The sequence below is a fragment of the Catenulispora sp. MAP12-49 genome (genome assembly GCF_041262705.1).
GTDB lineage: Bacteria > Actinomycetota > Actinomycetes > Streptomycetales > Catenulisporaceae > Catenulispora.
The window spans coordinates 1-56379 of sequence record NZ_JBGCCP010000016.1 but is presented as its reverse complement, the minus strand read 5'-3'; the positions used below and the strand labels follow the sequence as shown (position 1 = coordinate 56379).

The 56379-nt window shown below is 70.0% G+C and carries 52 protein-coding genes and 1 pseudogene (1 of these 53 only partly in view); 27 read left to right on the top strand and 26 right to left on the bottom strand.

The window, feature by feature from the left end; translation table 11 throughout:
- A protein-coding gene (locus ABIA35_RS26745; RefSeq protein ID WP_370341930.1) for a pentapeptide repeat-containing protein crosses the window boundary here: on the bottom strand, positions 1 to 287 show its beginning. It extends 334 nt beyond the left edge of the window; only the first 287 of its 621 coding nucleotides appear in the window; the start codon lies at positions 285 to 287; its stop codon lies beyond the left edge, outside the window.
- Between the two features lie 151 nt (positions 288 to 438).
- Here ABIA35_RS26745 and ABIA35_RS26740 point away from each other — a divergent pair, with 151 nt between their 5' ends.
- Positions 439 to 996, top strand: a complete 558-nt coding sequence (locus ABIA35_RS26740) for an RNA polymerase sigma factor (RefSeq protein WP_370341929.1) — start codon at positions 439 to 441, stop codon at positions 994 to 996.
- Positions 993 to 2495, top strand: a complete 1503-nt coding sequence (locus ABIA35_RS26735; protein WP_370359738.1) for a hypothetical protein — start codon at positions 993 to 995, stop codon at positions 2493 to 2495. Before ABIA35_RS26740 ends, ABIA35_RS26735 begins: the two co-directional genes overlap by 4 nt.
- A 97-nt stretch (positions 2496 to 2592) precedes the next feature.
- Here ABIA35_RS26735 and ABIA35_RS26730 read toward each other — a convergent pair whose 3' ends face one another.
- On the bottom strand, positions 2593 to 4818 hold the full coding sequence (locus ABIA35_RS26730) for an MMPL family transporter (RefSeq protein ID WP_370359737.1): 2226 nt from the start codon (positions 4816 to 4818) through the stop codon (positions 2593 to 2595).
- 276 nt (positions 4819 to 5094) lie between these two features.
- Here ABIA35_RS26730 and ABIA35_RS26725 point away from each other — a divergent pair, with 276 nt between their 5' ends.
- On the top strand, positions 5095 to 6159 hold the full coding sequence (locus ABIA35_RS26725; RefSeq protein ID WP_370341925.1) for a hypothetical protein: 1065 nt from the start codon (positions 5095 to 5097) through the stop codon (positions 6157 to 6159).
- Between the two features lie 172 nt (positions 6160 to 6331).
- On the opposite strand, the gene ABIA35_RS26720 is transcribed toward ABIA35_RS26725, so the two are convergent.
- The 3 genes from ABIA35_RS26720 to ABIA35_RS26710 form a co-directional block, all read right to left on the bottom strand.
- The gene (locus ABIA35_RS26720; protein WP_370341924.1) at positions 6332 to 7549 is read right to left on the bottom strand and encodes an ROK family protein; all 1218 of its coding nucleotides are present in this window, start codon (positions 7547 to 7549) and stop codon (positions 6332 to 6334) included.
- A 130-nt stretch (positions 7550 to 7679) separates the two neighbouring features.
- Positions 7680 to 10676, bottom strand: a complete 2997-nt coding sequence (locus ABIA35_RS26715) for a discoidin domain-containing protein (protein ID WP_370341922.1) — start codon at positions 10674 to 10676, stop codon at positions 7680 to 7682.
- A gap of 823 nt (positions 10677 to 11499) precedes the next feature.
- On the bottom strand, positions 11500 to 11763 hold the full coding sequence (locus ABIA35_RS26710; protein ID WP_370342133.1) for a hypothetical protein: 264 nt from the start codon (positions 11761 to 11763) through the stop codon (positions 11500 to 11502).
- Between ABIA35_RS26710 and ABIA35_RS26705 the strand changes: the two genes are divergently transcribed.
- The 8 genes from ABIA35_RS26705 (at position 11656) to ABIA35_RS26670 (ending at position 20179) form a co-directional block, all read left to right on the top strand.
- Entirely contained in the window at positions 11656 to 12153 is a 498-nt protein-coding gene (locus ABIA35_RS26705; protein ID WP_370341920.1) for an STAS domain-containing protein, read from the top strand. The two genes, ABIA35_RS26710 and ABIA35_RS26705, sit on opposite strands and share 108 nt — an antisense overlap.
- Positions 12154 to 12535: 382 nt before the next feature.
- A complete protein-coding gene (locus ABIA35_RS26700; RefSeq protein ID WP_370341919.1) occupies positions 12536 to 12763 on the top strand; it encodes a hypothetical protein in 228 nt (75 codons plus the stop codon).
- 238 nt (positions 12764 to 13001) lie between these two features.
- Positions 13002 to 13562: a hypothetical protein gene (locus ABIA35_RS26695; RefSeq protein ID WP_370341917.1), complete on the top strand. Its 561-nt coding sequence runs from the start codon at positions 13002 to 13004 to the stop codon at positions 13560 to 13562.
- 584 nt (positions 13563 to 14146) lie between these two features.
- Positions 14147 to 15559 (top strand): ice-binding family protein, encoded by a 1413-nt coding sequence (locus tag ABIA35_RS26690; protein ID WP_370359736.1) that lies wholly within the window; start codon positions 14147 to 14149, stop codon positions 15557 to 15559.
- Between the two features lie 242 nt (positions 15560 to 15801).
- The gene (locus ABIA35_RS26685) at positions 15802 to 16569 is read left to right on the top strand and encodes a DUF5819 family protein (protein WP_370341915.1); all 768 of its coding nucleotides are present in this window, start codon (positions 15802 to 15804) and stop codon (positions 16567 to 16569) included.
- A 61-nt stretch (positions 16570 to 16630) separates the two neighbouring features.
- Positions 16631 to 17713, top strand: a complete 1083-nt coding sequence (locus ABIA35_RS26680; protein ID WP_370342118.1) for an HTTM domain-containing protein — start codon at positions 16631 to 16633, stop codon at positions 17711 to 17713.
- Entirely contained in the window at positions 17713 to 19155 is a 1443-nt protein-coding gene (locus ABIA35_RS26675) for a phytoene desaturase family protein (protein WP_370341914.1), read from the top strand. The genes ABIA35_RS26680 and ABIA35_RS26675 overlap by 1 nt, the downstream gene beginning before the upstream one ends.
- 496 nt (positions 19156 to 19651) lie before the next feature.
- Positions 19652 to 20179, top strand: a complete 528-nt coding sequence (locus ABIA35_RS26670; protein WP_370341913.1) for a hypothetical protein — start codon at positions 19652 to 19654, stop codon at positions 20177 to 20179.
- Between the two features lie 34 nt (positions 20180 to 20213).
- Here ABIA35_RS26670 and ABIA35_RS26665 read toward each other — a convergent pair.
- Positions 20214 to 20604, bottom strand: a pseudogene (locus tag ABIA35_RS26665) (integrase core domain-containing protein); the annotation flags it as partial.
- A gap of 476 nt (positions 20605 to 21080) precedes the next feature.
- Between ABIA35_RS26665 and ABIA35_RS26660 the strand changes: the two are divergent.
- Positions 21081 to 22142 (top strand): methyltransferase, encoded by a 1062-nt coding sequence (locus ABIA35_RS26660; RefSeq protein WP_370342117.1) that lies wholly within the window; start codon positions 21081 to 21083, stop codon positions 22140 to 22142.
- A gap of 811 nt (positions 22143 to 22953) precedes the next feature.
- On the opposite strand, the gene ABIA35_RS26655 is transcribed toward ABIA35_RS26660, so the two are convergent.
- Positions 22954 to 24009 (bottom strand): GlxA family transcriptional regulator, encoded by a 1056-nt coding sequence (locus tag ABIA35_RS26655; protein ID WP_370341912.1) that lies wholly within the window; start codon positions 24007 to 24009, stop codon positions 22954 to 22956.
- Positions 24010 to 24095: 86 nt separating this feature from the next.
- Here ABIA35_RS26655 and ABIA35_RS26650 point away from each other — a divergent pair, with 86 nt between their 5' ends.
- The 4 genes from ABIA35_RS26650 to ABIA35_RS26635 all read left to right on the top strand — a co-directional run bounded on the left by ABIA35_RS26650 (position 24096) and on the right by ABIA35_RS26635 (position 27850).
- Positions 24096 to 24569 (top strand): winged helix-turn-helix transcriptional regulator, encoded by a 474-nt coding sequence (locus ABIA35_RS26650; protein WP_370341911.1) that lies wholly within the window; start codon positions 24096 to 24098, stop codon positions 24567 to 24569.
- Positions 24541 to 25062, top strand: coding sequence for a DUF6884 domain-containing protein (locus ABIA35_RS26645; protein WP_370341910.1), 522 nt, complete (start codon positions 24541 to 24543; stop codon positions 25060 to 25062). The genes ABIA35_RS26650 and ABIA35_RS26645 overlap by 29 nt, the downstream gene beginning before the upstream one ends.
- A 158-nt stretch (positions 25063 to 25220) precedes the next feature.
- Positions 25221 to 26699, top strand: coding sequence for an MFS transporter (locus ABIA35_RS26640; RefSeq protein WP_370341909.1), 1479 nt, complete (start codon positions 25221 to 25223; stop codon positions 26697 to 26699).
- A 71-nt stretch (positions 26700 to 26770) separates the two neighbouring features.
- A complete protein-coding gene (locus ABIA35_RS26635; RefSeq protein ID WP_370341907.1) occupies positions 26771 to 27850 on the top strand; it encodes a TDT family transporter in 1080 nt (359 codons plus the stop codon).
- A gap of 369 nt (positions 27851 to 28219) precedes the next feature.
- Here ABIA35_RS26635 and glnA read toward each other — a convergent pair whose 3' ends face one another.
- Positions 28220 to 29644, bottom strand: a complete 1425-nt coding sequence (gene glnA / locus ABIA35_RS26630) for a type I glutamate--ammonia ligase (protein WP_370341906.1) — start codon at positions 29642 to 29644, stop codon at positions 28220 to 28222.
- A gap of 241 nt (positions 29645 to 29885) precedes the next feature.
- Between glnA and ABIA35_RS26625 the strand changes: the two genes are divergently transcribed.
- Positions 29886 to 30293, top strand: a complete 408-nt coding sequence (locus ABIA35_RS26625) for an RDD family protein (protein WP_370341904.1) — start codon at positions 29886 to 29888, stop codon at positions 30291 to 30293.
- Between the two features lie 163 nt (positions 30294 to 30456).
- Here the strand turns inward: ABIA35_RS26625 and ABIA35_RS26620 are convergent, their stop codons facing one another.
- From ABIA35_RS26620 to ABIA35_RS26590, 7 genes are all read right to left on the bottom strand, one after another.
- Positions 30457 to 31185 (bottom strand): DUF4191 domain-containing protein, encoded by a 729-nt coding sequence (locus ABIA35_RS26620; protein WP_370341902.1) that lies wholly within the window; start codon positions 31183 to 31185, stop codon positions 30457 to 30459.
- Positions 31186 to 31247: 62 nt separating this feature from the next.
- Entirely contained in the window at positions 31248 to 31469 is a 222-nt protein-coding gene (locus ABIA35_RS26615; RefSeq protein ID WP_370341901.1) for a hypothetical protein, read from the bottom strand.
- Positions 31470 to 31739: 270 nt separating this feature from the next.
- Positions 31740 to 32699: a lipoyl synthase gene (lipA, locus tag ABIA35_RS26610; RefSeq protein WP_370341900.1), complete on the bottom strand. Its 960-nt coding sequence runs from the start codon at positions 32697 to 32699 to the stop codon at positions 31740 to 31742.
- Positions 32700 to 32788: 89 nt separating this feature from the next.
- A complete protein-coding gene (gene lipB / locus ABIA35_RS26605) occupies positions 32789 to 33595 on the bottom strand; it encodes a lipoyl(octanoyl) transferase LipB (RefSeq protein WP_370341898.1) in 807 nt (268 codons plus the stop codon).
- 31 nt (positions 33596 to 33626) lie between these two features.
- Positions 33627 to 35441: a trypsin-like peptidase domain-containing protein gene (locus tag ABIA35_RS26600; RefSeq protein ID WP_370359735.1), complete on the bottom strand. Its 1815-nt coding sequence runs from the start codon at positions 35439 to 35441 to the stop codon at positions 33627 to 33629.
- Positions 35442 to 35644: 203 nt separating this feature from the next.
- Entirely contained in the window at positions 35645 to 37174 is a 1530-nt protein-coding gene (locus ABIA35_RS26595) for a sensor histidine kinase (RefSeq protein WP_370341896.1), read from the bottom strand.
- The gene (locus ABIA35_RS26590) at positions 37171 to 37860 is read right to left on the bottom strand and encodes a response regulator transcription factor (protein ID WP_370341895.1); all 690 of its coding nucleotides are present in this window, start codon (positions 37858 to 37860) and stop codon (positions 37171 to 37173) included. The genes ABIA35_RS26595 and ABIA35_RS26590 overlap by 4 nt, the downstream gene beginning before the upstream one ends.
- 189 nt (positions 37861 to 38049) lie before the next feature.
- Between ABIA35_RS26590 and ABIA35_RS26585 the strand changes: the two genes are divergently transcribed.
- Positions 38050 to 39879 (top strand): DUF4192 domain-containing protein, encoded by a 1830-nt coding sequence (locus ABIA35_RS26585; RefSeq protein ID WP_370359734.1) that lies wholly within the window; start codon positions 38050 to 38052, stop codon positions 39877 to 39879.
- Positions 39876 to 40877, top strand: a complete 1002-nt coding sequence (locus tag ABIA35_RS26580; RefSeq protein WP_370359733.1) for a hypothetical protein — start codon at positions 39876 to 39878, stop codon at positions 40875 to 40877. The genes ABIA35_RS26585 and ABIA35_RS26580 overlap by 4 nt, the downstream gene beginning before the upstream one ends.
- Here the strand turns inward: ABIA35_RS26580 and ABIA35_RS26575 are convergent.
- From ABIA35_RS26575 to ABIA35_RS26565, 3 genes are all read right to left on the bottom strand, one after another.
- Positions 40853 to 41629: a cytochrome b/b6 domain-containing protein gene (locus ABIA35_RS26575; protein WP_370359732.1), complete on the bottom strand. Its 777-nt coding sequence runs from the start codon at positions 41627 to 41629 to the stop codon at positions 40853 to 40855. The genes ABIA35_RS26580 and ABIA35_RS26575 overlap by 25 nt on opposite strands.
- Positions 41613 to 42278 carry a molybdopterin-dependent oxidoreductase gene (locus tag ABIA35_RS26570; protein WP_370359821.1) on the bottom strand — a complete coding sequence of 222 codons (666 nt, stop codon included), beginning with the start codon at positions 42276 to 42278 and terminating at the stop codon, positions 41613 to 41615. Before ABIA35_RS26570 ends, ABIA35_RS26575 begins: the two co-directional genes overlap by 17 nt.
- A gap of 127 nt (positions 42279 to 42405) precedes the next feature.
- Positions 42406 to 43107 (bottom strand): hypothetical protein, encoded by a 702-nt coding sequence (locus tag ABIA35_RS26565; RefSeq protein ID WP_370341888.1) that lies wholly within the window; start codon positions 43105 to 43107, stop codon positions 42406 to 42408.
- A 59-nt stretch (positions 43108 to 43166) separates the two neighbouring features.
- On the opposite strand from ABIA35_RS26565, the gene ABIA35_RS26560 reads away from it, so the two are divergent.
- Positions 43167 to 43865 (top strand): hypothetical protein, encoded by a 699-nt coding sequence (locus tag ABIA35_RS26560; protein ID WP_370359731.1) that lies wholly within the window; start codon positions 43167 to 43169, stop codon positions 43863 to 43865.
- Here the strand turns inward: ABIA35_RS26560 and ABIA35_RS26555 are convergent.
- Entirely contained in the window at positions 43842 to 43985 is a 144-nt protein-coding gene (locus ABIA35_RS26555; RefSeq protein ID WP_370341886.1) for a hypothetical protein, read from the bottom strand. The genes ABIA35_RS26560 and ABIA35_RS26555 overlap by 24 nt on opposite strands.
- A gap of 319 nt (positions 43986 to 44304) precedes the next feature.
- On the opposite strand from ABIA35_RS26555, the gene ABIA35_RS26550 reads away from it, so the two are divergent.
- Positions 44305 to 45096 (top strand): NUDIX domain-containing protein, encoded by a 792-nt coding sequence (locus ABIA35_RS26550; RefSeq protein WP_370359730.1) that lies wholly within the window; start codon positions 44305 to 44307, stop codon positions 45094 to 45096.
- Positions 45097 to 45284: 188 nt separating this feature from the next.
- Here the strand turns inward: ABIA35_RS26550 and ABIA35_RS26545 are convergent, their stop codons facing one another.
- Complete coding sequence (locus ABIA35_RS26545; protein WP_370341883.1) at positions 45285 to 45578, bottom strand: hypothetical protein; 294 nt, start codon at positions 45576 to 45578, stop codon at positions 45285 to 45287.
- Between the two features lie 247 nt (positions 45579 to 45825).
- Here ABIA35_RS26545 and ABIA35_RS26540 point away from each other — a divergent pair, with 247 nt between their 5' ends.
- Both ABIA35_RS26540 and ABIA35_RS26535 read left to right on the top strand, forming a co-directional pair.
- Complete coding sequence (locus tag ABIA35_RS26540; protein ID WP_370359729.1) at positions 45826 to 47961, top strand: ATP-binding cassette domain-containing protein; 2136 nt, start codon at positions 45826 to 45828, stop codon at positions 47959 to 47961.
- Positions 47958 to 48773 (top strand): hypothetical protein, encoded by an 816-nt coding sequence (locus tag ABIA35_RS26535; RefSeq protein ID WP_370359728.1) that lies wholly within the window; start codon positions 47958 to 47960, stop codon positions 48771 to 48773. Before ABIA35_RS26540 ends, ABIA35_RS26535 begins: the two co-directional genes overlap by 4 nt.
- An 8-nt stretch (positions 48774 to 48781) precedes the next feature.
- Here ABIA35_RS26535 and msrB read toward each other — a convergent pair whose 3' ends face one another.
- Together msrB and ABIA35_RS26525 are read right to left on the bottom strand one after the other, a co-directional pair.
- Positions 48782 to 49198 (bottom strand): peptide-methionine (R)-S-oxide reductase MsrB, encoded by a 417-nt coding sequence (gene msrB / locus ABIA35_RS26530; RefSeq protein ID WP_370359820.1) that lies wholly within the window; start codon positions 49196 to 49198, stop codon positions 48782 to 48784.
- 5 nt (positions 49199 to 49203) lie between these two features.
- Complete coding sequence (locus ABIA35_RS26525) at positions 49204 to 49980, bottom strand: pyrimidine reductase family protein (protein ID WP_370359727.1); 777 nt, start codon at positions 49978 to 49980, stop codon at positions 49204 to 49206.
- Positions 49981 to 50124: 144 nt separating this feature from the next.
- Here ABIA35_RS26525 and zapE point away from each other — a divergent pair, with 144 nt between their 5' ends.
- The 4 genes from zapE (at position 50125) to ABIA35_RS26505 (ending at position 53243) form a co-directional block, all read left to right on the top strand.
- Positions 50125 to 51213 carry a cell division protein ZapE gene (gene zapE, locus ABIA35_RS26520; protein WP_370341877.1) on the top strand — a complete coding sequence of 363 codons (1089 nt, stop codon included), beginning with the start codon at positions 50125 to 50127 and terminating at the stop codon, positions 51211 to 51213.
- Positions 51214 to 51268: 55 nt separating this feature from the next.
- A complete protein-coding gene (locus ABIA35_RS26515) occupies positions 51269 to 52114 on the top strand; it encodes a PPK2 family polyphosphate kinase (protein WP_370359726.1) in 846 nt (281 codons plus the stop codon).
- 78 nt (positions 52115 to 52192) lie between these two features.
- Positions 52193 to 52690, top strand: a complete 498-nt coding sequence (locus ABIA35_RS26510; RefSeq protein WP_370359725.1) for an N-acetyltransferase family protein — start codon at positions 52193 to 52195, stop codon at positions 52688 to 52690.
- Positions 52691 to 52733: 43 nt separating this feature from the next.
- Positions 52734 to 53243 carry a hypothetical protein gene (locus tag ABIA35_RS26505; protein ID WP_370341874.1) on the top strand — a complete coding sequence of 170 codons (510 nt, stop codon included), beginning with the start codon at positions 52734 to 52736 and terminating at the stop codon, positions 53241 to 53243.
- 3 nt (positions 53244 to 53246) lie between these two features.
- Here the strand turns inward: ABIA35_RS26505 and ABIA35_RS26500 are convergent, their stop codons facing one another.
- The 4 genes from ABIA35_RS26500 to ABIA35_RS26485 form a co-directional block, all read right to left on the bottom strand.
- The gene (locus ABIA35_RS26500) at positions 53247 to 54224 is read right to left on the bottom strand and encodes a quinone oxidoreductase (RefSeq protein WP_370359724.1); all 978 of its coding nucleotides are present in this window, start codon (positions 54222 to 54224) and stop codon (positions 53247 to 53249) included.
- 112 nt (positions 54225 to 54336) lie between these two features.
- A complete protein-coding gene (locus ABIA35_RS26495) occupies positions 54337 to 55098 on the bottom strand; it encodes a sirohydrochlorin chelatase (protein WP_370359723.1) in 762 nt (253 codons plus the stop codon).
- Positions 55095 to 55976, bottom strand: coding sequence for an ABC transporter permease (locus ABIA35_RS26490; protein ID WP_370341871.1), 882 nt, complete (start codon positions 55974 to 55976; stop codon positions 55095 to 55097). The genes ABIA35_RS26495 and ABIA35_RS26490 overlap by 4 nt, the downstream gene beginning before the upstream one ends.
- On the bottom strand, positions 55966 to 56379 hold a 414-nt coding region (locus tag ABIA35_RS26485), incomplete at its 5' end, for an ABC transporter ATP-binding protein (protein ID WP_370359722.1). The genes ABIA35_RS26490 and ABIA35_RS26485, both read right to left, overlap by 11 nt.

Sequence of the window (56379 nt, the reverse complement as noted above, 5' to 3'; positions counted from 1 at the left end):
ATCGTCCCCACCAGCTTGGCGCGCGTGAAGACGGCGTCGAACAACGAAGAGCGGCGGAAGGTGCAGTTCACGAACGCCGATCCGGTGTGCACCGAGGCGTTGAACCGGCATCCTCGGAACACGCATTCGGTGAACGTGGCGCCCTCGCTCACCACTTCAGTGAAGTCGACGTCCAGGAACGCGACGCGCTCGAAGGTCTCCTCGGACAGCCGCCGGCCGTACCAGTCGTCGCCGGCGATCCTCGATGTGGTCTCCGGGTCCGGAACCCCGCCCCTGCGTTCTGCCATGATCGCGACCGTATCGCGGAGGGCCGACAGCCTGTGGTGCGGCGGCAACCTCTCGGGGCGGCTGTCCCGGCTGTCCCAGCCGCGTGACAACTTTTCCAGGCTCCGTCCGCGTATAGCGAGGCGACATCGAGGAGTCAGGGGAGGGAGATCGATGCGCAGACCTGATGACCGCGAGTTCACGACGCTTGTCGCGGCGAGATCGCTGGCATTGCGGCGGATGGCGTACCTGATGTGCGGGGACTGGAATCAGGCGGAGGACTTGGTCCAAGTCGCCTTCATGAAGTTGCACGCCGCCTGGGGACGGGTCCGGACGGAAGACGGCGTCGACGCGTACCTGCGCACCACTCTGCTGCGCGCGTGCATTGACGAGAAGCGGCGCGCGCACTGGCGTCGTGAGCGGCCGTCGTCGGACGCCATGCCCGACCTGCCCGACGTCGTCGCGGCCCACGACAGCACGGCGACCAGGCTGTCCGACCGTGACGTCGTGGTCACGGCGCTGCGTCGGCTCTCGCCCGGGCAGCGCGCCGTCCTTGTCCTGCGCTTCTTCGACGACCAGGACATCGAGGCCACGGCCCGGCTTCTCGGAGTCTCCACGGGAACCGTCAAAAGCCAGACCGCGCGAGGTCTGGCGGCGATGCGCTCGATCCTGCCCGACGCTGCTCGCCCTGTCGGCGAGGAACTCCTTACGACGAAGAGGGAGCAGTCATGACGGAAGACAGCCAGTGGATGCGTGAAGTGTTCGACACCACGCGTGGCGAGGAGGAACCGGCGTGGTTCCCCGACGCGCAGGCCGTGATCGATGGCGGCGACCGCCGGCGCCGCCTGCGGACCGTCGGGGCCGGGAGCGGATCGCTCGCGGTGGTCGCGGCGGCGGCGATCGTGGTGGGCGTCGCGGCGCCGGACGGAGGTGGACGGTCGACAACCGCCCCGCCGACGGTGCCGTCGACCGCCCCGCCGACGCGATCGCACGGGACGGTTCTCGACCAAGTGGATTTCATACCTGTGCTGTACAAGAACATGAGTCTCGTCAGCGGCGGTCGGCCGAACTCCGTCGATGTGCCCCAACCGGCGGTGTCGGACATGGCGGCCTTGCTGTCGGAGCTGGATCCGACGTCCTCGCACATCGCCCCGATCCCCACCAGGATTCCCGTCAAGGCGGTGCCGTTCGGCGACACGAACGGCGACAATGTCGCCGGGCTCCAGGTCAACGCCGACTGGACGCCGGATGGCGAGCCGGCTGGGCAGGGCGGCACGAATCTCCCGGTCACGCCGAACGGCAACCTGATCACCCGGTTCCTGGACGGCGACGACCCGAAGTTCCAGCCGGCGATGCCCGGTTGCGGCGCCGGTGACGACCTGGGGGGAGCCTGGTCGACACTCAACCCGGACCCCTCCGTGTTCAACGGTCCGGACCGGGCGGCCTGGAGCGCGTGCGACCAACGCCGACTCGGGGACGGATCGATCCTGGCGAGCTCGGTGAAGTCGTTCGGCCCGTTCACGGCCGTGTTCGTGACTCGGCAGTTCCCCGGCGGCGCCGGGAGTGTGGAGACACTCTGGCTGAACTACTCGATCAAGGATGCCGCCAAGGACGTGGCGCCGAACCCGGACACTGTGCTCTCGCCGTCGGCACTCACCGTGCAGAAGCTGACGGCTGCGTTGTCCGGGAACGGGATCGTCCCCGGCCTCAAGGCGGCGGCAGCCGTCACGGTGCCGCCGACCCTGCTTCAGGCATCGGACTTCGGCACGGGATGGAAGATCGACTCGACGGGCACGCCCAACCGGCCCTCCAACCTGGTGACCGACGCGTGCGCGGGTGACCAGTCGGATCTGGTCGGCACGACCGTGCCGGACTACGCATTCTCCGGCCCGACACCCAGTGGGTTGAACGTTCGGGCGGACGTTCTCCGGCTGACGGTGAAGACGGGAACCGGCGCCGGGAAACTCGCCAACCTCCGCGAACAGGCGGAGACCGGATGCGGGACCACGACCGTGACGTCACTGCCGAGCGGGATCGGCGACGGCGGCTTCGTCGAGAGCATCCCCGGCCTGCCTTCCCGGCCGTGGAACGTGTTCATCCGCTTCGGCGACACCGTGATCCAGATCAACGTCAACTGCCCGGAGAGCTCATCGGGCTTCACGCAGGCCGACAAGCAGTGGCTCACCGACCTCGCCGTGAAGGCCGCGACACGGTTCACCGCGAAAAGCTGAGTCGGCGTCGCATGCGCGGTGAGAACCGGCGGTGCGGCACGCTCGGCTGAGAGGCTTCAGCCGAGCGTGCCGCCGGTCTTCCGTCGACTGAGCCGGCCTACTGCCGGCGGCCGGCTTCGATCGGGACCGGACCGCCGGCCGCAGGCTGCGATACCGGACCCGGCACCGCAGTCCCTCGACCGCGCCAGTTGCGTTCGCCGAGGAGGATCATCACCGTCGGCAGCAGCATCACGCGGATCACCGTGGCGTCCAGCAGGATCGCTATGGCCAGTCCCACTCCGAGCTGCTTGAAGTCCTGCATGTCGAGCGTACCGAACACCGCGAACACCGCGACCATGATCGCTGCGGCGCTGGTGATGGCGCCGGCGGTGACGCGCAGCCCGTGGGCGACCGCCTCCTTGGTGCTCAGCCCGAGTTCGCGCGCTTCACGGATCCTGGAGACCACGAACACGTGGTAGTCCATGCTCAGGCCGAACAGGACCACGAACACGAACAGCGGGATCCACGCCTCGATCGCGCCGACGGCTGTGGTGCCGACCAGCCCCGCGCCCCAGCCGTATTGGAAGACGGCGACCATCACTCCGTAGGCCGCCGCGGTGGACAGCAGGTTGAGCACGATCGCGGTGGCCGCGATCACCCAGCTGCGGAAGGCGACGAGCATCAGCAGGAAGGTGACGGAGACCACGAACACGAACACCGGCAGCAGGCTGTGGTCGAGTTGGCGGTTGAAGTCGGTGCTCAGGGCCAGGGAGCCGCCGGTGGCCGCCGTGGTGTGCGGCAGTGCGCCGAAGGTGTGCGGCACGATCGTGTCGCCGATCTTCGTGATCGCGTCGACGGCCGTGGTGTCGTGGTCGCGTCCGGCGACCGGGAACAGGATCTTGAGGACGTGCTGCGCGGGGTAGGGCGTCACCTGGACCGGGCCGTCGCCGAGGGCACCGGCTGCGGCAGCCTGGGTCTTGAAGGCGTTCACGGCTTCGGCGACGGCGGGGGAGCCCACGTCGGGGGTCTTCACGACGATCATGCCGGGTGCCGGGCTGGCCGGGAAGTCGGCACTGATCTCGTTGTAGGTCTGCACCAGCGGGCTGCTGGCCGGCAGCAGCTGGTTGACGTTCAGGGACTGGGTCTTCATGCCCAGGGCGGGGATGGCGAGGATGACCAGGGCCCCGGCGGCCAGGGCGGCGAACGGCTTGGGGTGGTTGAGCACCTTGGCCATGGTGGCGTTCCACAGCCGGCCGCCGTTCGCGGCAGCGAGACGGGCCTGGCGGGCCTGGCGGTGCCGCCGGCTCTTGCGCCGCCCCCAGTCGATGCGGTCGCCGAGCATGGACAGCAGCGCCGGGAGCACGGTGACCGATCCGAGCATCGCGATGGCCACCACCAGGATGGAGGCGAGCGCGAAACCGTCGAAGATGTGCATGCCGGTCAGGAACATCCCGGCCATGGCGACCATCACGGTGATGCCGGAGACCAGCACCGAGTGCCCGGACGTGGCCGCGGCGACGCTCAGCGCCTCCCGCGGGCTGCGGCCGGCCTCGCGCTCCTGACGCTCCCGGCGCAGGTAGAACAGGCAGTAGTCGACGCCGACCGCCAGTCCCATCAACAGCATCACCGAGGTCGACGTGGAGGCCACCGGCATCGAGTGCGAGACGAGGTCGAGCAGCCCCAGCGCGGCGACGAACGCGGTCACCGCCAGCAGCACCGGCAGCGCGGCGGCGATCAGCGCGCCGAACGCGGCGAGCAGGATGCCGAAGGCCAGCGGGACCGCGGTCCACTCGGCGCGCTTGAAGTCCTTGCCCAGCGATTCGTTCAGCCACTTCTGGCCCGAGGCGTCACCGAACTCGTCGAGCTTGACGTCAGGGTGCTGAGCCCTGACCTTCGCGACCGCGTCAAGGATGGGCTGCGCATGGTCGGCCGCCTTGTCGGGATCCCCGACGATGTCGAAGACGACCAGTGCGGAGTGCCGGTCCTTGGAGATCAGGCCCGCGGTGTAAGGGCTCTGTATCGGCGCCGTCTGGCCGGTGCCCCGCACCCCGGAGACGACCGCGTCCACGGCCCCCCGGAACGAAGCGGCATCGGCGCTCTCGGAGGCGCTGTGCACCAGCACCATCTCCGAAGCCGGGTCGGACAGGCCCGCGTCCTGCAAGATCTGCAGCGCCTGAGCCGAGGAACCAACCCCGTTCTGCGCGTCGGTCAGACTCTTCTGGCCGACCGCCCCGCCGACCACCGTCGCCACGACCACGAACAACAACCACCCGAACACGGCCGTCTTCCGATGCCGCGCGCTCCAACCGCCCAGCGCGGCCGCGACGCTCCGTTTGCGAGCCATCGTCCCCACCCCTCCGAGATCACCGGTGCCCTTCACCGGTACGTCCTCAAAGGTAGAAAAGACCAGGTCAGCGGCGACATAGGGCTAGGCGGTGTCTTAGGGGTGTCACTAAGTACACCCCGCACGAAGCTGTTCGAGCTTCCAGCCCCCTGACGGGATCCCGCCATATCCGGATTCCGCCACGAGGCGGCTCTATCGGAAAGTTCTCCCCTCCATCAGCATACGAACTCGACCGGGCGCCATAGTCCGGCACGTGGACGATGTGGAGGACCGCACGTGCGCTCAATCGATCTCAGGAGAACGGTCCTGGCCCTGGTCGCGGCGGGAGCACTGGTCGGCCTCGCGCTCTTCCCGACCGCCTCCGCCCAGGCCGCCGCGCAGCCGAAGGTCACCACGACCGCGCAGTGGCAGACAGCCCTGCCGCAGATCGCGGACCAGGGCGACGGCTGCTATCAGGCCGCGTATCCCTCGTTGCAGTGGAAGGCCGTCACGTGCGTGACCGCGCCGAACATCCCGTTGGTGCCGAAGGGATCGCGGACGTCGGCCGCCCACGCCGGACCGGCGACCGTCGGTGACGGCACCGACTACTCGGCCGTGGTGTCAGGGCTCATATCCAAGGCGACGGGCACGTTCACGAACGTGAGCTCGGCCATCTCCGAGAAGGGCGCGACCGGCGGCTCGGGCTCGCAGGTCGCGAACTCCTTCTCGCTGCAGATCAACAGCCAGTTCTTCTCCGGCAGCCCGGCGTGCGCGCGCAGCAGCAATCCGTCGAGCTGCCAGGCGTGGCAGCAGTTCGTCTACACCTACGACAGCGCCAGCAGCGGCGAGATCTTCATGCAGTACTGGCTGATCAACTACAACGCCACCTGTCCCTCGGGCTGGTACACCTACCAGGCGGACTGCTACACCAACAGCGCCGCCAGCCGAGTGAGCACGGTCACCGCCAAGCAGCTCGCCACGGTCAAGCTGACGGGGACCGCGGCCTCCGGCGGCAACGACTCGGTGTCCCTGTCCGTCGGCTCGGGCCAGGCGGTCACCGTCACCGGCAAGGACACCAAGGTCAACCTCGCCGCCGCCTGGAACACGACCGAATGGGGCGTCTACGGCGACGGCGGCGGCAGCTCGGCCAACTTCGGCAGCAACAACGCACTGCAGGCACAGACGGCCCTGACATCCACCAGCAGCGCAGCACCCAACTGCGTCCAGGAGGGCTTCACCGGCGAGACGAACAACCTGACCCTGACGTCCACCCCAGCCCTCGGCAGCGCCGCCTCCCCCACGATGGCCTCCGCCCAGACCGACGGCACGACCAACACCCCGAGCTGCGCCGTCATCTCCTGACCCGGCCACCCTCAGCCCGACGGCATGGGGAATCCTCGGACATCCATGCAGACGTATCGCCCCAGGTCGGCGACGTGCCGACTCGGGGCGATACGCGGTGCTGCATATTCTTCAAACTGCGTTCCCGCAGCTCAAGCCATGTTCTAAATGTCGAAGTAATCGAACGACGGTTCTACGCCGGGCCCTGCGCGGAGGCGTTCGACGATGAGGGCGACGTGGCCGCCAAACGTGCCGTGATGGTCCGCGGCCAGGCCTCGCGTGCCGCGACGGTGATGGCGCCGACCAGCGTGGCCGCGTCGCCGAGCCTGGAGATCTCCACGCGGGGCGGATAGGGGACGAGCTCGGTCAACCGGTCGCGGATCGGGTCGAGCATGATGCCGCCGTTGAGGCCGATGCCGCCGCCGAGCACCACCAGGGGCACGTCGACGACCAGCGCGATCATGGCGATCGTGCCCGCGATCCGCTGCGCTTCCTCCCGGACGACCCGCACAGCCAGCGGCCATCCGGCCCTGGCTGCTTCGAAGAGTTGCGTCGGGCTTTCGGGCACTGCCTCATCCCGGGATCCCGCGCGGTTCTTCGCGGCGGCGCCGTATCGGTCCTCGACCAGTTGTTGCAGGGCGTCGGCGGCGGGGCTGTGGGTCGCGAACGGCCGGTGTCCCGGGTAGTCCACCTCGCCGGCGGCCCCCCGCGCGCCGCGCCGCAGCCGGCCGTCCAGGACCAGCCCGGAGCCGACGCCGGTGCCGATCGAGAGGAAGGCGAAGTCGCCCTCGTTCTGCCCGGCGCCGCGGGCCAGTTCGCCGAGTGCCGCGAGGTTGACGTCGTTGTCGACCTCCAGCGGTCCGGGCAGAACGGTCGCCAGATCTTCGACGACCGGGTGTCCTTCGAGGCTCGGTTCGCTGCTCAGACGTAGTCGGCCCGCTGCCGGGTCGATGACCCCCGCCATGGCGACGACGGTTCCGACGATTCCATCCGCGCCCGCATCCATGGGGGCGAGCAGGCGATTCCGGACCGCGCTGACCGCGGTGAGCAGGGACGGGATGTCGTCACCGCCGCGCGGATGGTCATAGCGGGCGAGGATGGCCCCGCCGAGGTCGCCCAGCGCGCCGCGGACGAATTGGGCTCCGACGTCGATGCCCAGGACGTGACCGACCTCGAGCGCTGGTTCGTAGTAGATCGCGCCGTAGTGCGGGCCGCTGTCGGGAGGCGAGGATTCGCGAACGAGTCCGGCGGCGGCCAGCGCCTCGATGGCGCGGTTGGCAGTGGGTTTGGCCATTCCCAGCCGGCGGGCCACCTCGGCCCGTGACAACCGGCCGTTGTCCACGAGCGCACCGAGGACACTGCGGGCGTTGAGTTCACGCAGCGTGCCGAGGGTGGCGTTCGTGCTGGTCATGGGATGCATCATAGTGATGAGCGCGTACCGGCTTCCGTTCATCGCGGCCCGGGAGAACCCGTAGGCCAGGGGCGAATCCCCGGCTCAGAACATCCGAACCGGGGTTTCGCGACTACCGGGGTCTTGTGGATCAGGTCACTGTGACGTCGTCGTAAGTCGTGCTGGTCGGGTCGGCCGAGTTCGAGTCGCCGTCGTCGTGGCTGGTGAGGGCGAGTGTGTAGGCGTCGCCGGCGGTGATCGGCGAGGCGATCTGGTGCCAGTCGGTGTCGGCCGGGCAGGTGTGCGGCAGGACGGTGGTGCGGGCGCCGGTGGTCGTGTCGACGAGGGTCGCTGTGGACCAGCCGTAGCCGACGTCGCCGTCCTGGCAGTCGCTGCGGTACCAGAACGACAAGGTGCTGGTGCCTGGTGCGGCGGTGAAGGTCTGTGCGATGGAGGAGTCGCCGTTGGTCTCCTTCTTGTACGACCCGACCAGCGCCGCGTGGCCGCCGGAGTGCACGGTGCCGGTGATGACCGAGGTCGTGCCGGAGCGGGTCCATCCGCTGAGGTCGCCGGCCTCGAAGTCTCCGTTCACCACGCTGCCGCCCGTTCCGCCGCCCTGGCCCGTGACGATCAGGGTGAAGGCGGCGGTGTGGGTGCCCGAAGTCCCGGTGCCTGTGACGGTGACCGGATAGGTTCCGGCCGGGGTGGCCGCAGCCGTGGTGATCGTCGCTGCCGCGGAGCCGCCGGACGTGACGGAGGTCGGGGTGAAAGTCGCGGCGGCGCCCGTGGGCAGGCCCGAAGTGCTCAGCGTGACGGCCTGCGCCGAGCCCGAGGTGGTCGTGGTGGCGACGGTCGCGGTCGTCGATGCGCCGGCGACGACGGAGGCCGAAGTCGGGCTCGCGGTGATGGAGAAGTCGTTGCCGGGGATGCTTCCGGCCACGGTGCCCCGAAGGACGGTTATCGAGAAGGGCAGGAACGTATAAGACGTGGCTTTGCCGGCCGAGGAGATGGTCGTGTGCGCGGGGCCGTTGTCCGGGGACGCGGAGCCGTTGTTGCCGCTCTGGCTCCAGGCGTACTGCTTCGGGCCCCAGGAGTAGGAGTCGACAGCGCCGCTGAAGCCGTTGCCGCCGCTGATGCTCACCGGGAACTTATAGGTTGCCGTCTTGCTCTTGTTGATGACCATCAGGGCCCAGGTGCCGTCCGGGCGGTGCACGGCATAGGCGGTCAGCAGTTGCTGTCCGGTCGAGGCCTGAGTCGAAGGCACGGTGACCGGATAGAGCTGCTGGGCGGCGTCGACCGGCTGGAGCCAGGTATTGCCCAGGATGGAACTGGCGAAGTAGGTGGAGGTGTTGCCCGTCCACTGGCCGTTCGAGTCCGCGGTGAACAGGTTGGACGCCATCCCGCTGTACAGGTGCTGTGGCAGGGCCTGGTAGTTGTAGTCGGCGGCCAGGCCGCCGGTGAACATCGACCCCAGGAAGTCGGCCTGCCACAGGCCGTCTTGGACGTCGTCGCCGTAGGACGACTGCTCGGTCACCATCAGCGGGATGTCCGCCGGGATCGTCGCCTTGAGCTGCGCGAGCACGCCGGCTGAGCGGCTGGGTTCGTTGAGCAGCAGGTTGTAGGCGTCGGTGGAGTTCTTGACGTCGAAGACCGGGTACTGCTCGAAGGAGTAGAACTTCAGGTCACCCAGGTGTCCGTCGGCGCGCAGCGCGGCTATGAAGCGTGTACCCCAGTCCGTGGCCGTCTTGTCCGTGTCGTTCCAGGCGGCCGCCGTGGAGTCCTGCAACGCGGGCCCGCCGAGGACCAGCGCGGGGTCGAAGGCGTGGATCGCGGTGGCCCACTGGGACCACAGGGCGGCGTAGTCCTCAGGGGTCGTGTACTGCCCGTCGGCTTCCTCGCCGATCTCGACCGAGGCGATCCTGCGGCCCTTGGCTTCGAGGTACTTGATCAGGTCGACCGCGTTCTCCGGCGTGCTGTACAGCACCGGGACCGGGACCATCACCGGCAGGTTCTGGGCTGCGCCGCTGTCGAAGACGGTGTCGATGCCGGGCTGGTCGAACTGGCGGACCGAGGAGGCGTCCTCGACCGGGTCGTTGGAGGAGGTGTAGGTCGCGGACTGCACCGTCTCGTCGCCGTGCTTGACCGCGTCGGTGAAGGTACCGCCGCTGGTGTCGCCGACATACAGTTCCTTGATCGCGAAGCCCAGGCAGTTGCGGGCGTCGCTGCTGTCGCCGTTGGCGCAGGTACCGGACGAGGCCTGCATCAGGACTCGTACGAACTCGGCCTTGGTGGAGCCGATGGACAGGGTGGCCGTGCCGCCGGTCCCGTGGGTGACCGAGCCGCCGGAGGCCGTCTTCCAGACGCCCTTGCCGGGGTCGTCGAACGGGCTTGTCGCACCCGAGTCCGGCACCCAGGTCTGGACCTGGTACGACACCGCGTACGGATCAGCCCACGCGATCTTCACGGTGTTGATCGTGGTGGACTTGCCGAGATCGACGACGGCCCAGGTCGGGTGCATGGCGTTGCTCTGCCCGGTGTACTTCTGGTCGAGGTAGGGGTTGCTCTTCCAGAACGAGCTCGCGTTTCCGTCGTCCAGTCGGGAGATGTAAGCGTTCTCCCCTCCGGGCAGCGACGTTCCACCGTGGGCGATGTCATAGCCGTAGGACTCGGTAACGGGCGCGGAGGCCGCGGTGCCGCTGCTGTCCCAGTAGCCCTTGGTCCCCTCACTGAATGTTCCGCCGTTGCCCCAGTGCCAGGCTTCTTCGCGCAGTTCGGTGACGAGCCGATAGGACAACGGGCGCAGTCCGCTGGTGGCGAGATGGGCCATATTGCCGGGGCTCATGGCCTGCGCGGTGGTGAACAGGTCGGCGTCGAAGCCGGGCTTCGGACGGGTGCCGGGCGAACCTCCCGAGGGGTCGGTGTCGCCGTTGGCCAGGTTGTGGGTCATGCCTTGGACGGCGTCGAAGGAGTCGATCGTCGTGCCGAGCCCCTGGAACGGGTTGAAGCTCGCGGAGGAGGTCGCAGCGACAGTGATCGCCGTGGCGGAACCGGCGGCCGAAGCGCTGTGCAGTGTGCCGGCTCCGGCCGCGACGAGTGCGCCGACGACGAGGCCGGAGGTGACCGTGGTCTTGCGTCTGAATCGTGGCATGGGCGGTTCCCTTTCATAGGGCTGATCCAGAAGAGGCCGTGGGAAACCGGGAGCTTGGATCTCACGTGGCGCAGAATCTAGTTAAGAGTCGTTACCATGTCAATGAGAGTTGAAGCTTGCTTGAACCCGAAGCACACAGATCAAGGCCACTGCTGGGCCGCCAGTAACGGCAAACGGCTGGGCGAATCCGCAGTGGGAGGCTCGGTTTTTGATAACGACTCGATACTTAGAGCCTGATGAGGTGCCGAGTGGGCTTCATCATCCGGTCATTGTTACCGGCAGACGACAGAGGGCCCGCGAGCCGTGACGGCTCGCGGGCCCACCGCGATCAACGTGAGACTGCTGCCTCAAGACCATCCGGCCTGTTTCGGGCCCAGACGAGGCTCGGAACAGGCCGTGATCATTCGAAAGCGTCCAGCAGTCTTACTACTGGTCAGCTGCCGTTGCGGCCCTTGCGGCGCAGGCAGCTGACCTGAGCGTGTCTAGATGTCGAAGTAGTAGACATGAAAACCTCTGACCTGCGGAAAGTCGCCGATCGGCCCGCCGGGCCCACTTTGGGCCCACACTGGCCCCGCTGACATCGCGGAGGCGGCTGCGCTCAAGCCTCACAGCGTCCGTATCCATGACAGAGCGACTGGAATCCCAGGCGACGTTGTGTTTTCTGTTTTTTCTGGTCGGGCTCGCCGTGTTGCCGATTCGACCGGGGCCGGCCGGGTCGCACGAGCTCTGCCGGCTGCCGGCGCCGATCGCTGCGCCGGCTGAGGCCCTGTTGATTGGCGATGCCCTGAGATATCGAACGGCTGCTCGGAGTCGGCGAGGACCCTTACATCGTGTTCCCGCCAGCTGTATTCTCGGAATCGTTCCCGACGCTCCAGACCCCGGCGCCGTACACGGCGCTGTAGCGCGTCTGGCCGACGGACTGCACCTGGTCTTCGTCGCCGATGTATCGCCGCGCACGACTCGAAGGCGCGGTCGCTCCATGGACGTCTACCAGGTCGATCGGTGTTCGGTTCACGCCGTCGTCGCCGTACGCGGCGAACTGGATTTCGCCGCCGCGGACGGACTCGTGGAGTCCGTTCAGGAACATCTGAGCGCCTGCAGGTCGCCTGGAATCGGCGTGGACCTGTCCGAGGTGACTTTCCTGGACTGCGCAGGGGTTCGAGCCCTGTTCACTTTAGGGCGGCGCGCAGCGGATCTGGGCGTCACGATCTGCCTGGCGGCGGAGTCGCCCGCCGTTGGCCATGTGCTGGACCTGCTTGAACTGCCTCCCGGATCCAGTTACCTCGCCAGGCCTGTGGGTGCCGCCCTGACCATCAGTCGGGCGTGCGAGGTGCCAGGTCGGCTGGCAGCTTGTTACGAAGGGCGGCGGGTAGCGGCGAGGTCGGACGGTAGCCGATCTGCATGTTCCGTGTGCAGATTGGCTGTGAACTGCAATCTCACGCCGGCGCATCTCGGGTACTGGCGGTCTGCTGCTTAAAGATCGGGAAAACGTTGGAATTCGCACGACCGGGCCGTGGCGAGGAGCTCTGGCGCTGCTCTCGGTCTTCGTGTCCTGGACGCTTGTCACCGATCATCGCGACGTCCATCAGCCCTGCGTCCGAACTGGCGGAAGGAAGCCGTTTATGATATGGGGGCTATCGGGCGTATGCTGACAACAAGCCCAAGTAGAGCTTTTGTCCCTTCGCGACCGGAGGGAGATCGGGGGTCTCATGATGAGACCCACCAAGAATGACATCACCGGCGGTCCTGCCCTCCGTGCGACTGAGTATCGCCAGGTCACCACGCCAGAAAACGAAACCCGAGTACGGGGCGTCCCTCCGCAATCCGCCCCATCATCTCGGTCCAGCCGGGAGCTGAGGTTGAGCGAGCGGCTCAGGCGGCTGCTCAGCCAGAAGAGGGGCCCCGATGCCGTCATGGTCAGCGCGCTCTCCGTGGCATTGCTCTGCGGCCTGATCGGCTTCGCCGCGCACTTCATGTGGATCGTCGCAGTCATCGTGATGGCGCTGGCGCTGGGATTCGTCATCGCCGACAGCCGGCGTAACCGCATCGACATCGCCAATCAACGGGACGAAGGGAGCGACGGCTGACGGTCGTCGCCCCATCGTCGGCAGGCCCAACTCCCCGCGTTTCATGGTGCCGGTGTTCGAGGGCTCCCGCGCGATTCGAGCCACGCTACACTGAGCGACAGTTCCGCGACGCTCCAGTCCCCGGCGCCGTGTTCATCGGTGTGGACTGCGTCCGGGTGAGGCACCCGTCCGGGACCTGACAGCGAGCTTTCCTTCGCGCAGCCGACACCTCCGTCGACGACAGCGCTGGGGGAAATGCATGATCCCGTTCCCGCGAAGACCTCATCGGCACCACACGATCGTGTACCGGTCGCTGATCCGGGTGACCAATGCGCCGACGTCGTCTCCCGATCCTGCCGACGTTGTCGTGGCTCACGCCGAAGACGTCATCTGTGACGCGTGGCTTCGGGCACTTCGCGGTGAGTGCGACTACACCGGAGCCGAGATGCAAGCTGCGTCAGCCCGCTGTGACCTCGCGCGGCGGAATCTGGCCGTTGCTCTTCTCGGATGCGATCCCGAGGCGATCGGCGCGGCCTACGCCGATCTGGAAGGCAGGCTCGCCGGCGCCCGGATCGCGGCGCGCGCCCACGGGCAGGCGCGCGAAGCGCTGGATCGGGAGCGCAGTGCGGCGCACCGGCGAGCCGGCGAGCAGTTCTTCGACGAGCACGTCGGCCGCCGATGGCCGCTGAGGAAACGCGACGAATCCACGTCCGCGCGTGGGGCGAAGCGACGGGTGCGGGCCTTGGTCGCCTGTGGCTGGCTCTCCCAGCATGCCGTCGTGTCGTCACTCGTCCGCCTCGCGGGGGGTCGGCGACTGTGACCGCCTCCGCCTGGCCTGAATCAGAGCCGTGGCTACCTGTACCCGTAGCCATCCGGTTGTCGAAGCGTAGTCGGCTGCTGGGCGGGCGCGCCCTTTGACACCAGACACTTTTGGCTTATCGAGGACAACCCGCTGGTGATCTCGGCAATCGCATCGACGCCACCCTTTCCTGGGATAAGGGTTTCCGATGAGAATTCGAAAGTAAAGCAGCGAAAGCTGAATCTGGGCAAGGTCCACTCGTAAGAGTGGGCGAAGTGCGCTGTAACAAAAAGCCGTGTGCGGTGAGTACGCCGTGCGCGAGTGGCCGTTCAGGCTGCGCTCCTGTAAAGCCGACAGTAGCGGCGCGACCTCCTCGAACGCGCCGCCGAAGGCCTCGTCGGCGCCGTGGGTCCATTCCAGAGATCGCGGCTGAGGCTCACATATTCCCCCGATAGGTACGATGATCGGTCTTTTGTGTCGTGTCCGCGTGGATTGATGTACATGCCTTATTTCCGGCTAGCATCTTGCCCGAGAATCCTCCGGTATATCGCTTCTGGTGTACGCGGTGAGGAAGACGGGACAGCTTTCAAGGGAGTAGGCCTCGAATGAAATTAAGAAATCCTGATTCGCCGCCGTTGCAAACGCCGTATGTGTGGTTCGCGACGGCCCTCGCGGGGGCGCTCGCCCTCGCCGCCCTGGTGCTGGCTCCGACGACAGCGCAGGCGATCGCGACCGAGGTTCCCCTCGGGACACTGCAAAGCGTGGCGGTCCTCGGCGGCCAGTCGGTTACCAATACTGGCCCTTCCGTCATCAACGGCGACCTCGGCGTGAGCCCGGGGACGTCGGTGACCGGTTTTCCCCCGGGAATCGTCAACGGGACCATCCACGCGGCGGATGCCGTCGCGGCCCAGAACCAGAGTGATCTCACCGTGGCGTACAACAACGCCGCGGGACAGGCCGCGGACGCCTCCGTCCCCGGGGAACTCGGGGGCCTGACCCTGGTTCCGGGCGTCTACAACGCCTCGTCGTCCACCGGAATCACCGGCACGCTCACGTTGAACGCGCAGGGCAACCCCAACGCGGTCTGGATCTTCCAGGTCGGATCGACGCTCACCACCGCGTCCTCGAGCACGGTGGCGCTGATCAACGGCGCTTCCCCGTGCAACGTCTTCTGGCAGATCGGGAGCTCGGCGACGCTGGGCACCGGCACGAACTTCACCGGTACCATCCTCGCTCTGACGTCGATCACCGTGAACACCAACGCGACCATCGCGGGTCGTGCGCTGGCGCGCAACGGCTCGGTGACCCTCGACACCAACACGATCACCCGGCCTCAGTGCGCCACCACCACTACGGGGACCACCACGGCCACGCTCGGCACCACCGGCACGGCCGGCACCACCGGCACGACGGGTGCCACCACGAGTGGTACGGCGGCGACCGGAGGACTCCTTTCCGGCGGCCTTTTGACCGGCGGCACCTCCAACGGTCTGCTGTCCGGCGGTCTGCTCGGTGGAATCACGACCGGCGGCATCACCACCGGTGGGATCACGACCGGCGGCACGTCGACGACCACCAGCACCGGTGGTACGACCACGACGACCGGCGGCTCCACGGTCGGCGGGACCGTGGGCGGCACGACGACGCAGGGTGGCAGCGTCGGTGGCGGCACGACCGGCGGAGGCACCACCGGCGGAGGCAACACTGGCGGAGGCAACACTGGTGGAGGCGAGTGCTGCCACACCCCGCCCCCTCCGCCCCCGTGCCAGCCCTGCCAGCCCAAGCCTCCGCAGCCCAAGCCGTGCCCGTGCTCCGAGCACCCGCACCCGCAGCCGCCTCCGGCGCCCAAGCCGTGCGAGTCCTGCCACTCTTCGGGTGACAGCACGTCGGGTGGCTACAGCAGCTCGTCGGGTGGCTACAGCGGCGGCTCGTCAGGTGGCTACAGCGGCAGCTCGTCGGGCGGCTACAGCGGCAGCTCGTCGGGAGGCAGCGGCGGCGGGTGGCGCAGCGGTTCTTGATGACTCAGCCGGCGTCCCCTGGGCTCGCCGGTGATCAAAACGGTCCGTGACATCACAGGACGAGGTGAATGCACCCCCTGACGAGGACCGTGCCGGCGGCGCCTGACGGAGATCCGTCACCGTCGGGCGCCGCCCCGCAGAAACGACCACCACGGAATCCGCCGGCGGCGCACCGGCCTGTTCAGCGAGCGCGCCGACGCGGCCGGGCCCGGACCCGCACGGTGTGTCACGAGGTTCATCGATTGGAGCAGCAGGATGAGCAGGGCCAAGTGTCGCCGCGTGCTAAGGGACTTGATTCGGTGGATGTGAGGCAACGTGATTCGGAGGCGCTCGAGGACCAGGCCGAGGTCCTTGCCGAGCCTGTGGCGACGGCCGAGCCCACGCCGCCCGGGCTGGCGGGCCTCTCGCGCCCGCTGCGGGCGCTGACCGGTGCCGCGGTCGCGGTCTGCCTGGTGGGCACGGTCGCGCATCTGCTGATGGTCGGGCTCTACGTTGCGCCGGTGAATCCCATTTCACAGCGCTATGCAAGGCAGATCAACGCCTGGATCGACCCGGCTTTCGATCAGAACTGGCAGCTGTTCGCGCCGGAGCCCCAGTCAGGCAACTGGCAGATCTCGGCCAGGACGATGAGCGCCGGGCCGGACGGCAGGCCTCAGATCAGTCCCTGGTTCGACCTGTCCGCTCTGGACAACGCGGCGATCAAGCACGACGTCTTTCCGAGCCACACCGCGCAGAACACGCTGCGCAGGGCCTGGTCCGCCTATGTCGACGCGTTCGGCACCGGCGATCAGGCCGGTTCGGACTGGGCGGTGTTGGTGCGGGACTACCTGCGGAACATCGCCGCCGACCGGGTCGAGGCCCATCGCAAGGGCCATTTCGACAGCATCCAGCTGCGTGTGGTGACGCAGCCCATCGCGGCGCAGGCCGCGCCCGGTGGCCCGCGCCCGGCGCAGCCCGCCGCCGATATCAGAAACCTACCGTGGTGGAAGGTGCCGTCTCGTGGCAAGTGAGCAGGGATCGACCGTGACATCCACATCGGGACATGAGGACTTGCAGGCCCGCGGTGCCGGCCTGCTGCGTGTGGTGGGCCGCCTTGACGCGTTCGGAGTCGCCCTCACCGAGCGGCCGATCTCGCTGTACGCCGCCGCCGCGCTGCGCATCGGATACGGCCTGATCTATCTCGCCTATCTGCTGCGGGAATTCCCGCACCGCGACGAGCTCTGGGGCCCGGGTTCCCCGCTGACGCCCACGCTGTCCCGAGAGTTGCTGAAGCACACAGGCTGGTTCAGCCTGCTGAGCTTCTCGGACCGACCCGTCTACTTCGAAGCCTGCTACGCACTGGCGCTCGTGGTCTGCGTGCTGTTCATGCTCGGCTGGCGGACCAGGATGCTCTCGATCTTGTTCGCGCTCGTGGTGACCTCGTTCTACGCCAGGTCCATCCTGATGACGGATGGCGGCGACAACCTGATCACCCTCATGAGCATCTACATGGTCGGCATCGCCTGCGGTCGGCGCTGGTCGCTCGACTCACGCAGGGCCCGGCTCCGAGGGTCCGGCTACCGGCGCAGGCCTGTGTTCGCACGGGTCGCAGCGTCCGAGCATGCCCGGCAGCTCGGCGTGGCAAGACAGATTCTGGTCACGGTGCTGCACAACTGCGCCATGGTCGTCATCGGTGCTCAGATCTGCATCCTCTACGCCACAGCGGGTCTCTACAAGGTGCAGGGCAGCGACTGGGATCACGGGACAGCTCTTCACTACGTTCTCAACCTCAGTCTGTTCCGGCCTTGGCCGGCGCTTTCCGCCATGGCGGACAGCCATCCGATGATGATCGCGGTCGTCGCCTACCTGACCGTCCTGGTGCAGGTGGCGTTCCCGTTCGCGCTGTTCGGCCGACTCAAGTACGTCGTGCTGTCCATGTTGCTCGGTATGCATCTGAGCATCGCGGTACTCATGGGGCTCCCGATGTTCTCCGGCTCGATGGTCATCGCGGACGCGGTGTTCCTCTCGGACCGCTTCTACATGAATGTGGGACGGCACGTGCGGCGACTCGCCCGGGGGGCCGCGTCGCCGGCACCGGACGCGTCGCGCCTGATGGAGAGCGCTCACATCCCGCCACAGCAGGTTCGGCCGTCGAAGACGCTGGATCGCATGTGATGACGTCCGCGGTCGTCGTCGGCTCCGGACCCAACGGGCTCGCGGCCGCCGCCCTCTTGGCCAAGGCAGGACTGCAAGTCACGGTCCTGGAAGCCGCGGACGAAGTCGGCGGAGGAACCCGCAGCCATGAAGCCATCCTGCCGGGGCTGCTGCACGACCACTGCTCGGCCATCCATCCGATGGCCGTGACTTCACCGGCGCTGCGCGCACTCGAGCTGGAACGTCATGGACTGCGGTGGCTGTTGCCGGATGTCGACTGCGTCCATCCACTCGATGACGGGACAGCCGGCGTCCTGTTCCGCTCCGTGCAGCAGACTGCGTGCGGCCTCGGCCCCGACGGCGACCGCTACCGGCGGCTCCTCGGACCGTCGGTACGTCACTGGGAGTCACTCGCCCCGGACGTGATGGGCCCCATGCTGCGCATCCCCACTCACCCCTTCCTGCTCCTGCGCCTCGGCCTGCCGATACTGCTGCCGGCCGCCATCGTGGCGCGCCTGTTCGAAACCCCCCAGGCGCGGGCACTGTGGGCCGGAGTCGCTGCCCACGCCTACCGCCCGCTGTCCGATCCGTTCAGCTCGGCGATCGGACTCGGCATCCTCACCGCCGGCCACGCTGCGGGATGGGCGGTCGCCGAAGGCGGCTCCCAGGCCATCGCTCGCAGCATGGAACGAGTGCTGCGTGAGCACGGCGGCACGATCGAGACCGGCGTGCACGTCACCGACATCAAGCAGATCCCGCCGGCTGAAGTGACTCTCCTTGATCTCGACCCCGGCCAGGTCGCCTGCCTCTACGGCGATCAGCTGCCGGGCCGGGTACGGAACGCCTATCGGCGATTCCGCCGCGGCCCGGCCGCATTCAAACTCGATCTGGCGGTCGAGGGCGGCGTGCCCTGGACGAACGAGTACGCGCGACGCTCCGGCACCGTCCACCTCGGCGGCAGCTGCGCCGAGGTGGCGCTGTCGGAAAGAACCGTCGCGGCCGGACGCATGCCCGAACGCCCCTTCGTACTCGTCGGCCAGCAGTACCTGGCTGATCCGAGCCGTTCGGTCGGCGACGTACATCCTGTGTGGGCCTACGCCCACGTTCCGCACGGCTACGACGGCGACGCCACCGACGCCATCATCAAGCAGCTCGAGCGGTTCGCCCCGGGCGTTCGCGAGCGCATCATCGGGGCGCACGTCACCCGGCCGACCGACTTCGCCGCAGCCAATCCCAACTTCGTCGGCGGCGACATCCTCACAGGGGCGAAAGCGCCGCGCCAGCTCCTTCTCGGAGCCCGCCCCGCGCTCGACCCGTACTCCGCCGGCCTACCCGGCGTCTACCTGTGCTCGGCTGCGACCCCGCCTGGTCCGGGCGCCCACGGCATGTGCGGCGCGGGAGCGGCGGCATCCGCACTCCGCCACCTCGGCATCCGTCCTCCGTCGCCTCTGGGACCACGTTAGGCAACAAACGACGGTGGGTCCGCGAGCCGTAGCGGCTCGCGGACCCACCGCGATCGACGTTCTGAGACTGTCGAACCAAGATCATCCGGCCTATTTCGGGCCCAAATGAGGCTCGAAAACACCCGTGATCAATAAAAGGCGCCCAACAGTCTTAATGCTGGTCAGCTAGCGCTTTGGCGCTTGCGCCGCAGGCAGCTGACCTGAGCGCATCTCTAGATGTCGAAGTAATAGACATGAAAACCTCTGACCTGCAGAAACGCGGCGAGTGGGTACAGGCGGCCCACTTTGGGCCCACCCTGCCTACGAGGCCCTACAGGTGAGGCGATCCGTCGGATGGAGGCTTCTTGGCGAAGTCAGTGCGGTACGTGCTGCCCGACTCGGTGCCGTGGCTCGCTGGCCCGCGGCTCGTAGTCTGACGACCATCGCTCAGGCTGGAGATCGGATCCGGATTCGGCGAGCTGGACTTGTCTCCAGCGCTTCGAACATCATGGCCGCTGTGAACCTCTACGAAGCGGTGCCTGATCCTCCTGACCACGTGCACGAACGTTGGCGGAACCGTGAGGCCCCCGACGGAGACTTCATCGTGTACTCCGACGGCTCGCTGTCGGTGATGAGCCTGGTGCGACTCCGTGCGCATGACGAGCGCCACGACCCGCGGTCGGAGGACTGGCACTGGTCGGAGACCCTGCGGGCCACTGCGTGGCGCGCCAGCGACTGGCTGGACGTCGACGGGACGATGGCCTCGTCCGGCCACGCCGGGTACCGTGCCCTCGCCGGGGAGTCGGCGAGCCACGGCAGCGTCGGCTGGGTCGCGCTGACCCTTGACGACGGGCAGCACACGCTGCAGTGGTTGGCAGTGGCCTGCTCGTCCAACCCGTTCGCCGAAGTCGCCCTGGACGAGGCCACGGTCACCGCCACCAGCACCCTGGGACGCGTCTGGGTCTTCCCGCGCAACGCTCCGCATCTGGTGGCGATCACCGCGGACCCGGACTATCCATGGCCGCGCGCCGTCGGGGAACGGTAGGGCTCTACCTTGGTCGATGGCATGACGAGGCCCGTCACGAACGCCTCGAAGTTCTCCGCGTGTACTGCCCCGTGAGGTTGGTGACGCGGCTGGCTGGCGGTAGGCCCTTCAGCGCGGTGTGTCCGCGGTGGTGATTGTCGGTGTGGGAGCCATCCGGGGAAGGCGTCGCGTCGTTCTTGCTCGCTGCGGTAGGGCCGGGTGTAGGCCCATTCGTCCATCAGGGTTCTGTTGAATTGTTCGACCTTGCCGTTGGTCTGGGGCCGATACGGCCGTGTGCGCTTGTGGGTTATCCCGGCGTCGGCCAGGGTGTCGCGCCACAGGTGGGAGCGGTAGCAGGGGCCGTTGTCGGTCAGAACCCTGGCAACGGCGATGACTGCTTCGGTGAAGAACGCGTGGGCACGGTGCCAGAACGCGGCGGCGGTCTGGCACGGCAGCCGTAGATCGTTGCCGATGTGACTGGGGTGGCCGAAGAGGCGAAGCAACGATCGTTGATCATCATATGCGTGACGACGGCGCCGGCCCCTGCTCCCAAGCAGGAGCCTCCAGATTCTTCGAGTTGTGGTAATTCGGTGCGAACGGGACGCTGTTCCTGTACCTCCGAAAGGGGTTGATCAGCATGACGTTCGTGCAGGTCATTGAATACGAAACCACCCAGTCCGACCGCGTAGACGGGATCATGGACGAGTGGCTGCGGATCACCCAGGGCAAGCGGACCGCCCACCACGCCACGATCGGGAAGGACCGCGAGAAGCCCTCGCACTACATGCAGATTGTGGAGTTTCCCTCCTATGAGGAGGCGATGAAGAACAGCGACCTGCCCGAGACCCGGCACCTCGCCGAGGAGATGCAGGAGGCATGCACCGGGGCGCCGCGCTTCGTCAATCTGGACGTCGTCCGGGATATGACGCTCGACGAGAACGTGCTGGAGAACCTGCTCGGCCGGGTCGTCACCGACCTGGGCGCGGTGACTATCGCGCCGCTGCTCGCGATCGGGGACCATCTTGGGCTCTTCCGGGCAATGGCGGACGGAAAACCCCTCACCGCCGCGGAGCTGGCCGGGAAGACCGGCACGCAGGAGCGCAACGTGCGCGAGTGGCTGGCTGCGATGGCCGCCAGCGGCTACGTGGCCCTCGAACAGGACGGGCGATTCCGGCTCACCCCGGAGCAGGTGACAGTTTTCTGCGACGAAGACAGCCCCTTCTTCGCGCTCGGTGGCTTCCAGTCATTCATGGCGGCAGCTCAGCACGAGACCCGCGAGAAGCTGGAGCGTGCCTTCGTCGAGGGCGGCGGCGTCGGCTGGGAGCAGCACCAACCGGACCTGTTCGTCGGCACCGCCCGATTCTTCCGGCCCGGCTACGCGGCGCACCTGGTGCAGGAATGGCTGCCGGCCCTGGACGGCACGGTGGAGCGTTTGCGCACCGGGGCCAGCGTCGCCGACATCGGCTGCGGGTTCGGCTACTCCACGATGCTGATGGCGCAGGCCTTTCCCGCCTCCCGGTTCACCGGCTTCGACTCCCACCCGCCCTCGATCGAGAAGGCCAGCGAGCTGGCGAAGGGGGACGGACTGGCCAAACGTACCGACTTCGAAGTGGCCGGGGCAGCTGACTTCGGCGGCGGCCCGTACGACCTGATCACCTTCTTCGACTGCCTGCACGACATGGGCGACCCGGTCGGGGTGCTCTCCCACTGCCGGACGCGGCTGGCGGAAGGGGGCGTGGTGATGCTGGTCGAACCGCACGCGGAGGACAGCCTCGCCGACAACCTGAACCCGCTCGGCAGGGCCTTCTACGGCGCCTCCTCGCTGATCTGCGTGCCCGCCTCGCAGGCGCAACCGGTCGGTCGGGCGCTCGGCGCCGGAGCAGGCGAGGCGCGCACCCGAGAGGTAGCCGTCGAGGCGGGCTACAAGTACTTCCGCCGGGCGACCGAGACCCCGTTCAACCTGATCTACGAGCTGCGGAGCTGAACAAGGAAGCGATCGGGCCCGGGAGACCGCGAAGGTCGTAGCCCAGGACGAGAGCACCATGCCGTCCGAACATCGCATGACCACGATGTTCCGGCCGCCTCGCCAGTACGGCAGCCGCAGATCGGGATGAGCATCGCGAGTACCGTCCAGCAAGCCCAGGAGGTATAGCGGTGGACCTGGTGCTCATCGGCCTGTCAGGCCCTTTCTGGCTTGGAACGATTCCTCGACCCGCCGCCTCGTCCCGGTGGCCGTGACCAGGACTTGCAGCGTGACCGGCCGCGGGGTCCAGACGCCGTGATGTCCCTTCAGCTATCCCGTAATATGTATCGCCCCAGGTCGGCGACTTGCCAACCTGGGGCGATACAGGGTGGTGCACATCCTTTGAACCGCGTTTCCGCGGGTCAGACAATCACGCGTTACCGCAGGTCAGGGGTTTTCATGTCGATTACTTCGACATTTAGAAGCTATACGCGCCCTGAAAAGAGTGGGCCCAAAATGGGCCCGTCGGGCCCGAAGCGGGAGCGCAAGACCACCAGCCGGCCGGGCCGCTTTCAGCCACCGAGCTGGAGCCACGCGAAGCCTTCATTCTCCGCGAGTTCATAGAGGCGCGGCATGCGCCTGCTCTACATCCGCGGTCATGCACCCGCTCATCGCGAACCGTGACGACACCCCGCGTGTACAGATGTTGCATCTCGCGCGACGCTTCCTCGGCCTGGCCGGTTGACGCCCACTTTCCGGTCTGGGCCGGGGTTCCCGATGAGTTCGCGCTCTCGACGGGCCCACTCCGGGCCCGATGCCGAACGGCCGTGTGTTAGTGGACCGGCCCCGCAGGACCCGGCGCCCCGGCCGCGGGTCGCGGCTCGACGTCCGCTGACCGGGCGCTGGCGCCCGTGGTGCGGAATCGGGATCGGAAGGCGCCGGGCGTGACATCGAGGTGCTTCGCGAAGGCGCGGCGCATCGACTCGGGTGAGCCGAATCCGGTACGGCGCGCGATCGTCGCCAATGGTTCGTCGCCGCGCTCCAGCATCACTTGTGCGGCTTCGAGCCTGACCCGCTCGACATAGCGCGCCGGGGTGGTGTGCGCTTCGTCGTGGAAGAGTCGTGTGACGTGCCGCTCGCTGATTCCGGTCCGCCGAGCCATCGCCGTCAGCGTGTGGTTGGCTCCCGGGTCGGCGACGACCGTGTCAAGCAGGCCGCGCAGCAGCCCGTGACGCGTGGGATGTGCCTGCGAGTGCACGCTGAACTGTGACTGGCCGCCCGGGCGTTGCATGAACACGACCATGTCCTTGGCCACCGCCCTGGCGGTCTCGGCCCCGTGGTGCTCTTCCACGAGCGCCAGCGCCATGTCGATCCCCGCGCTGACCCCGGCGGAGGTCATCATCCGGCCGTCGCGCACGAACAGCGCGTCGGGGTCGACGCGCACGCTGGGATGGCGGATTGCCAGCTCTGCGGTGTGCCGCCAGTGGGTCGTGGCGCGCCGTCCGTCGAGCAGACCCGCCGCGGCCAGCAGGAATGCCCCGGTGCACACGGAGGCGGTGCAGCGGCTGGTCGTGTCCAGGACGCGGACCGCGTCGAGAAGCGCGTCGTTCCTGACCGACTCCTTCCAGTGCGGCCCGCCCGGGATCAGCACGACATCGTTGTCTCCCATGGACCGCTCGACCTCGCCGTCCGCGCTCAACCGGGCGCCGGCTGAGGTCTCCACGTCGCGGCGGCCGAGGGAGACCATGCGCAGTCGGTAGCGTGCGCCGAAATCGTTGGCGGAGGCGAAGACCTCGGCTGGTCCCGTGACGTCGAGCAGGCGCACGCCGGGGTACACGAGCGTGGTCACAGTACGTGTGTCACGGTCGCCGTCGGAACGGTGGGTCATCGGAGTCCTCCTGGGCCGAAGTGGCCTCGCCCGATCATAGGCTCAGTGAGTTTGGCAAACAAACCAACCTGTGGATGAATGGCGCCATGCCCCTCACGCTCCCGCGCCCCTGCCCGATCGCCGACACGCTGGTGCTCGTGGGCGATCGCTGGTCGCTCCTGGTTCTGCGCGAGGCCCTGCTCGGCGTGCACCGGTTCGCGGACATCGCCGCGAACACCGGCATGCCCCGCGACGTGCTCACTCGGAGACTCCGCGCCCTGGAGGACTCGGGAGTGCTCGAACGCCGTCGATACGAGCAGCGGCCCGAACGCTTCGAGTACCACCTCACCGAGGCCGGCCGCGAGCTTGAGACGATCCTGATCGGGCTGCGGGAATGGGGCCTGCGGTACTTGCCCGGACCGACGGCGTCGCCGCCCCGATCAGCGGCCCGATCAGCGCCCCGGTCCACACACACCTGTCGGCACGGAGGACCGGCCGTCGTCATATGCGCCGACTGCGGGGAACCGCTGCCGACACTCATCGCCGGGGACCATGCACCTGGTCGCGGCGGCGCTCTCTGAAGCCGGTCCCGTACCCCAAATGCCGCCTGTTTTGGAAAGGCTGCCCATGCCCGTACCACAGCACCGCCATCCGCTCGCCGCAGCCGAGCTCATCGTCATCACGTGCGGCAGCCGCAAACTCGATCATCCGGCTCCCGCTGGAGAGCTCTACACCGGTGCCTACCATCGCGCCTGCCGCAGGGCGGCCGAGGCCCTACAACCGCGCCGGCTGTTGATCCTCTCCTCAGTGCACGGCCTCCTAGGCCTTGACGACATCGTCGCGCCCTACGACCTCGCCTTCGGCGCGGTCGGCAGTATCGGCCCGGAGCAGCTGGCCGCGCAGGCGCGCGACCGGGGACTCCTCGACCTCGACCCGGTGGTCGTCCTCGCGGGCGGGCATCATTTCCGGCTCGCGCGGTCTGTCTGGCCGCACGCTCTGAACCCCCTGACCGGGCTCGGCGGCATGGGTCGGCAGATCTCCCATCTCAACGCCCTGGCGAAGGACCTCGGCTGATCGGCGGGTCTCGTCCGTGGGAGGCCCCGGTACGTGTCGGCGCGGACCGCCGGATTTGAGGCTTCCCCGTCCAGCTTTGCGGCCAAGTGCTCCCGTCCGGCGCGCGTTCACCTGGGTGTGACGGCCAACACGGGCCGCGCCGACAGGGAGAACCGCTGATGAACTCGACCAACCCGGTCTCAGGACCGGAGTCCCGCCGCTGGTGGGCTCTGGGCACCATCTGTCTCGTGCAGGTGATGCTGCTGCTGGACGTCACCGTGGTGAACATCGCATTGCCGCCGGTCCAGCGCGATCTGGGCTTCTCGTCCACTGGCCTGGCCTGGGTCGTCAACGGCTACACCGTCACCTACGGCGGGCTGCTGATCCTCGGCGGACGGCTCGGAGACCTGCTGGGCAGGCGCCGGATGTTCTTGACCGGCCTGGGAGTCTTCGCGCTCTCGTCGGCCGCGGCAGGGCTCGCGCCGAACGCCGGAATGCTTGTCGCCGCCCGCCTCGTGCAGGGTGTCGGAGCGGCGCTGGTCAGCCCGGCCGCGCTGGCCCTGGTGACGCTGCTGTTCGACAGGCCGCGGGAACGGGCCCGGGCGATGGCGATCTGGAGCGGGCTGGCCGGGCTGGGCGCGGCGCTGGGCGTCGTGGTGTCGGGCGTGGTGATCGACGTGGCGTCCTGGCGCTGGATCTTCTTCATCAACCTGCCGATCGCTGTGGTCGCGTTCGCTGCCACCCGTCGGTTCGTCTCCGAGAGCCGGGCCGCGGCCCGGCGCGGCCGGCCCGACGTCGCGGGAGCCGTGCTCGTCACCGCGGGACTGTCGGCAGCCGTGTTCGGCCTGTTGGAGAAGGGGAATCGGCCGTGGCTGTGCTTTCCGGTCCTCGGGTGGATCGGCATCGGTGCCGCGCTGCTGGTCGCGTTTCTGTGGGTCGAGGCGCGGGTCGCACTGCCGCTGGTGCCGCTGGCGTTCCTGCGGTCGCGCAACCGCAGTGCTGCCAATATCGTCCGAGTCTGCTACTACGTCGGCTTCGCCACGTTCTTCTTCTCACTGAGCCTGTACGTCCAGCGGCAGCTGCGCTTCCCACCGCTGGCGGCGGGCTTCGCCTTCGTGCCTTTCGGGCTGGTCATCCTGTTCAGCGCGACGGTTCTGGCGCCGCGGTTGCTGCGCCGCTTCGGCGTGCGGGCGTTGAACGCCGGCGGCCTGGCGATCACGACGCTCGGCTACCTCACGCTGGCCGGCCTCCCGGCGCACGGGACCTATGCCGCCGACATCCTGCCCGGGCTGCTTCTCGTCCCGCTCGGTGGCGGCCTGGTGCTGGTGGGATCCACCGTCGCCGGGGTGGACGGCGCCACCGGCGAGGACGCCGGCATCGCGACGAGCATGAACAACGCGTCGATGCAGATCGGCAGTGCCCTCGGCCTGGCGGCGCTGGTGTCCGTGGGAGCAAGCCATGCCGCCGCGTTGCGCAGCGCCGGCGTGAGCCCGTCGGACGCCTCGGCCGACGGTTACGCGCTCAGCTTCGCCATCGCCGCGGGCGTCACTGCGTTCGGTGCCCTCGTCGGCTTCTTCGGCATCCGCGCCGGCGCCCCGCAGCAGCTGGCACCGGCGACGCGGCAGGGCGAGCCAGTCGGCGGTACCGCGTCGCGCTGAACAGTCGGCCTTCTAACCCACAAGGCTGGCCTACAGGGCAGGGTGCGGATGGCGTGCCTACTGTCTGGTCCATGGCGACGATTCGTGGTTGCCTCGGGCTGATGGTCTCGAACGTCGCGGCGAACTGGTACACCTCGGTCATGGGCACGGGAATCGTCGCGGTCGCCGCCGCGACACTGCCCCAGCGTTTCTCCGGGCTGCACACCGCCGCGACGGTGGTGTGGGCGCTCTCGGCAGTCTTGCTGATCGTGCTGGTGGCGCTCACCGCGATCCAGTGGCGGCGCCACCCCGACATGGTCCGCGGCCGGCTGACCGATCTGACCACGGCGCACTTCAACGGTGCCCCGCCGGTCGCGATCCTCGTGGTCGGCGCCGGCACGCTGCTCTACGGCGGAGCGGTGTTCGGAGACCGCGCCGCGTCGGACATCGCCTGGGTCCTGTGGTTCGTGGGCACGCTGGTGGGCTTGGCGTGCGCCGCGGCCGTGCTCTATCTGCTGTTCACCGGCGAGCCGGTGCCGCTGGACAATGTGACCATCGGCTGGTTGATGTGCATGGTCCCGCCGATGGTCTCCGCGGCCACCGGCGCGCTGCTCGTCCCGCACGCGGCGGCCGGTCAGGCCAGACTCGCCTTCCTGCTGTGCTGCTACGCCCTGTTCGGCCTGAGCCTGGCGGTCTCCGCGATCGCCACGGTCCTGATCTGCTCGCGGATGGCTCTGCACAAGGTCGGTCCGGCTCGGACCGAGCCCACGCTGTGGATCGTCCTCGGCCCGCTGGGCCAGTCCATCACCGCGGCCAATGCGCTCGGCGCTGTCGCCGCGACCGCCATCGGCGCTCCGTACTCCACCGCGCTGCAAGCGTTCGGCATCGTGTTCGGCGTGCCGGTCTGGGGATTCGCCACCTTGTGGACCTTCCTGACGGTCGCGATCACGGTCCGCACCAAGCGGTCCGGCCTGCCCTTCTCGCTCGCCTGGTGGTCGTTCACCTTCCCGCTCGGCACCTACGTCACCGCCACCTCCGCCCTGGCCCTGCGCACCGGCTCGGACCCGTTCCGGGTCTACGCGGCAGCGCTCTACATCGCGCTCGTGCTCATCTGGATCCGGGTCTCGGCCCTCACCGCGTACAGCGCCTGGCGGGCTGCCTCAGCCGGCTGACGATCCGCTCACATGTCCAGCACGATGTCTGCGGAGGGCGCCGAGCAGCAGATGAGCCCGCTGCTCTCGGCCGGTGTCGGTCCAGGGGATTCCGCGAGGCGAAGCCGCGATCCGTACTCGGGGAAAGGGGGCTGTCAGGTCGCTGCGAGCGAACGACACGGACGGTCCCGGAGGTCCGCCCGGAACCCCGGCCGCGAGGACGCGTTCGACCTGGGCGGCGGGCCCATTTTGGGCCCAACTGTCGAGAACATGAGGGATCCTCGGACATCTGTAAAGACGTATCGCCCCAGGTCAGCGACTTGCCGACCTGGGGCGATACCAGGTGGTGCTGATGGTCCGAACTGCGTTTCCGCAGGTCAGCTCATCATCTTAGATGTCGAAGTACAGCTCGAACTCGTGCGGCGTCGGCCGCAGACGAACCGGGTCGACCTCGCGCTCGCGCTTGTAAGAGATCCACGTGTCGATCAGGTCCTGCGTGAACACGCCGCCCTCGAGCAGGTAGCCGTGGTCGGCCTCCAGCGAGTCCAGGACCGCCGGGAGGCTGCCGGGGACCTGCGGGATCGAGGCGTGCTCGTCCGGCGGGAGCTCGTACAGGTCCTTGTCGACCGGGGCCATGGGCTCGATCTTGTTCTTCACGCCGTCCAGGCCGGCCATCATCATGGCGGAGAAGGCCAGGTACGGGTTGGAGGACGGGTCCGGGCAGCGGAACTCGATGCGCTTGGCCTTCGGGTTCGAGCCGGTGATCGGGATGCGGATGCACGCCGAGCGGTTGCGCTGGGAGTAGACCAGGTTCACCGGGGCCTCGTAGCCGGGGACCAGGCGGCGGTAGCTGTTCACCGTCGGGTTGGTGAAGGCCAGCAGCGACGGGGCGTGCTTCAGCAGGCCGCCGATGTAGTGCCGGGCGGTGTCCGACAGGCCCGCGTAGCCGACCTCGTCGTAGAACAGCGGGACGCCGTCCTTCCACAGGCTCTGGTGGCAGTGCATGCCCGAACCGTTGTCGCCGAAGACGGGCTTGGGCATGAAGGTGGCGGTCTTGCCGGCGTTCCAGGCGACGTTCTTGATGATGTACTTGAACAGCATCAGGTCGTCGGCGGCGGCCAGCAGGGTGTTGAACTTGTAGTTGATCTCCGCCTGGCCGGCCGAGCCGACCTCGTGGTGCTGGCGCTCGACGATCAGGCCGGACTCGATGAGCGTGCGGCTCATGACCGCGCGCAGATCCGTGTAGTGGTCGTTCGGGGCCACCGGGAAGTAGCCGCCCTTCACGCGCGGCTTGTACCCGCGGTTGCCACCCTCCTCGGCGCGGCCGGTGTTCCAGAACGCGGCCTCGGCGTCGATGTGGTAGTAGCTCTCCTGCGGGCCGGAGGTGAAGCGCACGTCGTCGAACACGTAGAACTCGGCCTCCGGGCCGAAGTAGCACGTGTCGGCGATGCCGGTGCCGGCCAGGTAGGCCTCGGCCTTCTTGGCCACGTTGCGCGGGTCGCGGGAGTAGGCCTCACCGGTCAGCGGGTCGTGGATGAAGAAGTTGATGTTGAGGGTCTTCTCGGCGCGGAACGGGTCCAGGCGCGCCGTGGTCGGGTCGGGCAGCAGCTGCATGTCCGACTCGTGGATGGCCTGGAAGCCGCGGATCGAGGAACCGTCGAAGGCCAGTCCGTGTGCGAAGACGTCGGCGTCGAACGACTCGACCGGCACCGTGAAGTGCTGCATCACACCGGGCAGGTCGCAGAACCGCACGTCGACGCTCTTCACGTCGTTGTCCCTGAGGTACTTGAGTACCTCGTCGGCGTTCGAGAACATCCACTACTCCTTTGAGTACTCTCACCGGCCGGTAGCCTTTCGCCACCGGGGCCGGGACCCAACGGGCACTCCTGTGACCGTAGGACCGGGGGGTTTCCCGGCCGTGTCCCTTTTGTTTCCGGCGTGTTACACAGAGCCCGGCACGCTTCCAACTTACCCCGCGGGCCGTTCGGCACTACGGCAAGCGCTCCACCCGACGCTGGTGACGGAGTGCGAAACCGTGCGGGGTACCGTGGACGCCATGACCTCGTCCGACTATTCCGGCCAGCGCTTTGGCCTCCCGCGCACCGGTCCGGGCTCGATGGCCTCGATGGGCCGCCGGCTGGGCGCGCTGATGATCGACTGGGCGATCGCCTACGGGGCGGCCTACCTGCTGGTCGGCGACCGGCTCCTGCGCAACGGCCAGTTCGCGGCGCTCAGCGCGCTGGCGGTGATCTACCTGGTGGGGCTGTCGATCAGCGGCTCGACCCTGGGGATGTCGCTGCTGGGCCTGCGGGTCGGCTCCGACCAGGGCGGCCGGGCCTCGCTGTACGCGATCGGCATGCGCACCGTGCTGTTGTTCCTGGTCATCCCGCCGGTGGTCTGGGACGCCGACGGCCGCGGCCTGCACGACCGGATCGCGCGCACGATGATCATCAGTACCCGCTAGCCCGTCCGCGCTACGCATACAGGCCGTCGGTACTGCTACCACCCCCCCCGGCCGCCCACCCCGCGAACGCCGACGGCCCGCGACCGGATCACCGGTCGCGGGCCGTCGTGCGTTCCATGGCGTTTCGCCGGAGTTACGGCCGGCTGACGTGGCTTGCGACGATTCAGCGCATCTGGCCCCGCGGCATCTTGCCGTTACGCGGCATCGGCCCCTTCGGGATCGGCATGTTCGGCCCGACGGCCTTGAGCCGGTTCTGGTACTCCTGCACCTGAGCCGGTCGCAGGTAGCCCTTGCCGGTGGCCGGCTTGAGCCGCATCACCGTCTTGTTCAGCTTGCCCAGCGGGACCATGCCCTCTTCGTCGCCGGCCACGATGTCCTGGCCGACCAGCGGCACGTCCGGGCCGAACAGCCGGGTCAGGTGCCGGCGCTCCTCGGTGAACAGCGCCTTGAGCCGGTTCGGGTTGCCCTCGCCGACCAGGATGATGCCCGGGCGGCCGAGCACCCGGTGGATCATGTCCTGCTGCCGGTTGAAGCGCACGCCGGGGGTGACGTCCCAGCCGCGGCGCAGGGTGTCCAGCACCGAGGCGGCCGCGCCGGGCTGGTCCTTGATCGAGGAGTAGGCCGCACGCTGCGCCCGCCGCCCGAAGACGATCATCGCGGCGAGCACCGCGACCGGGATGCCGAAGATCCCGTAGAACACCGGAGACCCGAGCAGGAAGCCCAGCACCACGAACACCACCAGGGCGCCCGCGGCCCAGGCGGCCAGAACCAGCGGAAGCTTGGGATCCTCCTTGCGGGTCATCCCGTAGACCTCGCGGATCTGCGTCAGCCGGCCCTTTTTCTTGGGCGCATCCCCGCCGGCGGGGGTCTTCGTCGTGGTGTCGCGTGCCATGCCACGCAGGATACGTGGTGCCGGCGCCCGGTGGTAAACCAGTTCGGGCTTATCGGCGCCGGTTACCGCCCTCCGACGCTCATCCTGGTGAGCGACTCGTGGGCCTCGGCGCGCAGCGCGGCGCGCTCCTGGCCCTCCAGCACGGCGGCGCGGGCGTTCGCCAAGGCGCCCCGCTGCCCGCCGGCCCGCAGGACCCGGCGTTCGAAGGTGAGGATCATCGTGCGGACGGAGGACGCCGCGGTGGGAGTCGGGGGAGTGGGTGCGGAGGACGTTGCGGTGCTCATTGCGGAACCTCGACCAGAAGAAAAAGCGGGACGTCGGGGAACGGAGCCGGTGGCGGGCCACCACCACTATCAGGTTTCTTTGTTACAGGGTCTGGTGTAGCGGGTCAACTCGTGGTAACGCGTTGCGCAATGCCGGGCATTCCCCGCACCCGCTATATGAAACGACCCCGGTCCGTCCTGGACCGGGGTCGTATATAGCAACGTCCTAATAAACTTCTTTACGCTTCGCGCTCAAGCCCGGCTGAGCTGCCCCGGCCGATGCGGCGAACGTCACGCCGGGACGCCGGCGCCGGCAGCCGCCGCCTCGCGCGCCTCGACAGCCTCCTTGTACAGCCGCCCCGCGCGGTACGAGGAGCGCACCAGCGGCCCGGACATGACGCCGAAGCCCATCTCGCGGGCCTCCTCGGCCAGCTCCACGAACTCCTCGGGCTTCACCCAGCGCATCACCGGGTGGTGCCGCGGGGACGGCCGCAGGTACTGGGTGATGGTCACCAGGTCGCAGCCGGCCTCGCGCAGGTCGGCCAGGGCCTGCGAGATCTCCTCGCGCTCCTCGCCCATGCCCAGGATCAGGTTGGACTTGGTGACCAGGCCGAAGTCGCGGGCCTGCCGGATGACGTCCAGCGAGCGCTCGTAGCGGAAGCCGGGGCGGATCTCCTTGAAGATGCGCGGCACGGTCTCGATGTTGTGCGCCAGCACCTCCGGACGGCTGCCGAAGACCTCGGCGAGGTGCTCGGGCTTGGCGTGGAAGTCCGGGATCAGCAGCTCGACGCCGCAGCCGGGCAGCATCGCGTGGATCTGGCGGACGGTCTCGGCGTACAGCCAGGCGCCCTCGTCCTCCAGGTCGTCGCGGGCCACGCCGGTGACGGTGGCGTACTTCAGGCCCATGGTCTGCACCGACTCGGCCACGCGGCGCGGCTCGTCGGTGTCATAGGCCTTGGGCTTGCCGGTGTCGATCTGGCAGAAGTCGCAGCGCCGGGTGCACTGGTCGCCGCCGATGAGGAAGGTGGCCTCGCGGTCCTCCCAGCACTCATAGATGTTCGGACAGCCGGCCTCCTCGCACACCGTGTGCAGGCCCTCGCTGCGCACCAGGCTCTTGAGGCCGGTGTACTCCGGGCCCATCTTGGCGCGGGTCTTGATCCAGCTGGGTTTCTTCTCGATGGGGACGGCGCTGTTGCGGACCTCAAGCCGGAGCAGCTTGCGGCCTTCTGGTTCTGGGGTGACGGCCGTCACTTCGAGTCTCCTTGCATCAGTGGACACTGCATACCGCGTACCGCGCGGACCACATATTCCTACGATTACCAGCCTACGTGCCCGCAGGACTATTCCTTGACGGCCCCGACTAGCCCGTACGCCTCGGAAACCACGTCGTCCAGGTGCCGGGCGACCAGCGGCGCGAACTCCTCGACCGTAACGGCCCGGCCCAGCTCGGCGGACAGCGAGGTGACCCCGGCGTTCCGGATGCCGCAGGGGATGATCTTGTCGAACCAGGCCAGGTCGACGTCGCAGTTGATCGCGAAGCCGTGCATGGTGACGCCCTTGGCCACGCGCACGCCGATCTGCGCCAGCTTGCGGTCGGCCTTGCGCTGCCCGGCGTTGGAGGGCGCGTACTCCGGGCCGGCCAGCCGCGGGTCGAACTCCTCGTCCTCCTCGACCGGGGCCCCGACGGTCTTCAGCTGGAGCTTCAGCCCGCCCAGGTCTTCGCGTTCGATCTGCTCGCCCAGGATCCACACGCCGCTGCGGCCGTGGATCCGGGTGGTCTCCAGGCCCAGCTCGGCGCAGGCCCGGATCATCGCCTCCTCCAGCCGGCGGACGTGGCCGACCACGTCCATCGCTTCGGGAAGCCGCAGGATCGGGTAGCCGACCAGTTGGCCGGGGCCGTGGAAGGTGATGCGGCCGCCGCGGTCGACGTCGATGACGGGGGTGCCGTCGGTGGGGCGCTCCACGGGGGTGGTGCGCCGGCCTGCTGTGAACACCGGGGGGTGCTCCAACAGGATCAGCGTGTCGCCGATCTCGTCGGCGACACGCTGGGCGTGAACCTCACGCTGGAGGTCCCACGCGGCCAGATACGGAACGGCCTCCGCGCCGAAGCCGGCGCGGAGGACCGAGATAGCACGTTCGTCAGACACCCCTCAAGGGTACGCCTGCCGCTTACCGCCCCTACTGGGCCGGCTGGGTGGCCAGCACCCCGAGCGTGACGTTGACGGTCGTGGAGGATCCGTTGCGGGTGTAGGTGATGGGGACGACGTCGCCGGGGCGGTGCGAGCGCACCGCGGCGGCCACGTCCTGGTAGGAGTAGACCAGCCGGTCGCCGATCTTGGTTATCACGTCGCCGGCCTTCAGGCCCGCCTTGTCGGCCGGGGCGCCGGAGGTGACCTGCTCGACCTTGTAGCCGCCGGCGGTGCGGGTCGTGGTGTCGCTGCTGCCGGACTGGGCCACGCCCAGCGAGGCGATCTGCGCGGGCTTGCCCTGGGCCAGGGCGTCCACGATGGGCAGCGCCTCCGAGATCGGGATCGCGAAGCCCAGGCCGATGGAGCCGGCCTGCTGCTGGCTGCCGCCGAGCCCGCCGGAGTTCTGGGTGTTCGAGGCGATCGCGGAGTTTATGCCGATCACGTTGCCCTGCATGTCCACCAGCGGGCCGCCGGAGTTGCCGGGGTTGATCGCGGCGTCGGTCTGGACCGCGTCCAGGACCACCGTGCTGCCGTCCTCGGCCTGGGTCTCCACCGGGCGGTTCAGGGCGCTGACGATGCCGGAGGTGACGGTGCTGGTCAGGCCCAGCGGCGAGCCGATGGCCACCACCTGCTGGCCCACCGCCAGGTTCTTGGAGTCGGCGAAGGAGGCCTTGGTCAGGCCGGTCACGCCGTCGACCTTGATCACCGCGAGGTCGGCCAGCGGCTCGGTGCCGACGATGTGCGCGGTGGCGGTCCGGCCGTCGTTGAACGTGACGGTGATGGTCGCCGGGCCGCTGCTGGAGTTGGAATTGCCGTTGGAGTTGCCGTTGCCGTTCCCGTTGCCGCCGCTGCTGCCGCCGCCGAACGGGTTCTGGTTGCCGTTGCCGTTGCCGTTCCCGTTTGAGTTGCCGTTGCTCTGGCTCGAGGCGTTGGCCGCGGCGACCACGTGGTTGTTGGTGACGATCAGGCCGTCCGAGCTGTAGATGATCCCGGTGCCCTCGTCGCCGCTGCCGTTCGAGGTGGTGACCTGGATGTCCACCACGCTCGGCATGACGGAGGCGGCCACCTGCGTGACGCTGCCGGAGGTGCTCAGCGCGGTGTTGTTGGTGTTCAGCGGGGAGCGCGTGCTCGACGCCGCCGCGGAGGAGGAGCTGCTGTTGTCCTTGGCCGCGTAGGTGACCGCGGTACCGATGCCGCCGCCGATCAGGCCGGCGATCACGGCCACCGCGAGCAGCATCTTGCCGCCGCTCAGCCCGGAGCGCTGCGCCGTGGCGGTGCCGCCGGGGGGCGTGTAGGGCGGGAAGGCAGTGCCGTCGGAGGGGGCGGCCCAGTTCGGCGGGGGCGTGGGGCCGGGGCCCAGGTGCGTGCCCATGCCGCCGGGCTGCTGGGCCTGGGCGGCCGGGCCGAAGGCGGCGCCGGGCTGCGGCTGGGGCGCCTGCGGGCCGGGGCCCGCAGGGCCCGCGGGGCCGACCGGGCCGGACTGCGCCTGGTGCGCCTGGTACGCCTCAGCGGCCGGGACTGCGGGCTGGACCAGGGTCTGGTCCGAGGGGCCGGCGGCCGGCTGGATCAGCGTCGGGTTCGTGTCCGCGGGGGCCTGCGGGGTCTGCGCGGCCGGCTGGGAGGCGACGGTCGGGGGGACCGCGTCCTGCTGCGGCGGCACCGCCTGGGGGTCCTGTGCCCCCGAGCCGCCGGACGCGGCGGGGTTCGCGCCGAAGCTGTCGCTCACGTCCTGGTGCGCCGCTTCGTTGGCGCCGTTGTCGCCCAGGCCGCCGACGCCGCCTGCGTTGCTCGAGGGTTCGTTCATGAGGAGGAGCTTCGCCTGTTCACCTTAAATGCTGCTGAGACCCGGACAAGAGGTGACCGAAAAAGAGGCCTGGATCTCCTGTGTTTCCACAGGCGTGGGACCTGACCCATAAAGACCTTATGCGGTACCTGCTTCAGAAGAGGCATCAGGCGCGTCCTCCGCAGAGCGGGAACGCGCCTGTGACCTGCTGAGTCAGCTTCCGCTTAAGCCTTCGCGGCCGTGCCGCCGTTCTGGGGGTCGGCGTCCTCGGTCGGCCGCCCGGGCAGCCAGAACCCGAGCAGGGCGCCGCCGCTGGGGGCCCGTGCCGCGGCGACCCGGCCGCCGTGGTTCTCAGCGGCCTGCCGCACGATGGCCAGGCCCAGCCCGGAGCCCGGCATGGTGCGGGCCTCGGTGGAGCGGTAGAAGCGTTCGAAGACGTGGGGCAGGTCCTCTTCGGCGATACCCGGGCCCTCGTCGGCGACCTGGAGCAGACCGTCGGACAGGCGCACCGTGACCGTCCCGTCCTCCGGGCTCCACTTCGCGGCGTTGTCCAGCAGGTTCGTCACGGCGCGCTCCAGCGCCGCCGGATCGCCCTCCAGGTACCAGGGCTGGAGCTGGATGTCGAACTTCAGGTGCGGGGCGCGCCTGCGGACCCGGTCCACGGCCTGGCGCACCACGTCGCCCAGGTTCACCGGCTCCGGAGAGGCCTGCGGCTTGGCGTCGCGGGAGAGCTCGACCAGGTCGCCGACCAGGACGGACAGCTCCTCCATCTGGGCGCGCACGTCGCCGATGAGCTCCGCGCGGTCGGCATCACTGATTTGGATCCGGTTCGTCCCCGGCGCCGCGTGCTCCGAACCGCTGCCGAAGACCTGCGAGAGCAGGTCGATGTTGGTGCGCATGGAGGTCAGCGGGGTGCGCAGCTCGTGGCCGGCGTCGGCGATCAGGCGTCTCTGGTGCTCCTGGGAGCGGGCCAGCGCGGTCAGCATGCTGTTGAAGCTGGTCGCCAGGCGCGCCAGCTCGTCGGTGCCCTGGACGTCGATCGGCCGCAGGTCGCCGGTCCTGGCCACGTACTCGGTGGCCTCGGTGAGCCGGTCCACGGGGCGCAGACCCGCGCGGCCGACGGTGATGCCGGCGCTGCCGGCGACCGCGATGCCCGCGATGCCGACCAGGATGGAGACCAGGGTGAGCCGGCTCAGGGTCTGCTGGGTGTCCGCCATCGACTCCGCGACCAGCACCGCGGTCCGCTCGTTCGGCGGCAGCAGCGGGGTCTCGACGGTCTTGATCGGCACGCTGAGCGCCCGGTAGTGGACGCCGTCGATGACCAGCGTCGAGTAGTGGTCGCCGGAGGAGGTCTGGGCCACCTGCAGGTCGGCGTCCGAGAACTTGATGTCGTCCTGCACCACCTGCAGGGGCAGGTTGGACGGGCCCGTGGGGGTGCCGTCGCCCTGGAAGACCACGTACACGGTCGGGTCGAGCAGGCCCACGGCGACGTGGCTGTTGACCAGGTCGGTGGCCCGCTCGGCCTTCTGGTACAGGCTGTTGTCCATCTGGCTCAGGATCTGGTTCCGCACCGTCACCAGAGCCGCGATCGAGGCCAGCGCCACGCTGAGGCCCACCGCGATCATCACCAGCGCGGTGATCCGGGTCCGCAGCGGGACGTGCGACATCATCTCGGTGATCTTCGCGCGCAGCCGTTCGTAGGGTCCCGGGCGCTCCTCGGATTCCAGGTGGTCAGTGGCGACGAGGGGACTCACGGTGCCGTCTCACGCAGGGAATACCCCACTCCGCGGACCGTGTGGATCAAGCGGGGCAGGTCGTCGGCCTCGGTCTTGCGGCGCAGGTAGCCGACGTAGACCTCGAGCGAGTTGGCGGTGGTGGGGAAGTCGTAGCCCCAGACCTCCTCCAGGATCTGCGCGCGCGTCAGCACCTGGCGGGGGTGCCTCATCAGCAGCTCCAGCAGGTTGAACTCGGTCCGGGTCAGGCGCACCGGCTTGTCGGCCCGGGTCACCTCGCGGGTGGCCGGGTCCAGGGTGAGGTCGGCGAAGGCCAGCGGGGCGTCCGAGGCGTCGGCCAGGCTGCCCTGGGTGCGGCGCAGCAGCGCGCGCAGCCGGGCCAGCAGTTCCTCCAGCGCGAACGGCTTGGGGAGGTAGTCGTCGGCGCCGGCGTCCAGGCCCGCGACCCGGTCCGGGACGGCGTCGCGTGCGGTGAGCAGCAGGACCGGCAGGTCCTCGCCGGCCGAGCGCAGCCGGCGGCAGGTCTCCAGGCCGTCCAGCCTGGGCATCATGACGTCGAGCACGACGGCGTCCGGCCGCCGCTTCGCGATCGCTTCCAGCGCCGCGAGTCCGTCGGCCGCCAGCTCGACCTCGTAGCCGTTGAAGGCCAGCGAGCGGCGCAGCGAGTCCCGGACCGCCTGGTCGTCGTCCACCACGAGGATGTGCATGGCCGCATTCTGCCCCGCCCGGTTGAGAAGACGCTGAGATCACGCGGATGTTTTCCAGGCGGGTCGCGGCACCGGCGAGCGTACGGATTAGACCGTTAGAGGGATACGAGTCGTCCCCACTCGGGGTTTATCCACAGTCGGTCATGTCTTGGTCGCACTCCGTGCCCGGGAATCGGCACAGTATCGGTCATGGATCACGACCTCACCTCCGCCCCCGGAGCCGTCGCCGCCGACGGTCCCTCTTCCGGCGGTCCCGATACCGAAGGCGCCCGGACCGCATCCGAGGCCCCGCCCCGCCGGCGCGGTGCGCGCGGCGGCATCCCGGGCCAGGCCGGAGGCGGTGCCGGCGGGGGTGACGCCAGGAGTGACGCTGGTGGTGCCGGCGGCAGTGGTGATACCGGCGCCGACTCCGATAAGCAGACCGGCGGTGCCGCGAAGGCGGCCGCCCCGGCCGGTGCCGCCGGTCCCTCCGGCACCGTCCGGCTGGCCTCTCCGGGCTCCGTCGTCGCCTCGATCCCGTTCTTGTTCGGCTTCCATCCGGAGAACAGCCTGGTGGTGCTCGGCGTCAGCCATTCGGCCGAAGGCGGCAGCTTCATCCGGCACGGCGTCCGCATCGACCTGGAACAGGTCCGCGGCCACGAGCGCAGCACCGCCCTGGAACTCGCGGCGCGCCTGCGCGACCAGGACGCGGACCTGGCGATCCTGGTCGCCTTCGGCCCGCGCGGCGCCACCGGGGCCAAGGCCCGCCCCGACCACTGCCGCAAGCTGATGGCCGCGTTCCGCGCCCAGCTCGAGGCCGCGGCCAGCGAGGAGCGCGTCACCGTCGTCGACGCCCTCTACACCGCCAACGGCCGCTGGTGGTCCTACATGTGCCGCAACAACCGCTGCTGCCCGGCGGCCGGCACCGTCGTCCCCGCCGAGGCCCCGGCCGGCCTGTCCGGCGCCTTCGCCGCCCGCGGCCACACGGTCTACGCCAGCCGCGAGGCCCTGGAAGCGACCCTGGACCCGCACCCCCGGGAGATCCTGGCGCGCACCGCCGCGGCCGTCGAACACCTCGACCCCGCCTGGTACGACACGGACGCCGGCCTGGCCGACGCGCGCCGCCTGATGGACGTGCTGCTGGCCCGGTGCGGCGACGACGCCGCGGGACCCGCTCCGCGCGCGTCCCGTGCCGAAGGCCCCCGGGCCGGCCGCCGCGGTCTGTCCGGCAGCGCGACCGCGGCTCTGGCCGCGGCTGACGACGTGCCGTCGACGGCTGAGGCGGCCCGGCAGAAGGACCGGTCCGCCTCGCCGGACACCGACGCCTCGCCGGACACCGACGCTTTGCCGAACACCGACACCTCGCCGAACACCGATGCGTCTCCGGACGCCGGCGCCCCGGCGCAGGCCTCGAACGCCGTCGTCCCGGCCGCGCGTTCCCCCCGCCGCGTGACCAACCGGATTCCGGCGCTGGCCGCCACGCCGGAGGGCATCCCGCTCGGGGCGCTCGCCGAGCCGCCCGGCTCCCTGCTCGCGCCGCCGGCCATGACCGACGCCGAGGCGGCCGAGCTGCTGGTCGCGCTGCTCAACTGGCGGGTCCGCGACTACCTGGCCTGCGCCGCCGCGACCGTGGACTCCGCCGGGCGGCTGCTGCGCCTGGGCGCGGAGCTGGCCCGGCGGGCGCCGCATCCTGATCTTCGCCTCGCCCCCTACGCGCTGGCCGCGTGGGCGGCGTGGGCGATCGGCCGGCCCGCCATCGCGCAGTGCGCGGTGGACCGGGCGTTGGCCATCGATCCCGAGTACAAGTTCGCCTCGCTGATCCGCGCCGGCCTGCACCACGCCATCGACGGCGAGGGCGTGCGCGAGTCCGCCGCCAGCACGCGGCGCGACCTGTTCGGCGAGGACGCCGTCGACTCCGCTGCCGCAGACCGCTTCGGCAGCGCGGTCGACCCGACAGATCCGGACACCGCTCCGGCCCCGATCCCTGCTCCCCGCTCGACCGAGAACGTCCCCAACGAACCCGATGTGGAGATCCCATGAACCGCATAGAGAAAGTCGCCACGCCGATCCCGGCTCAGCCGCAGCTCCGCCTTCCCCGTGCCCGCCGCGGAACCTCCGGAGTCGCCGTCGCGATCGCGGCGCTGGCCGTGCCGCTGCTGCCGGGCATGGCCTTCGGCAGCACCTCCGCCGGCGGCCCCGGTACGGCCACGACCGAGGCGCCCTCCCAGGCCCGGCACCACCTTCCGCCCGGCCAGGTCCCGCCCGGCCCCGGTGTCGTGACGGTCCAGGGCTGGACGGCCAGCGGCTGGACGCTCACCGTGCCGGCCTGGGATGGTCGCCACGCCCCCTGGCTCGGTGACCCCGGCCTGCCGATCGACCACCCACGGCCCGTCATCCTTCCCGACGGCAAGCGGGGCGAGATCGCGGACTACCGGGTGGCACCCACCGGTCTGCGCGCCGACGGTTCCGGCGCTCCGGCTGCGCAGATTTCACAGAATCCGGGGGCACAGATTTCGGGGGCACAGATTTCGGGGGCACAGATCCCGGCCGGCCCCGCCGACTCGACCGGCCCGGACGGCTCCACCGATTCGATGCCCCCGGGCGACGCGTCCACGGAATGGCGCTCCGGGGACCCCGCAGCCTCGCGTTCTGTGCGCTCCCGCGTCCTCCCGGAACCGCTCGTCCCGTTCGCCGGGCCGGCCAACACCAAGCAGATGGTGGTCCCGTCTCGAGCGGATGCCGACATCCCCGACGGGGCCATGACTCCGGCGCCGGCTGTGGCACCGGCTCCAGCACTGGCACCGGCACCCGCAGCGGCACCGGCCGCTGGGCAGACCTCCGGGCAGATCGCTGATGCGACAGCCGCCGGCCTGCCCGCGTCGTCGTGCTGTCTGAGCGACGGCTACCCGGCCGGCGGGGACCGCTTCATGGCGGCGCACCTGCGTCCGGTCGCGGACCCCATGGACGTCGTCGTCGTCGCACCGCACCGCAAGCCCTGTGCGGTCCGGGTCGACTACTTGTCCCAGGCCCGCGCCTGATGAACGGCGCCGCCCTCCACCCGATCGCGCGCGCCCGCCTCACCGCGGGCCGCGCGGTCCTCCGCCTCGTGCACGGTGTCCGGTCCAGGGGTCTGGTCTCCGGGCCGGTTCCGCGCCGCCACTTCGGCCGCCCAGGCCGGATGTTCCCGCTCCGCCCAGCCGCGCGTCACATAGCCGGTCCGCATCCCGATCCGGGCCTGGCGGTCGTTCAGCGCGAACCACACATGGCCGATCACCACGAACCCGATCGCCAGCGCCAGCCAGTCGTGCACGAATGTCGCACCGGTCCGGGCCGACACCCCGACCAGGTGCGGGAACCACATCAGCGTCCCGGTCCCGGCCATCACCAGGATCGCGCCGCACTGGAAGGCGGCGTTCAGCTTCTGGCCGGCGTTGAACTTGCCGACCGGCAACGCGAGCTCCCGGGCCTTCTCCCGCCGCCAGGCGCGCTCGCGCAGCCACTCGCGATCGGTGTCGGTGTGCCGGTTCAAGCGCCGCACGTCTGCCCGATACGCCCGCGAGAACAGCCCGGCCGCCATCGGGATCGGCAGTGCGAAGCCGCAGTACAGATGGATCAGCGCCACGGCCGGGCGGTGCCCGATCGCGACCGACAGCGACGGCAGGTACAGCACTGCCCCGGTCATGATCAACGTCAGCATCAACGCGGCGGTCGCGCGGTGCACAGACCGCTCGGCGAGCGTGAACCGCTCGATCGGCCGCCGGCCGCCGCCGCCCTCAGCCGGTCGGGACATCGCCGGTCCTCCCGTTCGACTTTCCGACCCAGGCGTCGATGTCATAGCCGTAGCCCTCCCAGTAGCCGGGACGGACCGCGTCCACCACCTGGATCTCCGAGAGCCACTTGATGCTCTTGTACCCGTACATCGGCGCCGCGTAGAGGCGAACCGGCCCGCCGTGGTCGTGGCTCACCGGGCCGCCGAGCATCTTCAGGGCGATCAGCATGTCCGGGTTCTGGGCCTGGTCCAGGGTCAGGGACTCGGTGTACGTCCCGTCGAAGGACACAAACCGCAAGGCCTTCGCGGAACTCTGCACCCCGGCCAGCGCGAGCATGTCCCGCAGGCGCACCCCGCTCCACGGCACCTTCGGCACCCGCCAGCCGGTGACGCACTGGAAGTCCCGCACCATGTCGGTCTGCGGCAGCGCCGCCAGATCGGTCAGCGAGAAGTGCTGCGGGTGGTCCACCAGCCCCGTGACGGACAGCCGGTAGGTGGTCGGATCGGGCGTGGGGACGCTCCCGGTCACCGTGTAGATGCGGAACTGGTCTCCCAGCGGGAGCAGGTTCGTGAGCCCTGTGGGGTCGTGCTGCGCCACATCGGCCAGGAACCGCTGCACGGTCGACCCGCCGAGCACCCCCAGGGCGCCCAGCCCCACCACACCGAACACGACACGCCGTCCGACCGGCCGCCCTTCGCGGTCCCGCCGGCCGGGTCCGTCACCGCCGCCGGCGGCACTGGGCCCGCCGCGGTCGGCGTCCCACGCCTCTGCCACGAACCCATCACATCACCGCAGGTCATCCTGCACCAGCACTTGGCCGGGAGGTTCCTTGGTTCGTAATATCCGCCGGCGGCCTCCGCCAGCCCGGCCAGCCGGGATCGGGACGCCCGACATCGTCCATGTGCTCGCGCCGCCAGATCGCGGGCCACCATCCCGGCCCCGGTGCCAGCTCGAAGTGTGTCGAGCCGCAGGTGCACGGCGCCAGGATGAGGTCGCACTCCGCGCAGCGCTCCACGAAGCCGTGGCCGGTCGCCGTCGCCCGGGTGTCCTCCCCGCCGCAGTCGGGGCAGCCCGGCAGCCGGTCGCCGTCGAACTGACGGAGCCGGCGTTCTACGAAGTCCAGCAGCGTCATACCGGGCCGGCAGCGCGGGTCGTCGCGGAAGCCGACTGCGAGGCCCCAGAGTCCGTCCCACAACCGAGCGTCGGGAAGCGCCCGCCTCCCGGCCGCTTTCTGCTCGCGGCGACGCTGGATCAAGGGCTCCATGCCCGAGAGCCAACGGGCCCGGGCGGCCGCCAGCTCATTGACAGCCCGTACCAAGGAGGTGGTGTCCGCGTTCAGGTCCCTGGGGATCCCCGCGACGACAGTGAGATACATGTAGGTCGAGCGCAGCCCGTAGGGCGCGAAGTGTTCGAGAGCGGACCGCAGACAACTGAGTCGGCGATAAGGCGGCAGCGCCGGGTCGGCGACGCGGAGGTGCAACCGGGCGAAGCTGGTCATGTGTCTTCCCTTCCGCCTGGACAGTCCCGGCCTGGAACATGGAGACGCGGAGTCGCCGAGTGAGTGAACCGTTGCCGCGCAGGACCGAACGTGCCACATTCGATCAGCTCTTCGCCGACGGAGCGGCGGCGTTGGCCGCCGGCTCGCACGGGATCCAGGTGGCGCCGCCAGGTGACGGCAGACGGTGGGGCGTGTCCGTGGTGCTGCGCCCCGATCCGGAGGCGGCGGCGTCGCTGGAAGCGCTGGCGCACGAGGCGGCGGCGGTCGCCGGTGACGGTCACTGGCTGACCGGCGCCGCGGAGAACTCGCACCTCACCGTGCGCGCGCTGGAGTGGCCGCGTGCCGACATCGGGGACGACGACCCGTGCGTCGCGCGCTACGCCACCGCCCTGCGCACGGCGGTCGCCGGCGTCCGGCCCCTGACCTTCGCGGTCACCGGCCTGACGCTGACTCCGCTGTCGGTGATGGCGTGCGCGGTCCCGGCCGACGACACCGCGGACCGGCTGTCGGCCGCCTATGCCGCCGCCCTCGGTCCGGACGCCTGGCTCGAGAAGGAGTTCCGGCGCGACCTCTGGTACCTCAACGTCCTGCACTTCGCCGCGCCGGTCACCCGTGCGCGGGCCCTGATCGACTGGGTCGCCGAACGGCGCGCCTCGGCCCCGATGGCGCTGCGCGTCACCGAGGTCGAGATCGCCGCGTGGCGGTTCACCGGGAGCGGGATGACCCCGCGGCGGTTAGCCGTTGCGGTGCTTGCCTGAGCCGATCATGTGCCGCAGGGCCTCGGCGCGGGCCCAGGCGGGACGTTCCGGGCCGGTGACGCGCGACCACGGCTGGTCGGGGTGCAGGCCCAGGGGGCGGAGCAGATCCGCGCTGATCATGATCGAGAACGAGCCGTGCCAGTGCCCGTCGGCGCGGCGTCCGCAGTAGAGGTGGATGAGGATGTCCTCCGGGGCGAACGGGAGCCAGTCGATGCCGTGGTCGATCAGTCAATCGGCGACGGCGCGCATCGGCGTCGGGCTGTCCGGCAGGTTCTCGTAGGCCAGTATGGTGATCCGTTCAGGATCCTGATTCGCCATGGGTCGATCGTAGGCCGCCCCGGCAGTGCTGACCTCTGATTTACCGGGCGCGAGGGCACCGGGATCCGGCCTGCCGACCCCAGTTCTCGTCACACTGACGACATCAGGCTAGGATGAACGGATGCCACGCGATCTCGACCCGGACTACGACCCGACCGACTACCCGCCGTTCGCGGTGACCGTCGATCTGGTCGTGCTGACCGTCGCCGAGCAGGGGCTGAGCGTGCTGGCGGTGCGGCGCGGCGAGCCGCCGTTCGCCGACCGGTGGGCGCTGCCCGGCGGGTTCGTGAAGCCCGACGAGAGCCTCGGTGATGCCGCGGTGCGGGAACTGGCCGAGGAGACCGGGCTGGGCCTGCAGGTCGGGCAGGACGCGGAGCAGGGTCTGCACGCCGTGCCCGACCACGGCGTCCACCTGGAGCAGCTGGCCAGCTACGGCGCCCCGGACCGGGACCCGAGGATGCGGGTGGTGTCGGTGGCGTATCTGGCGCTGGCCCCGCTGACCTCGTTGCAGGAGGGCTCTGAGGGGCCGTTCCCGGCGGCGGGCGGCGACGCGCGCGCCGCCGAGTGGCTCCCGGTCGCGGCGCTGCCCGGATCGGAGGGCCTGGCGTTCGACCACGCGCGGATCCTGGCCGACGGGGTGGAGCGCGCGCGCTCGAAGATCGAGTACTCGTCGCTGGCCGCGGCGTTCTGCCCGCCGGAGTTCACGGTGGGGGAGCTGCGCAACGTCTACGAGGCGGTGTGGGGCGTGCAGCTCGACCCGCGCAACTTCCACCGGAAGGTGACCGGCACGCCGGGGTTCCTGGTGCCGACCGGCGGGACCACGTCGCGGCAGGGCGGCCGGCCGGCCCAGTTGTTCACCCGGGGGACCGCGACGCTGCTGAACCCGCCGATGCTGCGGCCGTCGTCGGACTGACGGGGCCGGGCGCGCGGCGGGACTGGGTGTGCGGCAGGGCTGGGTGTGCGGCGTGGGCCGGGCGTTCGGTGTGAGCTGAGCACGCGGCGGTGCTTGACGCGCGTCGGTGCTGGCGCGCGGCGTGGGCCGGGCGTGCGGGTGGGTTGCGTGGGCTGGGCGGGCTGAGCGGGCCGGGTGGGGCCCGGCGGTCAGTGCTCGCCGCCCAGATCCACGACGTAGGCCTCGTAGACCAGATCGTTGCCGCGTTGGCAGTGCCGGTCGAGCCGCCGCGACAGCTCGGCCAGCTGCTTCTCGTTCATGCTCGCGAGGTCGCGCTGGATGGCGCGGCGAAGTTCGGTGTGCTCGCGGATCAGCGTCTGGACCGCGAAGGTCAGGCGCGGGTCGGCAGCGACTATCTCGGCGTAAAGCCCGTGCTTGCCTTCGGTCGCGGCCAGGTGTTCGGCGATGGCGGTGGAAAGGGGGAGGGCGGGGGCGAGGCCCATAGCAGACCTCCTCGCATGTGGGGGTTCCTCTCATGGTGCGCGCGCCTGAGCGGGGTTGTCCAGAAGCGGGCGGTAGGCAGTCGGCTGCGACACTTCATCACTCTTCACGGTGATTTCCCCGGGTCCCGTGAGTGATCACGGATACCGTAGCGGACAGCGATGTCGCGGACGGTGATCAACCGATGGACACCGGCGCCGGACGGCCGGCGCCGTGCGGCAGCAAAGGCCCGGAGTAAAAGGAGTCGCGGTGATCGAGGCGATCGAGCTGACCAGCACCCGCCGGTCCCGCGGCGCGGGCGGCGGACCCGTGGAGAAGGTCTCCTTCGACGTCTATCCGGGCCAGGTGACGGCCCTGCTCGGGGCGCCGGGTGCCGGAAAGTCCACAGTCCTGCGCCTCATGGTCGAACTCGAACCCGGCGGCGGCCGCACCCTGTTCGGCGGCCGCCCCTACCGCGCCCTGCGCCCCGCGGTCCGCGAGGTGGGCCTGGCCCTGAACCCCGACGCCGTCCACCCGGGCCGCACCGTGCAGGCCCACCTGCAGCTCTACGCGGCCGGCGGCGGCGTGCCCAAGCCGCGCGTCGCCGAGGTCCTGGAGGTCGCGGGCCTGTCCACGCAGGCCACCGTCCGCTGCGGCCGCCTGGACGCGGGCCAGCGCCAGCGCCTGGCCATCGCCGCCGCCCTGCTCGGCGACCCGGCGGCGCTCATCCTCGACGAGCCCCACGCCCTCGACAGCCACGGCATGTCCTGGTTCCACGCCCTGATCCGCGCCTACGCGGCCCAGGGCCGCACGGTCCTGGTCGCGGCCACCGACCCCGACACCCTGTCCGGCACCGCCGACCACGTCGTCGTGCTCCGCCGCGACGAACACGACGGCCTCAGCCGCGTCATCGCCAGCCGCTCGGCCGCCGAGGTCTTCGACGAACGCCGCGCCACCGTCGTCCAGGTCCGCAGCCCCCAGGCCGCCCGCCTGGCCGCCGCCCTGGAATCCGAGGGCGCCCACCTGGCCCCCGCCGGCCCCGGCGCCCTCCAAGTCCGCGGCCTGGACCGGGCCCGCATCGGCGAAGTGGCGCACATCGCCGGCGTGTGCCTGCACGAACTCAGCGAGATCGGCCACGACGACGACGTCTTCGGCCTGCACCCGGTCCCCCGCCAGAAGGAACTCCTCCCCGGCCTCAACCGCACCGGCACCTGGCACTCCGGCGTCCGCGTGGTCGCCGACGGGACCGTGGAGGAGATCGAGGGGGAGATCGCGGAGGAGATCGAGGAAGCGGAGCTCGTCGAGGCCGCGGCGGAGGCGAGCGCCGAGGCCGAGCGGCCGGAAACGGCGACGGAGGCCGAGGTCCGGGCGGCGCGGGATGCGGCTGCCGGAGAGGTGACGTTTCCCCCGCCGGTGCAGACGACTACCGCGACGGCGGCCGGGGCGCACACGCCTGAGGTGAGTAGCGCGGCACAGGCCGCCGGGCCGAACGCTGGGGTGCAGGCTGCTGAGCCGACTGTCGGCGCACAGGCTGCTGAACCGAATGTCGCAGTGCAGGCTCCGGAGCAGGGCTTCGCCGTGCAGGCTCAAGTCAGTGTCGGGGCGCAGGCTGCTGAGCCGAGTGTCGCGGTTCAGGCTTCTCAGCCGACTGTGGGGTCACAGGCTTCTGAGCCGAGCCAGCCCGGCAGCGCGTCGGATGCGCAGTCTTCGCAGGAGCAGTCCCCGCAGGAATCGACAGCCGAGAAGTCTGACCAGCAACCCGCCGACAACAAGCCGAGCGCCGTCGGTTCGTGGCGTACCCAGGGCTCGGTCGCCGGCTCCCGCTGGTCGGCCGTGAAGGGCTCGCAGGCGGCTCCCGCACCGACATCGGCGGCATCGGCTGCCGCTCCGGTACCGGCTTCTCTGGAGCGTTCCGAGACCGAGCCCGAGATCGAGCCGGCCCCGGCCGCCGCCACCGTCGAGCCGACCGTGGTTCGCAGCGTCGCGCTGACCCCCGCGAAGGCCCGCGACCTCCCGCGCCGCACCAGTGGCTTCGGCCTCCGCTGGGGCCGGAACAAGCCGCAGCATTCTGCCGCGCCGGTGTCGGCACCCACGTCGGCACCCGCGTCGGCACCGGCGTTGACACCCGCGTCGGCGCCGGTGTCCGCCCCCGCGTCGGCTCCGTCCCCGGAGTCGGCCGCGTCGCCGGTCCTGGTCCAGCCCGCCGTCCCCTTCAGCGTCGCGCCCGCCGCTGAGCAGCGTGCCGCGAGCGACGGCATGACGCCGTGGCGTGCGGCGGCCGCTCGGGCTTCGAAGCAGAGCCAGCAGAGCCAGCAGAGCCAGCAGAGCCAGCAGGCCCACCAGCAGAGTCAGCAGCAGGCATCGGTCGCGGAGGCGGCCCCGGCAGAGCAGGAAGCTTCCGCATGATTGCTGCGTACCGTTACGAACTCCGCCGGCTCGGGAGTCTGCGGGCCACCCGCCGGGTGCCGGGAGGCGCTGCCCTGGTGGCCGCCGCGTTCGGGGTGGCGGCCGCGTTGGCGGTGTCCGCCGGTGCCTCGGAGCGGGTGGTGGCGTTGCTGCGCCTGGCCGGGACGTTGCCCGCGCTGGCCGCGGCTGTCGTGATCGGTGCCGCGGCCTCGGGGCACGAGCGGCACTACGCCATGCGCTTTGTGACTCTCGCGGTGGTGCCGCGGCGTGCGTGGCTGGCGGTCGCCAAGGCCACGCTCACCGCACTTCTCTCCGCGCTGACCGGGGCCATGGTCGCGCTGGCCGCGGCCCTCGGCTACGCGCTCGCCCTGGCGTGGGCCTACGCCGGGGACCGCACCCTCATTCCCGACGGTGCCGCCGCCGACCCCGTGCTGCAGGGTGTGGCGCCGGCTGCCGCGGCGGCGACGGCGGCCGGGCTGTTCGGGCTCGCCGTCGGGTGGCTGACCGCGTGGTACCGGGCGTCGGTCGCGGTGGCCGTGGCGGTGGTGGCGCTGGCCGTGCCGTTGGCGGCCGGGCGCCTGATCAGCGGGCTGCCCGTCATCGCCAAGACCCTGGCGGACGCCGAGCAGTCCCTGCGGACCACCCCCGTGCTGTCCTCGCTGCTCAATCCCCGCGTGCTGACCGCGTGGCCGCCGCTGAAGTCGGGGATGCACCCGATCCCGCCGACCTCGTTGGCGGCCACCGCCCTGCTCGCGGCGGTGGCGCTGCTCGGCATGGCTGCCGGCGCCGCGCGGTGGCAGCGGGGCAGCTGAGCCGGTCCTCAGGAAGCGTCGGCGTCGGCGTCCTCGTCCAGCTTCAGGCACACCGAGTTGATGCAGTACCGCTGCCCGCCGTGCTCCATCGGGCCGTCGTCGAAGACGTGCCCCAGGTGCGACCCGCACGCCGTGCAGCGCACCTCGGTCCGCACCATGCCGTGGCTCACGTCCTGGTGCAGGGTCACCGCGTCGCCCTCGCCCGGCTCGTAGAACGACGGCCACCCGCAGTGCGAGTCGTACTTCGCCTGTGAACGGAACAAAGGCGCGTCACAAGCCCGACAGTGATAGGTGCCCTCCGTGTGCGTGGAGACGTACTCCCCGCTCCACGGCCGCTCCGTGCCGGCCTCGCGCAGTACCGCGAACTCCGTCGGCGTGAGCAGCGAGCGCCACTCCGTCTCGGACTTCTGCACCTTCTCGACCATGCTGATCACCCTTCCTTAGCGGGTTCAGAGACGGAACTCTGTGTTCCCCCGACTAGATAACGCGAGAACAGGAACCCGTCTTCCGTCAGCAGGCTGTGCAGTATCAGCGGTAATCCCCCCGTAAGATCCGGCCCGGCCAGCACCCGCATCGAGTCGCCCCCGCGCAGCTGCGGGGCGGTCGACAGGCACAGTTCGTCGAGCTTGCCGGAGGCCGCGAGCTGCCCCAGCAGGTGCGGGCCGCCCTCGCACAGGATCCGTCCCAGTCCGCGCTCGGCCAGCCGGTCCACGGCCAGGGCCAGGTCGACCTCGCCGGTACCGGCCGCGATCACCTCGGCGCCGGCTGTGGCGGCCGCGTCGACCTGGTCCTGCGGGGCGTCGGTCGCGGTCAGCACGATCGTCGGCACCGCCGGGGAGGTGAACAGCGGCATCGTCCAGTCCAGGTCCATCGCCCGCGAGACCACCGCGATGGCCGCGGTCGGGGCCTGGCCGGCCGCCGCGCGCGCCTCCTGGTACTGCTGGCGGACCCGCGCCGGCCGGTACTGCTCGGCGCGTACCGTCCCGGCCCCGACCAGCACCACGTCCGCCAGCGCGCGGAGCACGCCGAAGATGCGCTTGTCCGCCTCGCCGGAAATCCCCTCGGACTTGCCGGAGGCGGTCGCGGCGCCGTCGGCGGAGGCGACCATGTTCGCCCGCACCCAGCGCCGGGCCCCGGTGGGGTAGGCGTAGACCTCCGCCAGGTCGACCTGGCGGCTGCGGTTCGAGGGTGGCAACAGCTGATACATGGGACCAGCGAATCACACCAGGAGACTTCTGACACGCGGGGCTCATCCACCCGCCGCACAAGGCTTTGTGACTGGCTTCACATGTGATCAATTACACCCCCCGGATGGTGCGGCATACCCGCTCCGGCCTGCGACATTGGAAGAGTGCCGACGTCTGCTCCGATAGTCTCCGCGCCCGCCGCGACCCTCGTCGGCCGCCGGCCGGACGTCGGTGCCGACCGGCTGATCGCCGACCTCGTCCCGCCGCCGCGGTTCGACCGGGTGCGCTTCTCCAGCTACGTCCCGAACCCGGCCGAGCCCAGCCAGTCCGCGGCCCGCGATCGGCTGGAGGCCTTCGCCGCGACCGTCGGAGCGCCGCCGAAGAAGAGCGGCGGGCTGTTCAAGAAGAAGGCCCCCGCGTCCGGCGCGGTCGGCGTCTACCTCGACGGCGGCTTCGGCGTCGGCAAGACCCACCTGCTGGCCTCGCTCTGGCACGAGTCCCCGGCTCCGCGTGAGAAGAAGGCCTACGGCACCTTCGTCGAGTACACCAGCCTGGTCGGCGCCCTCGGCTTCGCCGCCGCGGTGGAGCGGCTGTCCGACTTCGCGCTGGTCTGCATCGACGAGTTCGAGCTCGACGACCCCGGCGACACCGTCCTGGTCTCCACGCTGCTCACCCGGCTGTCCGACCGCGGCGTGAAGCTGGCCGCGACCTCCAACACGTTGCCGGACAAGCTCGGCGAGGGCCGCTTCGCCGCCGCCGACTTCCTGCGCGAGATCCAGGCCCTGTCGGCGCGCTTCGAGGTGCTGCGGGTCGACGGCCCCGACTACCGGCACCGCGACCTGCCCACCCCGCCGGCCCCGGTCTCCGAGGACGTCGTGGCCCGCACCGTGGAGGAGAACCCCGGCGCCACCCTGGACGCCTTCGACGGCCTGACCGGCGAGCTCGCCGCGGTCCATCCCAGCCGCTACGGCGCCCTGATAGACGGCGTCAGCGCGGTCGGGCTCACCGGCGTGCGGCCGCTGGAGGACCAGAACGTGGCCCTGCGCCTGGTGGTGCTGATAGACCGGCTCTACGACCGCAAGGTCCCGGTGGTCGCCTCCGGCACGCCGCTCGGCGACCTGTTCACCCCTGAACTTCTCCGCGGCGGATACCGCAAGAAGTACCTGCGCGCGATCTCGCGCATCACCGCGCTGGCCCGGGACGGCGTGGCCCTGGCCGACGCCGCGCAGACCTCTGTCGGGGCCGGCGCCTAGCCCGGAACGGCCGCCATGGCATGCGGAACGTTAGCCCGGATGGCACTCTTCCTTCATGGCGAAGTCGTTCACGCATCTGCTGCGGGCCCCCGAATCCCCTGTCAAGCTGCACAAGATCGCGTCTGACGCGCACCCCGGCGTCGACTCGAAGGATGAGGCGCTGCACAAGCTCCCGAAACTTGGTGCACGGCTGGCCGACCTGCAGGAACGCCTGTTCGCGCAGTCCCGCGGCGGCACCGAGCCGGCGTCCAAGAAGCTGCTCCTCGTGCTGCAGGGCATGGACACCTCGGGTAAGGGCGGCACGGTCAAGCATGTGGCCGGCGTGATGGATCCCGGCGGCCTGCGCATCACCTCGTTCAAGTCCCCGACCGAGGAAGAGCTGTCCCACGACTTCCTGTGGCGCATCCGCAAAGCCCTGCCGACGCCCGGCATGGTCGGCGTCTTCGACCGCAGCCATTACGAGGACGTGCTCATCGTCCGGGTCCGCGACCTGGTCCCGCGCGAGCAGTGGGAGCTGCGCTACGGCCTGATCAACGAGTTCGAGCAGGAACTCGCCGACCAGGGCACGACCGTGGTGAAGTGCTTCCTGCACATCGGCCGCGACACCCAGAAGGACCGCCTGCTGGCCCGGCTGGACGACCCCACGAAGCTGTGGAAGTACAACACCAACGACGTCAAGGAGCGCAAGCTCTGGCCGGCATATCAGGACGCGTATGAGGCGGCGCTGAGCCTGACCTCGACGGAGACGGCGCCCTGGTACGTGATCCCGGCCGACCGCAAGTGGTACCGGAACTACGCGATCACCAAGCTGCTCATCGAGACGCTGGAGCGGATCGGGCCGGAGTGGCCGCCGGCCGACTACGACGTCAAGACGGAGAAGAAGCGCGTGCTCGCCTCGTGAGAGTCGAACGCAGCCCGGCACCTTCATCGGCGCCGTAAACCAGACCGGCTCCAGCCGACCCGCCGCTATCCTCGCGCCATGGACATGCAGATCCGCCCGGCCGCCGACGAGGACTGGCCGCACATCTGGCCGTTCTTCCGCACCATCTGCGCCGCGGGGGAGACCTACGTCTACCCCTACGAGCCCACCGAGCAGGAGGGCCGCGCCATGTGGATGGAGCGGCCTCCGGGGCTGACCGTCGTCGCGGTCGACGCCGACGGCACGGTCCTGGGCAGCGCGAAGATGGGCCCGAACCGGCCCGGCCCCGGCGCGCACGTGTCCACCGCCAGCTACATGGTGGATCCGGCGGCCGCGGGCCGGGGCGTCGGCCGGGCGCTCGGCGAGTACACGCTGAAGTGGGCCCGCGAGCAGGGCTACCGCGGGATGCAGTTCAACGCCGTGGTGGAGAGCAACGCCCGTGCGGTGCACCTGTGGCAGTCGATCGGGTTCCAGATCATCGGCACCGTCCCGGAGGCGTACAAGAGCCGGGAGCACGGCTATGTCGGGATCCATGTGATGTATCAGAAGTTCGATTGAGTCCCGCGCTTTATCAAGGCCCTTGTTCGGTCCGATGATATGCGTGAACATGGGCGCCATGCTCGACGTCGCGCCGCCCACGCCGACCCCGGTGCCCGCGCCGCGCGCGGCCAGTCCGTCCCGTGCCAACGCGCTGGCCACCCTCGGCTTCGCCGTGCTGACCCTGGGCTCGCTGGCCATCCCCTGGGCTGGCTACGACGACGGCAGTCCGTCCTGGTCCGGCTTCGACCTCATGGGCGACCGGCTGCCGGTCGCGGACGGCATCGGCGCCGTGGTCGCCTGCCTGCACACCCTGCAGTGGCTGAGCATCAGCCTGATCGTGCTGTCGGTGCTGCGGCTGATCGTGCCCGCGCCGCACCTGGCGTGGCTGTCCCTGCTGGCGGCGCTGGCTTTGGTCCTGTGCGCGCTGCTGGCGGCCTTCCGGTTCCACTCGGAACTCCAGGGCGTCGACGCGTTCACGCCATCCATGCGTGCCGGGCCGGTCGTCACGGCGGCCGCCGCGCTCCTGTGCGCCGTCGCGGCCGGTCGGGGACCGGCCGCGAGCCGCGCTTAAGGCTTACGGGACCAGCAGCAGCTTGCCGGTCGTCCTGCGCGACTCCAGCTCCTCGTGCGCCTCCCCGGCCTGGCCGAGCGGGAACGTGGCGCCGACGCGCACGGTCAGCGTGCCGTCCTGGATCCAGCGGAACAGGTCGCTCGCGCGCCACTCCAGCTCCTGGCGCGACACGATGTAGTTCACGAGCGTCGGGCGGGTCAGGAACAGCGAGCCGGCCTGGGACAGTCGCAGCGGGGCGACCGGCGGGACCGGGCCGGAGGCGTTGCCGAAGCTGACCAGCATGCCGCGCGCGCGCAGCGCGCCGAGGGAGGCCTCGAAGGTGTCCTTGCCGACGCCGTCGTAGGCCACGTGCACGCCGTGCCCGCCGTTGCGGCGCAGCACCTCGGCGGCCAGCTCCTCGCCGGCCACCTGGTCGTAGCGGATCACCTCGTCGGCGCCGGCCTCGGCGGCCAGCTTGGCCTTGGCGTCGCTGGAGACGGTGCCGATCACCTTGCCGCCGGCGGCCTTCACCAGCTGGGTCAGCAGCAGGCCCATGCCGCCGGCCGCGGCGTGCACCAGGGCGGTCTCGCCGGCCTTGATCGGATATGTGCTCTGCGTCAGGTAGTGGGCCGTCATGCCCTGCAGCATCACGGCGGCGGCGGTCTGGACGTCCACGTTGTCCGGCACCGCCACGGCCCGGTCGGCGGGCACGATCACCTGTTCGGCGTAGCTGCCGCGGGCGTTCACGGTCGCGACCCGGTCCCCGGGCCGGAAGTCCGTCACGCCCTCGCCGACTTCCAGCACGTGCCCGGCGACCTCGGCGCCCGGCGTGAACGGCAGGTCCGTCGCGTACAGCCCGGTGCGTTGGTAGGTCTCGATGAAGTTCACGCCGACGGCGCCGACCTCCACCAGGAGCTCACCGGGCCCCGGCTTCGGGGGGTTCACGTCGGTGAGTTGCAGGACCTCGGGTCCGCCAGTCTGGCTGACGACGATCGCGCGCATACACGGATCCTTTCAAAGGTTGCGGTGGTTCGCATGCTTGCAACCCTGTTCCCGCCGCGCGGATTCCGCCGTGTTCGGATCGCGGACGCCCCGGGCCCGCGTCAGGCCCGCGTCAGGCCACGTGCGCCAGGCAGGCCGAGACCGCGCCGTCGAACCGGGCCAGCACCGCGGCGGCCACCTCCGGCGCGTCCCCGAGCTCGGCGGCCACCGCGTCCGCCCCGGCCCGCAGCGCCGAGCCCCGGATGCGGTCGGCCAGGAATCCCGGCGCGAGGAAGTACGGGGCCACCACGACCCGCCGCGCGCCCCGGTCGCGCAGCTCACGCACCACCTCGCCGGCCAGGTCGCCGACCGCCGGCACCGCCACCACGCGCTCCCAGCCGCTGGCCTGCCAGCCCTCGGCCAGCTCGTCCACCGCCGCGGCCGCGACCCGGTCGGAGGATCCGGCCCAGGCCAGCACCACCGAGGCCTCCTCGTCGCCGGGCCACACCCCGGCCTCGCGCATCCGCCGCTCCAGCCCGGCCGTCAGCAGCGGATGCGGGCCCAGCGGCGCGGTCAGGACCGGCTCGGTCACGCCGGCCCGCCAGCGGCGGGGCAGCGCCTCGTGCGCCGCGGCCACTGCCGCGGGGATGTCCTGCCGGACGTGGTAGGCCGTGTTCAGCAGCAGCGGCACCACCTTCACGTGCTGGTACCCGTCCCGGACCAGGCCGTGCAGGGCCCGCGCGGCGGTGGGGCCGCAGTGGTCGAGGAAGGCCGTCTCGACGCGCAGCTCCGGCCGCTGCTCGCGCACCGCGTCCACGAGCCCTGTGATGACTTCCCGGTGCCGCGGGTCCCGGCTCCCGTGGGCGACCGCCAGCATCGCCTGTGCCTGGTTCACGCCAACCCCCTCGCCTTCAGCACGCGCCGCTCCAGCGGCGCGAAGAGCAGCTGGTTGACCGCCACGCCGACGGCCAGGATGAGCACGATCGCCGCGAACGCACCGGACATGTCGTTGGCGTCCTGGGAGTTCTTCAGCAGGAATCCCAAGGAATGTCCGAGATTCGCGGACTGCACGATGATCTCAGAGGCCAGCAGCGAGCGCCACGCGAAGGCCCAGCCCTGCCGCAGGCCCGCCAGGTAGCCGGGCAGTGCGGCCGGCAGTAGCACGTGCCGCACCGAGGCCAGTCCGCGGGCGCCGATGTTGTGGCCGACGCGCAGGTACAGCGGCGGCACCTGGTCCAGGCCGGACATGACGCCGACCGAGATGGAGGGCACCGCGCCGAGCAGGACGACGGTGTAGAGCATGGCCGGGGTGGGGCCGAAGAACATCAGGGCCGGCGGGACCCAGGCCACCGAGGGCAGGGATTGCAGGCCGGACAGGATGGGTCCGAGGCCTGCGCGGACCGGCTTGAACCGGGCCGTCATGATGCCCAGCGGCGTGCCGATCGCGACCGAGGCGCCGAAGCCGACCGCGCCGTGGGCGATGCTGTGGCCAACCGCTCCCCAGGCGTCGCCCTCGGAGAAGGTGTCCTTCAGCGAGCTGAACACCTGCGAGGGTCCGGGCAGCTTCCAGTCCGGCCAGATCTTCGCCGCGTAGAGGATCTGCCACACGGCCAGGATCAACGCGACGGCGATGATCGGCGGTAAGACGGCGGCGGCCACGCTTTTGAGTCTGCTGGACTCCGGTTCCGTGGATGTTTCCAGCGCGTCAAGTCCGGCTTCGATGTGTGCGAGGGTGTCGCCGGCCGGACCCGTGGTATGGGTGTCAGCGGCCATGGCGGCTGATCTCCTTGCGCAGGTGGTCGGTGATCTCCACCGACAGGTCGGCGACCGCCTTGTCCTCGATGCGGCGCGGCTGCGGGATGTCCACGCGCCACTCCCGCGCCACCCGGCCGGGACGCGAGGACAGCAGCACCACCCGCTGCCCGAGGCGGACGGCCTCGCGCACGTTGTGGGTGACGAACAGCACCGCCAGGCCGGTGGCCTCCCACAGCCGGATGAGCTCCTCATGCAGGACGTCGCGGGTGATGGCGTCCAGGGCGGCGAACGGTTCGTCCATCAGCAGTACCGGGCTGTCTTGGGCCAGGGCGCGGGCCAGGGCGACGCGCTGGCGCATGCCGCCGGAGAGCTGGTGGGGGCGCTTGTCGTAGGCGCCGCGCAGCCGGACCAGGTCCAGCAG

Coding starts and splice junctions, on each gene's coding strand:
- ABIA35_RS26740 (WP_370341929.1), top strand. CDS start 439: ATGCGCAGACCTGATGACCGCGAGTTCACGACGCTTGTCGCGGCGAGA.
- ABIA35_RS26735 (WP_370359738.1), top strand. CDS start 993: ATGACGGAAGACAGCCAGTGGATGCGTGAAGTGTTCGACACCACGCGT.
- ABIA35_RS26730 (WP_370359737.1), bottom strand. CDS start 4,818: ATGGCTCGCAAACGGAGCGTCGCGGCCGCGCTGGGCGGTTGGAGCGCG.
- ABIA35_RS26720 (WP_370341924.1), bottom strand. CDS start 7,549: ATGACCAGCACGAACGCCACCCTCGGCACGCTGCGTGAACTCAACGCC.
- ABIA35_RS26715 (WP_370341922.1), bottom strand. CDS start 10,676: ATGCCACGATTCAGACGCAAGACCACGGTCACCTCCGGCCTCGTCGTC.
- ABIA35_RS26705 (WP_370341920.1), top strand. CDS start 11,656: ATGGACGTCTACCAGGTCGATCGGTGTTCGGTTCACGCCGTCGTCGCC.
- ABIA35_RS26710 (WP_370342133.1), bottom strand. CDS start 11,763: ATGTTCCTGAACGGACTCCACGAGTCCGTCCGCGGCGGCGAAATCCAG.
- ABIA35_RS26695 (WP_370341917.1), top strand. CDS start 13,002: ATGATCCCGTTCCCGCGAAGACCTCATCGGCACCACACGATCGTGTAC.
- ABIA35_RS26690 (WP_370359736.1), top strand. CDS start 14,147: ATGAAATTAAGAAATCCTGATTCGCCGCCGTTGCAAACGCCGTATGTG.
- ABIA35_RS26675 (WP_370341914.1), top strand. CDS start 17,713: ATGACGTCCGCGGTCGTCGTCGGCTCCGGACCCAACGGGCTCGCGGCC.
- ABIA35_RS26660 (WP_370342117.1), top strand. CDS start 21,081: ATGACGCTCGACGAGAACGTGCTGGAGAACCTGCTCGGCCGGGTCGTC.
- ABIA35_RS26655 (WP_370341912.1), bottom strand. CDS start 24,009: ATGACCCACCGTTCCGACGGCGACCGTGACACACGTACTGTGACCACG.
- ABIA35_RS26650 (WP_370341911.1), top strand. CDS start 24,096: ATGCCCCTCACGCTCCCGCGCCCCTGCCCGATCGCCGACACGCTGGTG.
- ABIA35_RS26645 (WP_370341910.1), top strand. CDS start 24,541: ATGCACCTGGTCGCGGCGGCGCTCTCTGAAGCCGGTCCCGTACCCCAA.
- ABIA35_RS26640 (WP_370341909.1), top strand. CDS start 25,221: ATGAACTCGACCAACCCGGTCTCAGGACCGGAGTCCCGCCGCTGGTGG.
- ABIA35_RS26635 (WP_370341907.1), top strand. CDS start 26,771: ATGGCGACGATTCGTGGTTGCCTCGGGCTGATGGTCTCGAACGTCGCG.
- glnA (WP_370341906.1), bottom strand. CDS start 29,644: ATGTTCTCGAACGCCGACGAGGTACTCAAGTACCTCAGGGACAACGAC.
- ABIA35_RS26625 (WP_370341904.1), top strand. CDS start 29,886: ATGACCTCGTCCGACTATTCCGGCCAGCGCTTTGGCCTCCCGCGCACC.
- ABIA35_RS26620 (WP_370341902.1), bottom strand. CDS start 31,185: ATGGCACGCGACACCACGACGAAGACCCCCGCCGGCGGGGATGCGCCC.
- ABIA35_RS26615 (WP_370341901.1), bottom strand. CDS start 31,469: ATGAGCACCGCAACGTCCTCCGCACCCACTCCCCCGACTCCCACCGCG.
- ABIA35_RS26600 (WP_370359735.1), bottom strand. CDS start 35,441: ATGAACGAACCCTCGAGCAACGCAGGCGGCGTCGGCGGCCTGGGCGAC.
- ABIA35_RS26590 (WP_370341895.1), bottom strand. CDS start 37,860: ATGCACATCCTCGTGGTGGACGACGACCAGGCGGTCCGGGACTCGCTG.
- ABIA35_RS26585 (WP_370359734.1), top strand. CDS start 38,050: ATGGATCACGACCTCACCTCCGCCCCCGGAGCCGTCGCCGCCGACGGT.
- ABIA35_RS26580 (WP_370359733.1), top strand. CDS start 39,876: ATGAACCGCATAGAGAAAGTCGCCACGCCGATCCCGGCTCAGCCGCAG.
- ABIA35_RS26575 (WP_370359732.1), bottom strand. CDS start 41,629: ATGTCCCGACCGGCTGAGGGCGGCGGCGGCCGGCGGCCGATCGAGCGG.
- ABIA35_RS26565 (WP_370341888.1), bottom strand. CDS start 43,107: ATGACCAGCTTCGCCCGGTTGCACCTCCGCGTCGCCGACCCGGCGCTG.
- ABIA35_RS26555 (WP_370341886.1), bottom strand. CDS start 43,985: ATGATCAGCGCGGATCTGCTCCGCCCCCTGGGCCTGCACCCCGACCAG.
- ABIA35_RS26550 (WP_370359730.1), top strand. CDS start 44,305: ATGCCACGCGATCTCGACCCGGACTACGACCCGACCGACTACCCGCCG.
- ABIA35_RS26545 (WP_370341883.1), bottom strand. CDS start 45,578: ATGGGCCTCGCCCCCGCCCTCCCCCTTTCCACCGCCATCGCCGAACAC.
- ABIA35_RS26535 (WP_370359728.1), top strand. CDS start 47,958: ATGATTGCTGCGTACCGTTACGAACTCCGCCGGCTCGGGAGTCTGCGG.
- msrB (WP_370359820.1), bottom strand. CDS start 49,198: ATGGTCGAGAAGGTGCAGAAGTCCGAGACGGAGTGGCGCTCGCTGCTC.
- ABIA35_RS26525 (WP_370359727.1), bottom strand. CDS start 49,980: ATGTATCAGCTGTTGCCACCCTCGAACCGCAGCCGCCAGGTCGACCTG.
- ABIA35_RS26515 (WP_370359726.1), top strand. CDS start 51,269: ATGGCGAAGTCGTTCACGCATCTGCTGCGGGCCCCCGAATCCCCTGTC.
- ABIA35_RS26510 (WP_370359725.1), top strand. CDS start 52,193: ATGGACATGCAGATCCGCCCGGCCGCCGACGAGGACTGGCCGCACATC.
- ABIA35_RS26500 (WP_370359724.1), bottom strand. CDS start 54,224: ATGCGCGCGATCGTCGTCAGCCAGACTGGCGGACCCGAGGTCCTGCAA.
- ABIA35_RS26490 (WP_370341871.1), bottom strand. CDS start 55,976: ATGGCCGCTGACACCCATACCACGGGTCCGGCCGGCGACACCCTCGCA.